The following is a 56187-nucleotide window of genomic DNA, read 5'->3' as shown; positions in this document are numbered from 1 at the left end:
CGAGCTGCCGGGCCGGGTCAGCGCCGACTCGCTCCTCGTCTTCCCCGTGACCGACACCGCGCACGGCGCCTTCCACGAGGAGGCCGTACGGCTGCTGCTGACCTGGCACGTGGAGGCCACCGGCTCGCCGCTCGCGGCCCGGCTGCTGGAGAACTGGGCAAGCGAGCGGGAGCACGTGTACTGCGGGATGCCCCGCGCGCTGCTCCTCTACCAGGACGCCGGGGAAATCCTCGCGGCGGCGACCCGCAACGAGCTGCTGGACGAGCTGGCGACGTCGATCGCGACGGACAAGCTGCGCGCGTTCAAGGTCGACTACCGCGACCGCCGCACCGTCCTCGGCGGCCGGGCCCCCGCCTTCGGCGACCAGGGCAGCGACGACATGTTCTCCCTGCTGTCGTCGTACACGGTGCTCGGTGTCGCGCAGGACCTCGCGCTCCAGCGGGTGCCCGGCGCGAGCGGCCCGGACGACCCCAAGGTCGCCGAGGCCGTCCGGAACCTGATCCTGACCGAGGACTTCTTCGTCAAGCAGCGGGTCGTGAAGTACCTGCGCGGCACGCTCGACCGCTTCGACGACGGCGAACTCGCCACGCTCATCGCGATCAAGCGGCTCGACGACTACAAGCGCGCCCTGAAGCAGCGCAACAACCTCAGCGTGGACGCGCCCGGCACCTCCGGCTGGATCGTCCACCAGACCACGAAGAACGCGGGCCGCGTACGCGCCGCCCGGTTCGACGAACTGCTCGCGAACGCCGCGCTCGACGACATCGCCGCGCGCCTCGCCCCGCAGGCCCCGACCGAGACGGTGACCGCGTGACCCTCCTGCCTCCGGCCCTCCCCCCGACCGGCTCCCTCATCCCGGCCGACGCGCCGTTCTCCGCCCAGCAGGAGGCGTGGCTCGCCGGGTTCCTCGCCGGTGTCGCGGCCGCCGGACGCCGGCAGGGCGCGGGCTCCGACGCACCGGCGGCGACGATCGACGTCCTGATCGGCACCCAGACCGGCAACGCCGAGCTGGTCGCCGAGGACGTCGTCGCGGGCGCCCGCGCGCGAGGCCTCGGCGGCCGGACGGCGGCCCTGGACGACGTCACACCGGAGGCCCTCGCCGCGATGTCCCACGTCATCGTGGTGACATCCACGTACGGCGAGGGCGAGATGCCCGACAACGCCGGGCTGTTCTGGGAGGCGCTGCAGTCCGACACCGCCCCGCGCCTGGAGGGCGTGCGCTACGCGGTCCTCGGGCTCGGCGACCGTGGCTACGACGACTTCTGCCAGGCCGCGAAGCTCATCGACACCCGGCTGGAACAGCTGGGCGCGACCCGGCTGCACGAACGCGTCGACTGCGACGTGGACTTCGAGGAGCCGGCCGCCGAGTGGACGACGGCGGTACTGGAGCGCCTGGTCGCGGAGACCGGCGCGACAGGCGGCGCGGGCACGGGCGCCCCCGTGTCGAAGGCGTCGGAGGCGTCGGTGGCACCCGCCCGCCCCCGCTCCCCGTGGAACAAGCGCACCCCGTACCCCTCCCGGCTCACCACGAACCGGCTCCTGTCCTCCCCGCACAGCGCGAAGGAGATCCGCCACTACGAGTTCGACCTCGGCGACAGCGGCATCACCTACGAGGCGGGCGACGCGCTGGCGGTCGTACCGCTGAACGACGAGACGCTGGTGGGCGACCTCCTGACGTATCTGCACGCGGGCGGCGACGCGGAGACGGCCGAACTCCTGCGCACCGAGCGGGAGATCCGCACGCCGTCGAAGGAACTGATCGCCGACCTCGTGGAACGGGCCCCCACGAGCGAGCTGGCCTCGGTCGTCGCCCACGGCGACCGCTCGGACCTGGACTCCTGGCTCTGGGGCCGGGACGTACTGGACCTGCTGCGCGACGCCGGCCCCGAGGCACCGTCGCTGGCCGAACTCCTGCCGCTCCTCCGGCCGTTGCAGGCCCGGCAGTACTCGATCTCGTCGAGCCCGCTGGCGCACCCCGGCAGCGTCCACCTCACGGTCGCGTCGGTCCGCTACGACTCCGGGCAGCGGACGTACGGGGGCGTGGCGTCGACGTACCTGGCGGACCGGATCGGCGCGGACGCGACGGTGGGCGTCTACCTCCAGCCGAACGCCTCCTTCAGCGTCCCGGCCGACGACGACTCCCCCATGATCATGATCGGCCCCGGCACGGGCATCGCCCCCTTCCGCGGCTTCCTGCACGAGCGGGCCGCGCGGGGCGCCTCCGGCCGCAACTGGCTGTTCTTCGGCGACCGGCACCGCGAGACGGACTTCGTGTACGAGGACGAGCTGACGGAGCTGCGCCGACGCGGCGTCCTCACCGAACTCGACCTCGCCTTCTCCCGCGACCAGGCCGAGAAGATCTACGTCCAGACGCGGATGCGGGAGCGGTCGCGGGAGCTGTACGCGTGGCTGGAGGAGGGCGCGCACGTCTACGTCTGCGGCGACGCCTCCCGGATGGCGAAGGACGTCGAGGCGGCGCTGCTGGGCGTCATCGCCGAGCAGCGCGGCCGTGGCGACGACGACGCGGCGGAGTACCTGGCCGCGCTCCGCCGGGCGAAGCGCTACGTACGGGACGTGTACTGACCATGACCGACCACCACGGCTGCGGCTTCGAGGCGTGCTGCGGCCGGCGCACCGGCACCGCACGCCTGATCGACCCCCGGATGCCGGAACTGGCCCGCAGCCTGACCCTCTTCCGCCACGTCCAGGCGCTCACCGGCGGCCCGGTCGCCCGCCTCGACCAGGCGGGCAGCTACGCGGTACCGAGCCTGCGCGGCGAGGCCTTCGCCGTCCACCCGGGCTCGGGCTCGATCGCGCTGCGCCTGGACGCCGACGGGGTGGACGCGGCCGTGCTCACCCGCGACGCCGAGGACGCGGTCTCCGTACGCCTCCTCGACCGGTCCGGCCGGACCGTGCACGAGGGCCGGCTCCTGTCGGAGGGCGACCGCCTGCTGGCGGGCCTGGCGGACACAGTCGAGGCGGGGGCGGGGGCCGCCGACGTACGGGAACGCCCCGAGGCCCCCTCCTGGGAGAACGGCGACCAACTCGCCCAGCTCGACGCGATCCTGGCGGACGGCGGTTCCGCCCGGCGCGCGGCGCTCACCCGCTACGGCGGCGAGCACCGCCACGTGGACCCGGCTGTCCTCCCCTCCCTCCTCGACCACGTCTGCTCGGTGGGCCTGCCCATCGGGGTGGCGGTCTTCGCCCCGTCGGCGATGCAGGCCTGCGCGGGCCCCGTCCACGTCACCGACCGCACGGCCGGCGGCCGCGTGTACGCGGCGGTGGCGAACGGCTCCCTGGAGCTGGACCTCCCCGCCGTCCACTCCTGCCACCTGGTCCGCTCCACAGCCGCCCACGGCCCCACCTCGTCCCTCGAACTCGACGACGAGAACGGCGACTGCGTCGCGCTCCTCACCCAGTTCGGCATCGTGGGGGAACGGGTGCACGGGGCGTGGGAGCACTTGGCGGCGTCACTGCCGGGCGCGTAAGGGCCCGGCAGTGATGACGGTCGGTCAGTACAGCTTGTTGACGGCCGTGGTCGTGGTCTTCTTGAAGGCGGCCACGGGTGCGCCGGTGAAGTCGCCCAGCTGCTGCCACTGAACGACGGTGACGGTCCTGCCGTCGCGCCCGACCGACATCAGGGCGACGTCGTTGGCGCCCCCGGACGTCTCGACGTTCACGCCACGGACGCGGGCGCCCTCCTCGACCGACAGCTTCCCGTAGTCCCGGCCCTCAGCGTCCACGTCGGGCGAGCCCGCCTCGAGACGGTCGGCGCAGGTGCGGAACAGGTCGTCGTAGTGCTTCGCCAGGCCCTTGGCCAGAGCGGGCGTGCTCGCCACGACGGTCAGCTGCACGGCATTGGTGTCCACGTCGGTCCGGAACTCCCGGTGCCGGTAGACGTAGTCGGACACGTTCTCCGTGTGGAAGCAGAGGTCGAGCGACGCCGGGACCCCCTCCTTGACCGGCCCGGCGGTCCAGGACGACGACGGGTGCGGCGGCAGCTGCGACGCCGACAGGAACTTCGGCGCGGCGGCCTTCGACGCGGCGGCCTTCGACGCGGCGCCGGCGGCCGGCGCCACCAGAACCGAGCCGGCCGCGAGGGCGGCGACGGCGAGTGCGGTGAGAGCGCTGGTTCGGATGCGCATGGACATGGGTGTTCCCCCGTGATTGATGAGTGCGTGGACGGTGCCTGGACATGAATCCCCCGACGAGGCCGGCTGGTCGGCCCGGCCCCGGTCGGTGCGACACCAAAAGCATCAGCGGTCACGACGACCGGAGGCAACAGCCGACGGCCGATCAAGCACGGTGGAACCATCCCACCCCATCCGACCTGCGGATACATAGGTGCCTGGGATACCGACCCACCCGTCCGTCAGTGCGTGCGGGCCGGTTCGGGGGCGGTGTCCGTGTGGGCTTCGGCCTCCGCCGCCGCCGCGATGTTGCGTGCCATCCCGCCGAAAACCGCCGCGTGAAAGGGAGCCACGGCCCACCAGTACGCGTGCCCGGCGAGCCCGTGCGGGTGGAACAGGGCGCGTTGCCGGTAGACCGTGTGCCCCTCCTCGTCCCGGTCGACGGTCATCTCCAGCCAGGCCAGGCCCGGCAGCCGCATCTCCGCGCGGAGGCGGAGCAGCCGGCCGGGCTCGATCTCCTCGACCCGCCAGAAGTCGAGGCTGTCGCCGATCCGCAGCCGGGTCGCGTCGCGGCGGCCCCGGCGCAGGCCGACCCCGCCGACCAGCCGGTCCGCCCAGCCGCGCAGGGACCAGGCCAGCGGCGAGGAGTACCAGCCGTTCTCGCCGCCGATCGCCTCCACCACCCGCCACAGCGCCTGCGGCGACGCCGCCACCGGGCGCTCCCGGCGGTCCTCGTACAGGCTGCCGCCCGCCCAGTCGGGGTCGGTCGGCAGCGGGTCGCTGGGCGCGCGGGGCGTCGCGGCCGAGGACCACCGGGTCGCCACGTCCGCGTCCCGCACCCGCCGCAGGGCCAGCGCGATCGCCCGGTCCAGGCCGACCGGCCCCTCCGGCGGGTCGGGCACGTACCGGACGATGTCCCGCTCGCCGCACACCACCTCGTGCTTCAGCGACTCGACGAGCGGGCGCGCGAGACCGCCCGGCACCGGGGTGACCAGCCCGACCCACAGACTGGACAGCCGAGGGGTCAGCGGCGGCACGGGCACGATCACCCGCTTCGGCAGCTCCGCGACGGCCGCGTACCGCCGCATCATCTGCTCGTACGTGACGACGTCCGGCCCGCCGATGTCGAAGGTCCGGTTCACGTCGTCCGGCAGCCGCGCGCACCCCACGAGGAGACGGAGCACGTCCCGGACGGCGATGGGCTGGATACGGGTGCGCACCCAGCTCGGGGTCACCATCACAGGCAGCCGCTCGGTGAGATGGCGCAGCATCTCGAACGACGCCGAGCCCGACCCGATGATCACGGCGGCACGGAGCACGGCGGTCGGCACACCCGAGGCCAGCAGCACGCGGCCCACCTCGGCGCGGGACCGCAGATGCGGCGAGAGCTCGTGCTCGGGGACTCCGGCGGGGGTCAGCCCACCGAGGTACACGATCCGCCGTACGCCCGCCGCCCGCGCCCGCTCCCCGAAGACCTCGGCCGCCCGCCGGTCGGTCTCCTCGAACCCCCGCCCGGTGCCGAGCGCGTGCACGAGGTAGTACGCGACGTCCACGCCCTCCATGGCCGCCCCCACGGACTCCCCGTCGGTCACGTCCCCCCGCACGACCTCCGCCCGCCCGGCCCACGGATGGTCCCGCAGCTTCCCGGGCGACCGAGCCAGACACCGTACGGCGTACCCGGCGTCCAACAACTCCGGCACGAGCCGCCCCCCGATGTACCCGGTGGCCCCGGTGACCAGACAGCGCGGCAGGCGATCATCGTCGTAGGCAATCGCCCGGTCCGACGTACGGGACGCACGGTTCGCACTCATCCAGGCACCGCCCTCCGTCACGACCCCCCGGCCCATGCTCAGCGCCGCACGGGGGCACCGCAACCTCGGTACGAAGCTCGCCGCGCCCCGGAGCTACGGGACTTGGCGGTAGATATCGCGCCGGTTGCCTACGGCCAGGACCCACACGATCAACTGGCCGCCCTCAACGGTGTAGACGACGCGGGAGTCACCGACTCTGAGCCGCCAGCGGGCACTGTGCCCTTGGAGTGCCTTGATGTCGAACGACTCGGTGCCTCCCGCGTCCATCGCCTTCTGCAGTTCGGCGAGGCGGTACAGAATGCGCAGCGCGTCAGGGCGCGGAACCTTCAGCATGTCCCGCTGAGCATGCGGCGTGAAGCGCGTGACGTACCCCATGAGGTCAGCTCTGATGGGTGCGCAGCAGGGCGGCCATCTCTTCCAAGGAGACCGACCCCTCCGTACCCTCGGATTCGGCTTCGTCGGCCAGCTGGTTGAGCCATGCCTCTTCGGCGTTCTCGGCGATCTCACGCAGGCGCTGGTACTCCTGGATGTCGATCACGACGGCTTCCTGCTTGCCGCGCCGCGTGATGATCGTCGGGGTTTCCTCCCGATGGGCGCGATCGATGACGTCGGCGAGGTGACTGCGGACTTCGGCCATTGATTCGATCACCGGCTCACTCATGTAACAAATGTATCAGGTGTACATGAGGGCACCGATCGATCGTCGCGCAGCGGCCGAGCGCGAATCCCGGCCGCCGACTCGGCACCACACCCCTCACCCGGGTCCCGTCAGCGGGCGTGGTTCAGCACGTTCCCGTTCGCGCAGTGGTTGACGGTGTCGCCGGTCCACGACCCGCCCACCGGCACGACGGCGAGTTCCTGGAAGCAGACGGCGGCGGCGCTGAAGTTCCAGTTGTTGGCGGCGTTGACTCCGGGGCCGAAGTTGCTGTCGTTGTCGGCGGTGGCGTCCGCGTGGGCGGGAGAGGCGAGGGCGAGGGCGGCGGCGGGCAGCAGGGCCAGCGTCATGATCTTCTTCATGCTGGCCCCAACGACCCTTCGACCCTGCGGGACACGGACGCCGACAGCGCGGAGGCAGCCGTTCCGTGGGCTTGGCTACGCTGGAGGAAGGCGTCCATAGCAGGGCAAGAGTGGGCATATTCCCTAAGGAACCGACATGGGTCTCGGCGTCGGCCGTACAGCGGTCGTGAAGCGTAGGTCCCTCGGGCGGGCGGGTGCGGCGTTCCTGGTCGCCGCCGGTCTGGTCCTGACCGGGGCGTGTGGCGGGGGCGGGGACAGCGGGGGCGGCGGTGGAGGGGACGACCTCACCGTCGGCGTGCTGCTGCCGGGCGGCGGAGCCTCCCGCTTCGGACAGTTCGACAGACCCCTGATCGAGAAGCGGCTGAAGGAGCTGTGCCCCGGCTGCCCGGCCGCGACCGTCGCCGCCACCGCCGAGCCGGCCGTCCAGCGGCAACAGCTCGACGCCATGATCACCAGGGGCGTCGACGTCCTGATCGTCGCCGCCGTCGACCCCAAGGCGCTGCGCTCGTCGGTCGAGGCCGCCGACCGGGCCGACATCCCCGTCGTCGCCTACGACCGGCTCGCCCAGGGCCCCATCTCCGGCTACGTCACCTTCGACGGCGACACCGTCGGCAGGCTCCAGGCCGAGGAACTGCTGAAGGCCATGGGTGACAAGGCCGACGGCGGCCAGATCGTCATGATGAACGGCGCCACCACCGACCCCAACGCCGGCTGGTACAAGCGCGGGGCGCTCGCCGTCCTGGAGGGCGAGGTGAAGATCGGCAAGTCGTACGACACCGTCGGCTGGCGGCCGGAGAACGGCTACGTCAACATGAGCGGCGCCATCTCCGCCCTCGGCGGCGAGAACATCGACGGCGTCCTGGCCGCCAACGACAGCCTCGCGGGCGCCGTGATCTCCGCCCTCAACGCCAGCGCGGTGCGGCCGCTGCCGCCGGTCACCGGCCAGGACGCCGACCTCGCGGCCATCCAGCGCATCGTGCAGGGCAGCCAGCACATGACCATCTACAAGCCGTTCGAACCGGCGGCCGACGCCGCCGCCGAGATGGCCGTCGCGCTGGGGCGCGGCGAGACGGTCGACGACATCGCCACCGGCACCGTCGACAGCCCCACCGACGAGAACATCCCTGCCGTCCTCCTCCCCTCGGTCGCGGTGACGGTCGACAACATCGAGGAGACTGTGGTCAAGGACGGTATGTACACCATCGACCAGATATGCACCCCGAAGCTCCGGCCCGCGTGCGACAAGGCCGGACTCACCCCGTGAGCCCCAGCAACCCTGTGGGCCCCGCAGCCCCGTGAGCCCCAGCGGCCCCGTCAGCCCTGTCCGCCCCGTCCAGGAGGTGACCCGGTGGTCCAGCCCCTGCTGGCGTTGCGCGGCGTCTCCAAGCGTTTCGCCGCCGTCCACGCGCTGGTGGACGTCGAACTGGAGATCAGGGCCGGTGAGGTGGTCGCCCTGGTCGGCGACAACGCCGCCGGGAAATCCACGCTGGTCAAGGTGATCTCGGGGGTCGGGCCCCCCGACAAGGGCGTCATCGAGTGGGAGGGCGAACCCGTCCAGATCAGACGCCCCCAGGACGCCCAGCTCCTCGGGATCGCGGCCGTCTACCAGGACCTCGCGATGTGCGGCCACCTCGACGTCGTCGGCAACCTCTTCCTCGGCCGGGAGATCCACCGCTTCGGCGTCCTCGACGAGGTGGAGATGGAGCGCCGCACCCGCGAGCTGCTGCGCACCCTCTCCATCCGCATCCCCGACGTCCGCGTCCCGCTCGCCACGCTGTCGGGCGGCCAGCGGCAGGTCGTCGCGATCACCCGCTCGTTCGTGAGCGCCCCCCGGCTGCTCCTGCTCGACGAGCCCACCGCCTCCCTGGGCCTCGAACAGACCAACCAGCTCCTCGACCTCATCGAGGAACTGCGCGACCGGGGCACCGGAGTGCTCCTCATCAGCCACAACATGGGGGACATCAAGGCCGTCGCCGACCGGATCGCCGTCCTGCGCCTCGGCCGCAACAACGGCCTGTTCGACGTCAGCACGACCTCCCAGGAACAGATCATCTCCTCCATCACCGGCGCGGTGGACAACACCGCGGGCCACCCCCCGACCGACCCGGAGGAGACATGGCCGTGAGGGGGAACGGAGAGGAAAGCCCCCGGGAAGAGGGCCCGGGGGACGACGCGCACCGCTCGCAGGGCGGGCGGCGGTGGTACGGCGGACGGCGGTGGTACGGCGGGCGGCGGTCGCAGGCCGGAGGCCCGTCTCACGCCGGAAGCCCGTCGCACGCCGGGCGCCGGTCGCACGCCGGGCGTCGGTCGCGCGCGGGGCGTCGGTGGTACGGCGGGCAGCGGTCCCCCGAGGCCGGACGCCCGTCCCACGCCGTACGCCGGTGGTACGGCGACCGCCCCCGCGCGTACGCCCACGCCGTGCGCCGCAGGGTGCACGAGGGCGAACTCGGCCCGGTGCCCGCGCTTCTCGCCCTCGCCGTGACCTGGATCGTCTTCCAGAGCCTCAACGAGAACTTCCTCTCCCCGCGCAACCTCTCCGTCCTCAGCGTCGAGATCGTCGGCACCGGCATGGTCGCCGTCGGCGTCGTCTTCGTGCTGCTGATCGGCGAGATCGACCTCTCGGTGGGTTCGCTGGCCGGCCTCTCCGGCGCCCTGTTCGCCGCACTGAACGTCAACCACGGCATGCCGGAGGGGTTCGCCGTACTCGTCGCGGTGGCCTGCGGCGCGGCGGCCGGGGCGCTCCACGGGTTCGTGTTCACCAAGATCGGCGTGCCCGCGTTCGTCGTCACCCTCGCGGGCCTGCTGGCCTGGAACGGCCTGATGCTCTACCTCCTGGGGCCGGAGAGCTCCATCAGCTTCAGCGACGACGGCCTGGTCGCCGAGCTGACCAGCCGCGCCTTCGGCTCCGCCGCCGTCACCTACGGCCTGGCGGCGCTCGGTCCGCTCGCGTACCTCCTCCTGTGCCTCCGCGACCGCCGACGCCGGGGCGCGGCCGGGATGCCGTACCGGGCGAGGGGCGACATCTGGGTGCGGACGGCGCTGCTCGCGCTGGCCTCGTTCGCCACCGTCCACGTCCTGGGCCGTTTCGAGGGCCTGCCGCTGGCGCTGCTGATCTTCCTCGGTGTCGTCATCGCCGCGGACCTCTTCCTGCGCCGCACGGTCTACGGCCGTCAGGTCCTCGCGCTGGGCAGCGGAGTGGAGGCGGCCCGGCGGTCCGGCGTCGACGTGTCGCGCGTACGGATCGCCGTGTTCGTGGTGTCGGGGACGCTGGCCGCCGTGGGCGGTCTGTTCGTCGCGTCCCGGCTCACGTCGGCGACCCAGGTCCCGGGCTCCGGGATGCTGCTGATCAACGCCATCGCCGCCGCCGTCATCGGCGGCACCAGCCTCTTCGGCGGCCGTGGCTCGACCTGGTCCGCCCTGCTGGGCGTCCTCATCATCCAGTCCATCGCCTCGGGCATGGCCCTGCTGGGCGTCCAGCCCGCCGTCCAGTTCATGATCACCGGCGGCGTGCTGCTCGTCGCCGTCGTCTTCGACTCCCTGGCCCGCCGCGCGGCGGAGACCCGGGGACGGGCCTGACGCGGCCTGCGGCCCGGTCCCCCTCCACCTGGTCACCCCCTCCGCCCGGTCACCCCTCCGCCCGGTCGCCCATCCGCAGCACCAGCCGCAGCGTCTCCGTCAGGACGGCCGTGGGGACCGTCGGGTCGGCGACGCGTTGGACGCCGAGGCCTATGCCCAGGCTGAGGAGGGTCATCGCGGCGCGGTCGGCGGGCATCGCCGGGGCGACGCCCAGCTCCAGGGCGAGCGCGTCGAGCAGGTGGGCGAGAGCCTCACGAATCACCGCGACCCGTACGGCGATCTCGCCCCGCAGCTCGGCGTCGTGCCGCGCGCTGGTGAGGAACTCGACCTCCAGCGTGGTCCACGCCTCGTCGCCGATGTGCGCCTCCGCCCACGCGGCGAAGGCCGCGAGCCGGTCCTCGATCCCGGCCTCGCCCATGACGGCGTCCGTGAGCAGCGCCAGCTGTTCGGCCCGGATGTCGTCGAGGGCGGCGAGGCACAGGTGGTCCTTGCTGCGGAAGTTGGAGTAGACGGCGCCCTTGGAGTAGCCGGCCGTCTCGGCGACGTCGCTGAGCGAGGTGGCGGCGTAGCCGTGGGAGAGGAACAGCTGCCGCGCGGTGGCGACCAGCCGCTCACGCGTCCGTTCCTGACTCTCGACGCGGCTGAGGCGGGCCATGTCTCGCTCCCTCTCCAGGTGGCTCGCGGATCCCCGGATCCTATCTCCGGCAAGGGGCTGTCCAACCATTTCGGATACCACTAGTATCCGGATCTCGCTGGCATCTGGATTACCTGAGTATCCGAGTATCTGAATATCCGACATCGAGTGACGAGTATCGGGATGTGAACGCGGTGACCGCTCCGAGTACACGCACGACCACGCCCCCCACCCGAGGACTCGTACTGGGCTGCGGCGGCACGCTCGGCGCGGCCTGGACGATCGCCGCCCTGCACGCGCTGCGGCGAGCCCTGGATTGGGATCCGCGCGAGGCCGACGTCCTGGTCGGCACCTCCGCCGGGGCCGAGATCGCGACACTGCTCGGCGCGGGCGTGGGCGTGGAGGAGCTGCTGGCCGCGCAACTGGGCCGCCCGGACGCCCGCCCCGACCTCCTCCGCCACTTCGCCTCCCCGCCCCGGGCGCTCCCGCCCCGGCCCGCGGCCTTCCTCGGCTCCCCCGGGCTGGCCCGCCGCGCCCTGCGTGGCACCGCCCCCACCATGGCCGGGCTGTCCGGTCTGCTGCCCCAGGGCCGCGGCGACACCCGATGGCTGGCGGCGCTCGCGGACTCCCTCGTCCCCGCCGGGCAGTGGGTCCCGCATCCGGCGACCTGGCTGGTGGCGACCGACTTCGACACGGGCCGCCGTACGGTCTTCGGGCACCCCGACACGCGCCCGGCCGCCCTGCGGGACGCGCTCCGGGCGTCCTGGGCGGTGCCGGGCTGGTTCCCGCCCGTGCGCATCGGGGGCGGGCGGTACGCCGACGGCGGCATCCTCTCCACCGCCTCCGCCGACCTGCTCGTGCCGAGCGGGCTCGACGAGGTGTACGTCGTCGCGCCGATGAGCTCCCGCTCCCCCGGCCCGCGCCGGGGGCTCGGCCGGGCGGAGGCCCTGCTGCGCCGGGCGATGACCCGCACGCTCGACGCGGAGTGCGCCGCGCTGCGGGCGACGGGCACCCGGGTCGTCCGGATCGAGCCCGACGCCGCCGACCTGGAGGTGATGGGCGGCAACTTCATGGACCCCCGACGCCGCCTGACGGTCCTGGAGACCGCCCTGCGCACGACACGGGCCCACGTCCGCGAGGCGCTCCGCGAAGCCGCCGACGAAACCGCCCACGAAGCCCCCGGTGACGCCCTCCGTGACGCCGTCCATGAGGCCGTCCGTGACGCCGCACCCACCGCCGCCCCACGGACAGGAGCCTGAGATGCCGCACCCAGAGAAGCCCAAGAACCCCGAGAACCCCGAAGCTCTAGAGAACCCCGACGGCCCCGAAGTTCCCCCGGCGACCGAGGCCCGCGCGGCCCTGACCCACCACGTCGAGGCCCTGATCATCGGCAGCGGCCTCTCCGGCATCGGCGCGGCGATCAAGCTGCGCGAGGCGGGCGTCCGCGACCTGGTCCTCGTCGAGAAGGCGGACGACCTCGGCGGCACCTGGCGCGACAACACCTACCCGGGCTGCGCCTGCGACGTGCCCTCCGCCCTCTACTCGTACTCCTTCGCGCCCAACCCGGAGTGGACCCGGGCCTTCGCCGGCCAGCCCGAGATCCGCTGCTACCTCCGGAACACGGCCGCCGCGTACGGCATCACGCCCCTCATCCGCTACGGCACCGAGGTCACCCGCGCGCAGTGGAACCCGGCGGCCGCCCGCTGGCACGTCGAGACGACCCGCGGCACCTACACCACCCGCTTCCTGATCTCGGCGGCCGGGCCCTGGCACCAACCGCTGCTCCCCGACCTACCCGGCCTCGCCGACTTCCCCGGCGAGGTCTTCCACTCCTCGCGCTGGCGCCACGACGTCGACCTCACCGGCGCCCGGGTGGCCGTCGTCGGCAGCGGCGCCTCGGCCGTGCAGTTCGTGCCGGCGATCCAGCCCCGCGTCGGCCGGCTGCACCTGTTCCAGCGCACCGCCCAGTGGGTGCTGCCCAAGCCCGACCACCCGGTGCCGAACGCCGAACGCCGACTGCTGCGGACCGTCCCCGGCGCCCAACGGGCACTGCGCGCGGCGGAGTACGCGGCGCTGGAGGCCCTCGGCGTCGGCTTCCGCCACCCGGCCCTGCTGCGCGCGGTACAGAAGGTGGGCAGCCTTCATCTCCGGGCCGCCGTCAAGGACCCCCACCTGCGGCGGGCCCTGACCCCCGACTACACCCTGGGCTGCAAACGTCTCCTCCTCTCCAACACCTACTATCCGGCCCTGACCAGGCCCAACGTCGCCGTGCACGCGACGGCGGTGAAGGCCGTCGAGGGCGGCAGCGTCCTCGGCGCCGACGGCAGCCGCGCCGACGTCGACGCGATCATCCTGGGCACCGGCTTCCACATCCTCGACATGCCCATCGCCCGCCGGGTGTTCGACGCCGACGGCACCAGCCTCGACGACCACTGGAAGGGCAGTCCGGACGCCTACCTCGGCACCACCGTCAGCGGCTTCCCGAATGCGTTCGTCCTCCTCGGCCCGCACCTCGGCACCGGCCACTCCTCCGCGTACGCGGTCCTCGAAGCCCAACTGGCGTATGTGGCGGGCGCGATACGCCACTTTCGCGCGGCGGGCTGGAGCAGCATGGACGTACGCCCCGAAGTCCAGGCCGCCTTCGACGCCGAGCTTCAGCAGGCCCTCCCGTCGACCGTCTACAACGCGGGCGGCTGCTCCAGCTACTACCTCGACGACAACGGCGTGAACAGCTTCAGCTGGCCGTGGTCGACGGGCCGTATGCGCCGACGGCTGGCCCGGTTCGACCCCGAGGCCTACGAGGTCATGGGGGCCGTCGACTGAGGCCGCGACCCGCCGCCCCCTCCGCCTCCGCCGCCCCCGATGGCCGCGATCAGGAACGAGACACCGGTGGTCACCCCGATCGTCCCCAGCATCACCATCGTCACGCCGATGCCGTAGAGGCCGCTGGCGTCGTCCGACCAGTCGTAGAAGGAGGCCACCGTCAGGCCGATCGTGGTGCCGGCCACGGCGCCGGTGATGTGCCGTCGGGACGCGGCCCAGTACACCGGCACCAGCAGGGTCAGCACCAGGCCGATCACCTGCCACGCCTCGTAGGGGCCGGTCGACGAACCGTCAGGATGCAGGTCGCGCTGCTGGTCCCAGCCCAGCCAGAGGGCCCAGAGGGCGAGGGCGGACACGGCCGTCACGAGGCCCGGCAGCAGCTGGGAGGCGGTCTTGCGGAGTCGTTCGCTCATGAACCCAGCGTCCCGGCACGGCTCTTCCGCGCCCAGAGCGCACGTACTCAGCTCCACCCGAGTACCTGAGCGGTCCGCCCCGGGGCCGTCGCCAGGGCCCTATGCGGGTGAAGCCCGGTCCCGTTCTCCCGGTGCGGGGCGTGCGCGGGGCATGGATGAAGCCCCCGGCCCCACCCGGCCGAGTCGGCGGACACGACGCGCTGGAGTTGAGCGATGAACGCGATGAAGCAGAGCCCGATGACGGGGCGGAGCCCGAAGACGGGGCAGAGCCCGAAGACGGGGCAGAGGCCCGATCGGACCGACGCCACCGGCACCCCCACCCACCACCGCACCCCGGTCCTCATCGTCGGCGGGTCCCTCGTCGGCCTGTCGACCTCGGTGTTCCTGGGCCGCCTCGGGGTGCCGCACACCCTGGTGGAGCGGCACGCCGGCACCTCCATCCACCCGCGCGGCCGGGGCAACAACGTCCGCACGATGGAGCTGTTCCGGGCGGCCGGTGTCGAGCCGGGCATCCGCCGGGCCGCCGCCACCCTGTCCGGCAACCACGGCATCCTCCAGACACCCACCCTCGTCGGCGACGCGGGCGAGTGGCTCTTCAAGGAGATCGACGCGGGCGGCGGGCTCGCCCGCTTCAGCCCCAGCTCCTGGTGCCTGTGCAGCCAGAACGACCTGGAGCCGGTGCTGTTCGAGCACGCCCAGCGACTCGGCGGCGACCTGCGCTACAACACCGAACTGCTGTCGTTCGACAGCGACTCCTCCGGTGTCACGGCGATCGTCAAGAGCCGCGAGACCGGCGAGGACACCACGGTCCGCGCGGACTACCTCGTCGCCGCCGACGGCCCCCGCTCCCCGATCCGCGAACAGCTCGGCATCGGGCAGAGCGGCCCCGGCGACCTGTTCCACAACGTCAGCGTCACCTTCCGCTCCCGCGGCCTCGCCGAGGTCGTCGGCAACCGCCTCTTCATCGTCTGCTACCTGACGAACCCCGACGCCGACGGGGCGCTGCTGCCCGTGGACAACCGGGAGAACTGGGTCTTCCACCTGCCCTGGCACCCCGAACACGGGGAAACCCTGGAGGAGTTCACCGAGGAGAGGTGCGTCGAGCACATCCGCCGCGCGATCGGGGTGCCCGATCTCGACGTCGAGATCACCGGCAAGGCCCCCTGGCACGCCGCCCAGCGCGTCGCCCGCGGCTACCGGTCGGGACGGGTCTTCCTGGCCGGCGACTCGGCCCACGAGATGTCCCCGACCGGGGCCTTCGGCTCCAACACCGGTATCCAGGACGCCCACAACCTCGCCTGGAAGCTGGCGGCCGTGCTCGGCGGCTGGGCCGGGGAGGGCCTGCTGGACACGTACGACGCCGAGCGCCGGCCGGTGGCGGAGGCGACCAGCGCCCGTGCCGCCGCCCGGTCGGTGGAGCACAGCCACCCCGGCTTCGCCCCGGCCCCCGGCGTCGGCGGGGGCGGCGGCCCGCAGCGCGGCATCCTCAACGTGGCCCTCGGCTACCGCTATCCGCAGGGTGCCGTCCTCGGCGCCGACCCCGCGACCCCGGTCGTCCCGGAACGCCTCGACCTGTCCGGCGCCCCGGGCAGCAGGGCGCCCCACCTGGCCGTACGGCACCGGGGTGAACACATCTCCACGCTCGACCTCTACGAGCGCTCGCTCGTCCTGCTCAGCGACGCGGACGCGGACGGCCGCACCGGCGCCGGCGCGGACGGCGGGTCGGCCGGCTGGCACGAGGCCGCCCTCCGGCTGGCCGAGGCGATGTCCGTCCCCCTGGCCTCGTACCGGATCGGCGACGGCCCCGCCGCCGAGCTGACGCCCGAGGGCGACGCGGACTGGGCGGCGGTCCACGGGACGGCGCCCGGCGGCGCCGTACTCGTCCGGCCCGACGGATTCGTGGCCTGGCGGGCGCCGGGCCCGGTCCCGGACGCCGAGGCGGCACTGCGGGAGGTCCTCACCACGCTGCTGGCGAGGACCTGAGCCCGTCCGACCGGGCGGAGGACCAGCCCGTCTCCCCGTGAACTCGCCCGACGGGCGGGCGGGTTCACCCGAGTGATCGTCTTGAGTGGTGGGGTCGGGAGTGCTGTCTGACGGTGGATCACGTCGGGGGCGGGTCACCACAGCTGACGAAGCGTCGGCTGCCCGCCCCGCCGACGGAAGGATCGTCAGATGCGCTCTGTTCGAATGCTCATGGCCACCGCGGCGGCCTCGGCCCTCCTCGCGCTCGGCGCGCCCGTCGCGTACGCGTCCGGGGGCTGGGACGGCTCGGACTCCTCCTACAGCGAGCACGACAAGGGGCAGGACAAGGCGGGCTCCGGGAGCGCCCAGCAGGACGAGGGGTCCTGGAGCGGGAAGCAGGACGGCGGCTCCTGGAGCGGCAAGCAGGAGGACGGCTCCCGCAGCGGCGGGCACGACGAGGAGTCCTGGGGCGGCGGGCACGAGAAGCCCAGCGGCGGGATCCACACCGGCGGTGGCGGCCTCGCCGCCCCGGCCGTGACCGCGGGCGGGCTGGCCGTCCTGGCCGTCGCCGGGACCGGCCTGTACGCGGCGCGCCGCAAGAAGACCGCCACCGGCGTGGCCTGACCCGTGCCGGGCGCGATAGCCGCCGTGACCGGCCGCGCCGCCGCCCGACGGCCCGGCCGGTCACCGGCCCGACCCCCCGTCACCCGCCCGGTGCACCGGTCACCCGCGCAGTGCATACGAGTCGCGCGCCCGAGGGGCCGGGCTCAGGATCGAGGCACGCCGACGTCACGCCGGTCCGGCCGACGTTCGCCCTTCTCTAGCCCCCCACCGAGGAGATGTGCGCAGGATGACCACCACGTCCGAACGTGTTACCGAGTCACTGCGGCGACAGGTGTCGCAGCGGGTCTCCCAGTCCGTCTTCGACGGCTCCCGGCTCCGTGTCGTCCTCCTCGTGGACGTCTACGACGGCGCCCAGCAGCAGTTCCTGGAGGCGTACGAGCAGCTGTGCAACCAGGTCGCGTCGGTCCCCGGACACGTCAGCGACCAGCTCTGCCAGTCCATCGAGAACCCCTCCCAATGGCTCATCACCAGCGAGTGGGAGAGCGCCCCGCCCTTCCTCACCTGGGTGAACAGCGAGGAACACGTGCAGATGGTGCGGCCGCTGCACGACTGCGTGCGCGACACCCGCTCGCTGCGCTTCCACATCGTCCGCGAGACCGGCGGCCCGGCGGTGGAGGCCGAGGCGGGCGAGCGCCGGCTGCAGACCTCTCCCCGCATCGGCGACGGCCTGATCCGGCACGCGCTCACCTTCACGGTCAAGCCGGGCAGCGAGGAGAAGGTCGCCAAGATCCTCGCCGACTACGCCGCGCCGGAGCCGAGGGTCGACGACACCACCCGGCTGTGCCGCACCTCCCTGTTCATGCACGGCAACCGGGTGGTCCGCGCCGTCGAGGTGCGGGGCGACCTGCTCGCCGCGCTGCGGCACGTGGCCCGGCAGCCCGAGGTGCGGGCCGTCGAGGAGGCCATCAACCCCTATCTGGAGCAGGACCGGGACCTCGACGACCCCGACTCGGCCCGGGTCTTCTTCACCCGCGCGGCGCTGCCCGCCGTGCACCATGTGACGGCCGGCCAGGAGAGCCCCGACGCCGTACGGCACGCGCTGTACTACCCGGCCCGGGAGGGCCGCGGACTGCGGCTGGCCGAGCTGCTCGCCCGGCAGGACGAGGCGGCGGCGGACGACCCGCAGGGCCCGGTGCTGCGCAGCACGATCTTCCAGCGCGACGACATCGTGGTGCGGCTGGTCGACGTACGCGGCGGCCTCGACGCCGACCCGGGCCCCGTGCTCGGGCTCACCGACCGCGCCCGCGCGGCCGAGCTGACGGCGCTCCTCGACGGCGCCGCCCTCGGCATGGACGGCTCGCCCAGGGACGAGGCCCCCGCCCGGCTGCTCACGGTCGCCCGCATGGACCTCGTCACCGACCGCCGGGCGCCCGACGCCTGACCCCCTCTCACCAGTCCGCAGCCCACGTTCGGAGGAACGTCGTGATCAATCGCCATCCCAGAGTCGTGGATGTCAGCGAGGTCGAGCCCAACACCCGGCGCGGCGGCGATCTGCGCGCCATGCTCACCCCCACCACCGTCGGCTCGACCAGCGGTTTCATGGGCGTGGCCATCGTGGCGCCCGGCGACCGCATCGCCGAGCACTACCACCCGTACTCCGAGGAGTTCATCTACGTCATCTGCGGGCAGCTGGAGGTCGACCTCGACGGCGAGGCCCACGAACTCCGACCCGAGCAGGGGCTGCTGATCCCCGCCCACATGCGCCACCGCTTCCGCAACGTCGGCAACGTGGAGGCCCGCATGGTCTTCCACCTCGGTCCGCTGGCCCCGAGCCCGCCGCTCGGCCACGTCGACACCGAGGACGCGAACGGCGTACCGATCCCGGTGGAGGCGGCGCACGCCGCACGGGCGGCCGAACACACCCGGGTCCGCTCATGACCAGGCGCGTGGCGGTCACCGGCATAGGCATCGTCGCCCCCGGCGGCATCGGCGTCCCGGCGTTCTGGGACCTCCTGGCGGGCGGCCGTACGGCGACGCGCGGCATCACCTTCTTCGACCCGTCCGGGCTGCGTTCGCGGATCGCCGCCGAGTGCGACTTCGACCCGGCGGCCCACGGACTGGACGCGGACGTGATCGCCCGCTGCGACCGGTACATCCAGTTCGCCCTGGTCGCCGGGGAGGAGGCGGTACGGGACTCCGGCCTCGACCTCGCCGCCGAGAACCCCTGGCGGGTCGGGGTGTCCCTGGGCACCGCGGTCGGCGGCACCACCCGGCTGGAGCACGACTACGTGCTGGTCAGCCACAGCGGGCAGCGTTGGGACGTGGACCACCGGGAGGCCGGTCCGCATCTGCACCGGGCGTTCGCGCCCAGCACCCTCGCCTCCACCGTCGCCGAACGCTTCGAGGCGCGCGGGCCGGTGCAGACCGTCTCCACCGGCTGCACCTCGGGCCTCGACGCCGTCGGGTACGCCTTCCACACCATCGAGGAGGGCCGCGCCGACATCTGCATAGCCGGGGCGTCGGACTCGCCGATCTCCCCGATCACCATGGCCTGCTTCGACGCGATCAAGGCCACCTCCCCCAACAACGACGACCCGGCCCACGCCTCCCGCCCCTTCGACGCCGACCGCAACGGCTTCGTGATGGGCGAGGGCGGAGCCGTCCTCGTCCTGGAGGAGCTGGAGCACGCCCGGGCCCGGGGCGCGCACGTGTACTGCGAGATCGGCGGCTACGCCACCTTCGGCAACGCCTACCACATGACCGGTCTGACCACGGAGGGCCTGGAGATGGCACGGGCCATCGAGGACGCCCTCGACCACGCCCGGATCGACCGCACGGCCGTCGACTACGTCAACGCGCACGGCTCGGGCACCAAGCAGAACGACCGGCACGAGACGGCCGCCGTCAAACGCACGCTCGGCGCGCACGCCTACGACACGCCCATGAGCTCCATCAAGTCCATGGTGGGCCACTCGCTGGGCGCGATCGGCGCCATCGAGGTCGTCGCCTGCGCGCTGGCCCTGGCGCACCAGGTCGTCCCGCCCACCGCGAACTACGAGACCCCGGACCCCGAGTGCGACCTGGACTACGTCCCGCGCGTCGCCCGCGAGCGGAAGCTGACCAACGTGCTTTCCGTGGGCAGCGGGTTCGGCGGCTTCCAGTCCGCGGTGGTCATGAGTCTGCCGAGGGAGAAGACACGATGAGCGAACGGAGCACGCGGCGTCCTCGGCGCGCGGCCGTCACCGGAATCGGCGTGGTGGCGCCCAACGGGACCAGCACCGAGACCTTCTGGAAGTCGACCCGGGAGGGCATCAGCGTCCTGGACCGGGTCACCCGCGAGGGCTGCGAGCACCTGCCGCTGAAGGTGGCGGGCGAGGTGCGGAACTTCGACCCGCCCTCGGCGGTCGAGGAGCGCTACCTCGTCCAGACCGACCGGTTCACGCACTTCGCGATGGCCGCCGCCGACCAGGCGCTCGACGACGCCCGCCTGGACCGGCCCGCGACCGACGCGGCCCCGTTCTCGGTGGGCGTGGTCACGGCGGCCGGCTCCGGCGGCGGCGAGTTCGGGCAGCGGGAGCTGCAGCAGCTGTGGTCCAAGGGCAGCCGCTTCGTCGGCCCGTACCAGTCCATCGCCTGGTTCTACGCCGCCAGCACCGGCCAGATCTCCATCCGCCGGGGCTTCAAGGGCCCCTGCGGGGTGATCGCCTCCGACGAGGCCGGCGGCCTCGACGCCGTGGCGCACGCGGCGCGGGCCGTGCGGCGCGGCACCGACGTGATGGTGACCGGCGCGACGGAGGCGCCGCTCGCCCCCTACTCGGTGGTCTGCCAGCTCGGCTACCCGGAGCTGAGCACCGTGGCCGACCCGGACCGCGCCTACCGTCCCTTCACCGCCGCGGCCTGCGGTTTCGTGCCCGCCGAGGGCGGCGCGATGCTGGTCGTGGAGGCCGAGGAGACGGCCCGGGAACGCGGCGCGCCCGTGCGGGCCCACCTGGCGGGCCACGCGGCGACGTTCACCGGCGCCTCCCGCTGGGAGGAGTCCCGGGCGGGCCTCGCCGAGGCGATCCGGGGCGCCCTCGCGGAGGCCGGCTGCGCCCCGGAGGAGATCGACGTGGTCTTCGCCGACGCCCTCGGCACCCCGGAGGCGGACCGCGCCGAGGCCCTGGCGATCACGGACGCCCTCGGCGCGCACGGCACCCGGGTCCCCGTCACGGCGCCGAAGACCGCCGTCGGCCGGGGCAACGGCGCGGCGGCCGTGCTGGACGTGGCGGCGGCGGTGCTCGCGATGGAGCACGGCGTCATCCCGCCCACCCCGAACGTCTTCGACGTCTGCCACGACCTCGACCTCGTCACCGCCCGCGCCCGCGCCGCCGAGCCGCGCACGGCGCTGGTCCTCAGCCGGGGCCTCATGGGGTCGAACGCGGCGCTGGTACTCCGACTCGGCCCCGGCGCCACCACCTGACCACCCCTCCCGACCACCACCCCCGACCACCCTCACGACGCACCCCGACGCACCCGACGCATCAAGGAGAGAACCGCATGAGTGACCGCATCACCGTGGAAGAACTGTCCGAGCTGATGAAGAAGGCCGCCGGGGTCACCGTCACCCCGGAGGAGCTGCGGCAGCGCTACGAGTCCGGCTTCGACGCCCTCGGCATCGACTCGCTCGGCCTGCTCGGCATCGTCGGCGAGCTGGAGAACCGGTACGGCACGCCGATGCCGCCCGACGCGGAGAAGTGCAAGAGCCCGAAGCAGTTCCTCGACCAGGTCAACAGCGCGCTGATGGCGGGAGCCTGAGATGGCCGGACACACGCACAACGAGATCACCATCGCCGCGCCCGTCGACCTGGTCTGGGACATGACCAACGACGTCGCGAACTGGCCCCGGCTGTTCAGCGAGTACGCCAGCGCCGAGATCCTCTCCGAGGAGGGGAACCGGGTGACGTTCCGGCTGACCATGCACCCCGACGAGAACGGCAAGGTCTGGAGCTGGGTCTCGGAGCGGGAGACGGACCGCGAGACGCTCACCGTGGAGGCCCGCCGCGTCGAGACCGGCCCCTTCGCCTACATGAACATCCTCTGGGAGTACGAGAAGGTCCCGGGCGGCACCCGCATGGCGTGGACGCAGGACTTCTCGATGAAGCCGGACGCTCCGGTCGACGACGACTGGATGACCGACAACATCAACCGCAACTCCAAGGTCCAGATGGCCCTGATCCGGGACCGCATCGAGAAGGCCGCCGCCGAACGGGGCGCCGCGCCGGGCCTGACCGACTGAGACGGCCGAACCCGACCCCCGTATTCGGACGGAGAACGACACCCATGCACCAATCCCTGATCGTCGCCCGGATGACCCCGGGCGCCGCCCCGGACATCGCCAAGATCTTCGAGGAGTCCGACCGGGGGGAGCTGCCGCACCTCATCGGGGTCTCCCGGCGCAGCCTCTTCCAGTTCGACGACGTGTACATCCACCTCGTCGAGTCCGAGCGGGACCCCACGCCCACCATCACGAAGATGGCCGGGCACCCCGAGTTCCGGGCCATCAGCGAACGGCTGTCGGCGTACGTCAGCGCGTACGACCCGGCGACCTGGCGCTCCCCGAAGGACGCGATGGCGCACTGCTTCTACCGCTGGGAGCGGGACAACCGCTCCTGAACGCACCGACGGGCCGCCGGGCACGCGCGACGCGCGTGCCCGGCGGCCCGTCGCCCGTCATTCGGGCACGTGGCAGTCGAACGCGTGCAGATAGGCGTTGACCGGCCGTACGTCGTCGATGACCAGCCCCGCGGCCGTCAGCCGGGAGGTCATGCTCTCGGTGGTGTGCTTGGCCCCGCCGACGTTGAGGAGCAGCAGCAGGTCCATCGCGGTGCTGAACCGCATCGACGGCGAGTCGTCGACGAGGTTCTCGATGACGACGACCCGGGTGCCGGGGCCGCCGGCCCCGATGACGTTGCGCAGCAGCCGGGCGGTGCTGTCGTCGTCCCACTCCAGGATGTTCTTGATGACGTACACGTCGGCCCGGACCGGGACGGCCTCGCGGCAGTCGCCGGGGACGACGCGGGTGCGGTCCGCGAGCGCGCCGCCCGGTCGCAGCCGGGGGTCGGCGTTCTCCACCACGCGCGGCAGGTCGAGCAGGGTGCCGTGCAGGTCGGGGTGCTTCTCCAGCAGGCTGGCGACCACGTGGCCCTGCCCGCCGCCGATGTCGGCGACGGACGAACTCCCCGACAGGTCGAGGAAGTCGGCGACGTCCCGCGCGGACTGGACGCTGGAGGTCGTCATGGCCCGGTTGAAGACGTCGGCCGACTCCGGGGCGTCCTCGTTGAGGTAGACGAAGAACTCCTTGCCGTACAGGTCCTCGACGACGTTGTGGCCGGAGCGCACCGCCTCGTCGAGCTTCGGCCAGGCGTCCCAGGTCCACGGTTCGGTGCACCACAGGGCGATGGCGCGCAGGCTGTGCGGGTCGTCCTCGCGCAGCAGCCGGGACATGTCGGTGTGCGCGAACGTCCCGTCGGGCCGTTCGGTGAACACGCCGTGGCAGGACAGGGCCCGCAACAGCCGCCGCAGCGGCTTCGGTTGGGCCTTCACCGCCGCCGCGAGGTCCTCCGCGGACAGCGGGGTGTCGTCGAGGGCGTCGGCGACGCCAAGCCGGGCGGCGGCGCGCAGGGCGCCGGCGACCGCCGCGCCGAAGACGAGTTCCCTGAACCGCATGGGTGGCGGCGGGGCGGCCTGGGTGCCCTGGGCGGACGTGTGGACGGCCTGGGTCCGCGTGGTGCGGGCGGTGGGTGACGGCTCCCCCGCCGGTCTGGTCTGAGCGGTCGTCATACGACGCCCTCCTTGTTCGCGTTCATGGACGACCTCGGCGCGGTCAGCACAGTCCGGCGGGCTTGGACGCCGCGCAGGTGTTGCCGGAGAAGGTGTTGCCCTTGCCCGCGGTGTCCGTGTTGACGATGTCCGCCGGGGCGTTGTTCTCCAGCACGTTCTCGGTGATTCGGTTCCGCTCGCTGGTGGTGCCCACGAAGCTCTTCCACACGACGATGCCGCCCGACAGCGGGGAGGCGCCGGCGTTGCCGGTGATTCGGTTCCGGGTGACCAGGGTGTCCTCGGCGCCGGTCAGCACGATGCCGGTGCCCTGGAGGGCGTCCAGTCGCGCGGTCTTCGGGCAGGACTTGTTGTTGCGGTCGATGAGGTTGTCCCGCACGGTCAGGGCGCCGGCCCTCGGCTTGTTCTCGTCGCCGACGACGAAGACGCCCGCGCAGTTGCCGGTGACGTGGTTGTCCGCCACGGTGAGGTTGCGCAGCCGCCGGACGGTCAAGCCGATCCGGTTGCCCTCCAGGCGGTTGTGGGCGACGACGGTGCCGCCGCTGTCCGTGGCGCCCTGCTCGGCCTTGACGGTGTTCGCGAGGAACAGTCCGGCGTCGCCGTTGTCCCGGGCGGTGTTCTTGCGGAACACGCCGCGCACCGAGCGCTCCTGGGCGATGCCCCACACGCCGTTCTTGACGGCGGTCACGTGCCGCACGGTGAGCCGGTCGGTGTCCTGCGCGAAGACCCCGGAGCCGGTGAAGCCGGTCACGGTCAGGTTGGCGACGGTGACGTCCTCGACCTTGTGGTCCTTCGTGCCGATCACACAGATGCCGTTGCCGGCGTCGCCGCACCCGTCGGCGGCCTTGGTCGCGGCCGGTTCGACGACGGTGCGGGGGCCCATGCCGCGCAGGGTGATGCCGTGGGTGCCGATCCGGACGCTCTCGCGGTAGGTGCCGGAGGCCACGAGCACCGTGTCGCCGGGCGCCGCCGCGTCGACCGCCTGCTGGATGGACTCGCCGGGGAAGACCACATGGGTCGGGTGGTGGGCGACGGCCTGCGGGGCGGCCCCGAGCCCCACCCCGATGACCGCCGCGACGCACGCCAGATAGCCAATATGCCATTTCGTCATATTCCGCAAGATATGACCATGAGCCGCGCAAACCGGCCCGATGGTCCATCCGACGGCGTGTCCCCGCGCCGGGCCGTCAGCCACCGTCACCGACCGCCGTGAACCGTCATTGACCGTCGACGCCGAGGCGCCGTCGGTCCTCCTCGTCCCACTTGCGGGTGTCGCGCGGTTCGACGTACGGCTCCTCGTGGGGCGGATGGCCGCCCGCCAGGGCCCGCTGACGCGCCAGTTCGGCGTCGAACTCCAGGCCGAGCAGGATCGCCAGATTGGTGATCCACAGCCACACCAGGAAGATGATCACGCCCGCGATGGCGCCGTAGGTCCTGTTGTACGAGCCGAAGTTGGCCACGTAGAACGCGAAGCCGGCGGAGGCGGCCATCCAGATCAGCAGGGCGAGCAGACTGCCCGGGGTGATCCAGCGGAAGCCGCGGACCTTGGCGTTCGGGGTGGCCCAGTACAGGACCGCGATCATGATCGTGACCAGCAGGACCAGCACCGGCCACTTCGCGATCGACCACACGGTGAGCGCTGTGTCCCCGACCCCGAGCGCGGTGCCGACCTCCTTGGCGAGGGCGCCGGTGAACACCACGATCAGGGCGCTGATCACGGCCATCACCATCAGCACCACCGTCACCCCGACCCGGACCGGCAGCACCTTCCACACCGGACGGCCCTCGGGGACGTCGTACACCGCGTTCGCGCTCCTGATGAACGCGGCGACATAGCCGGAGGCCGACCACACCGCCAGCGCCAGACCCACGATCGCCATGATCGAGCCGAGCCCGGCGTTGCCCTGCATCTGCTGGACGGCGTTGGTGAGCACGTCCCGCGCGGCGCCGGGGGCGAGCTGCTGGATGTTGTCCAGCACCTGCTGCGTCGCCGAGCGCCCGACGATCCCCAGCAGGGAGACGAGCGCCAGCAGCGCCGGGAACAGGGCGAGGATCCCGTAGTAGGTCAGCGCCGCCGCCCGGTCGGTCAGCTCGTCCTTCTTGAACTCCTTCACGGTGCCCTTCAGCACCGCCCACCAGGAGCGTTTCGGCAGATCGGCGGGGCTGTCCGGCGCCCACCGCTCCACCTCCTCGTCCGGCCCGGCCGTCGGCGCCGCCCGCGCGGCCCCGCCCTCGTCGCCGCGCCCGGCCTCCTCGTAGCGGTCGGCCTGCTCGCCGCGCTCGACCTCCTCGTCGCGGGCGAACCGGTCGTCGCGCTCGACCTGGTCGGTGTGCCCGCCGTAGCCGGGGTGCCCACCGTGCTTTCCGTGCCCCCTGTGCCGTTTCAGCGTTCGCATCATGCCGTGCGGGTAACCGACCGGGCACGGCTTATACGTGCACATTCACGGCAAATAGTTCAGCGCGGGGGCGCCGGGCGGTCGTAGACGTGGTCCGGGGTGACGACCTCCGTGACCGCGCGGGCGACCAGCGAGGACGGCTCCTGGCCCTCGTACGTCACGTCGGTGTTGAGCAACACCACCAGGGTGGCCTTCCGTTCCGGCAGGTACACGGTCACACTCTGGTAGCCGGGGATGGAGCCGTTGTGCCCGATCCAGCCGCCGGTCTCGAAGACGCCGAGGCCGTAGTCGGTGCCGGGGAAGCCGGTCGGCAGCGTCCTCAGCCGTTCGCGCTGGGTCCGCGGGCTGAGCAGGGTCCCGGTGGCGACGACCTCGGCCCACCGGCGCAGATCGCGCAGCTCCGAGACCATCGCGCCGGCCGCCCAGGCCCAGCTGGGATTCCAGTCCGTGGCGTCCTCGATCTCACCGCTGAGCGTCTGGTTCGTGTAGCCGCGCGCGTGCGGCTCGGGGAACCCGGGGCCCTCGGGGAACAGCGTGCGGCGCAGCCCGGCCGGGCGGATCACCCGTTCGCGGAGGTAGTCGGCGAAGCGCCGGCCACTGACCTTCTCCACCACCAGGCCCAGCAGGACGAAGTTGGTGTTGGAGTACTGGAACCGCTCACCCGGCGCGAAGGTGTTCGGGTTCTGGAAGGCGTACGCGAGCAGCTCCCGGGGCGTGAAGAAGCGGCTGGGTTCGCTCAACAGGGCGTGGACGAAGTCCGGGTCGGCGCTGTACGGGAAGAGGCCGCTGCGCATCTGCGCGAGATGGCGCAGCGTGATCCGGTGGCCGTTCGGCACGTCCCGCACGTAGCGGGAGATCGGGTCGTCCAGGCGGACCCGGCGGTCGTCGACGAGTTGGAGCAGCGCGGTGGCCGTGAAGGTCTTCGTCTCGCTGCCGATCCGCGTGAACAGGTCGGTGGTCATCGGCCGGCGGGTGGCGGTGTCGGCGACCCCGGTCGACCGGACGTAGCACCCCTGGCCCGGCAGCCACAGGCCGACGGTGACCCCGGGGATGCCGGCCTCCTGGCGGACGCCCTCGACGGCTTGGTCCAGACGGGCGGTCAGTTCGGGGCCGAGACCGCCGCGCGGACAGTCGTTCTTGTCGTACCTGTCCTTGTCGTACCGGCCTTTGTCGTACCGGTCTTCGTCATACCGGTCGGCCGCGGCGTGCACGGCCGTCGCGGGGGCCGTCGCCAGCGGGGCCAGCACGGACGCCACCAGCAGCGCGGCGGCGAACGGGCGGCCAAAGGGGGTGCGTCGCATGTCGGGGCGCCTTCTCGGGAGCGGGGTCTCGAAGGGGCAAGCGTCACCGTCCGAGCCTTGGGCAAAGGTCTCCGTCCCGTACACGCTCCGCGAGTCCACTCGTTCGGAGCCGGACGGGATTCACCGTTTCACCGGCCGTTCACCGCGGTTCGCTCCTCGCGGAAATCACCGCCGATCGCTATTCTCCCGAATGCCAAAAATCAGGCTCGGCCTCCCTCGTGCCGGTCGGAAAAGCGGATCCCTCAATGGAGCAGGATTCAAAATGAGAACCGATTATGATTCGGTGGATCACAACCCTGACGGGGTTCAGCAGATCGACACACAGCCCATCTGGCTCCCCGGCCCGCGGGCCGCTTCGGACGTATGGGACCCGGACGCCGAGCTGATCCAGATGGCCTACGCGACGCACGGCCTGGCTCCCGAACCGACCCTGGCGGAGGTCCGTGACCTGCCGCGCCGCCCGGTCAGCCGACGCCGGCCCCGCCCGGGGGCCCACTTCTTCGCCAGGAACCCGCGGATCGTCCCCGTCGCGTTCTTAATTACGACTATCGCCGTGTGCGCACTGACCATGCTTTATTGGTCCGTCTCCTATTCATACATTCAACTGCGCGACATCGCGCTGCTGGTGGTGTCGGAGCATCTCGCGCGCTGGTGGCCGCTGACCGTGTACGGGCCGTGGCTTCTGGCGGGTCTGTCCATTGTCCGGGCGGCGGTGCAGCAGCGCACCGCCCGGCGGTCCTGGGCGGTGATGCTGATCTCGTCCGGCACGGCGGTGGCCCTGTGCATCGGCCAGTCCCCGAGTTCCCTGCTGGCCATGGTGATCGTCGGAATTCCCCCGATCACCGCGCTGGTGTGTTTCCGTGAACTCGTCGGCCAGTTCTCGTCCGGGCCCGGCCCCCGGCACGCCGCCGACGCCCTCGGCGGCCCCAAGCAGGGCAGGCGGTAGGACCGGCCAGGCGGTAGGACGGCCGCGCACGTCAGCCGAGGGCCTGCTCCGTCCAGATCGTCTTGCCCGTGGAGGTGGGGCGGGTGCCCCAGCGCTGGGTGAGCTGGGCGACCAGGAGCAGACCCCGGCCGCCTTCGTCGTAGCTGCGGGCGCGGCGCATGTGGGGTGCCGTGCTGCTGGCGTCCGAGACCTCGCAGATGAGGCTCTCGTCGTGGATGAGCCGCAGCCGGACCGGCGGCTCGGCGTGCCGGATGGCGTTGGTGACCAGCTCGCTGACGACCAGCTCGGTGACGAAGGCCGCGTCGTTCAGCCCCCAGGCATCCAGCCGGCCGAGCGCGTTCTTGCGGGCCTCGGCCACGGCGGAGGGGTCGGCGGTCACGTCCCAGGTGGCGACCCGGCCGGGGTCGAGGGCGCGGGGACGGGCGAGGAGCAGGGCCACGTCGTCGGTGGGCCGCTCGGGCAGTACGGAGCCCAGGACCCGGTCGCACAGCGCGTCCAGGGAGGTGTCGGCGGGGGCGGCGAGGGCCTGGCACAGGCGGGTGATGCCGTCGTCGATGTCGAGGCGGGCGCCGTCGTCCTCGGCGCTGCGGGATCCGATCAGGCCGTCGGTGTAGAGGGCGAGCAGGCCGCCCTCGGGCAGCTCGGTCTCCAGCGACTCGAAGGGCAGACCGCCCAGGCCCAGCGGGGGCCCCGCCGGGAGGTCGAGCAGTTCGGCGGTGCCGTCCGGGCCCACCACGACCGGTGGCGGATGCCCGGCCCGCGCGAGCGTGCACCGCCGCGACACGGGGTCGTACACGACGTAGAGGCAGGTCGCCCCGACGATTCCGGTGGTCACGCCGGTGGTCACGCCCGTCGCGCCGCCCCCGGCGCCCCGGCCCCGCCCGCGGTCGGTCCTCCCGGCGGAGCGCTCCGCGGCCTCCGCCTCGGTGGCCAGGCGGGCCACCAGGTCGTCGAGGTGGGTGAGGAGTTCGTCGGGGGGCAGGTCGATGTCGGCGAGGGTGCGGACGGCGGTGCGCAGCCGGCCCATGGTCGCGGAGGCGTGGATGCCGTGGCCGACGACGTCGCCGACGACCAGCGCCACCCTGGCCCCGGAGAGCGGGATCACGTCGAACCAGTCGCCGCCCACCCCGGCACGGGCGCCGGCCGGGAGGTAGCGGGAGGCCACCTCGGCGCCCGCCTGCTCGGGCAGGCTCTGCGGCAGCAGGCTGCGCTGGAGGGTGACGGCGGTGCCGCGTTCGCGCGTGTAGCGCAGCGCGTTGTCGATGCTGACCGCCGCCCGGGCCGCGAGTTCCTCGGCGAGGACGAGGTCGTCCTGCTCGAAGGGGTCGGGGTGGCGGTGGCGGGCGAAGACGGCGACACCCAGGGTGGTGCCGCGCGCCGAGAGCGGCACGGTCATCGCCGAGTGGAACCCGAAGTCGCGGATGGTGGCGGCCCGCTGCGGGTCCTGGGCCACCCAGTCGGCGATCGCGGGCTCGGTCACCTGGAACAGCACGGCGTGCCCCGACCGCAGGCTCTCCACCGGCGGCGACCCGTCCGGGTACTCGTCGACCTCGCCGGGCGCGACGACCGCCTCGGGCGTCCCCGGGTGGACGGACCGGTGGGCGATCCGGCGCAGGGCGAGGGCGCGGCCCGCCGCCGGCAGCCGTGGGGCGGGGCCGTACTCCCCCGCCGCCGCGAAGACGGAGGAGGTGCCGTCGTCGAGGGAGGCCAGCAGGTCGACGCTGATGAAGTCGGCGAGGTCGGGGACCGCGATGTCGGCCAGTTCCTGGGCCGTCCGTGTCACGTCGAGGGTGCTGCCGATGCGCCGGCCCGCCTCGGCGATCAGCTGGAGGCGTTTGCGGGCCCAGTACTGCTCGGTCATGTCATGCCCGGTGCTGGCCACGCCGAGGACGCGGCCGTTCTCGTCCTGCAGCCGGTAGAGGTCGACCGACCAGGCGTGCTCACGGGTCTCCCCGGGGGCCCGCGCGTGGTTCTCCAGGTACTGCGGTTGACCCGTCTCCAGGGCCAGCCGCATCAGCCGCTCGACCTCGCCTACGACGGGATCGTCCAGTGCCTCCGACAGGCGCAGCCCGCGCAGGTCCTCCTCGCTCAGGCCGAGCGCTTCGCGCGAGCCCCGGTTGGACGCGCGGAACCGCAGGTCCGTGTCGTGCACCGAGGTCGAGCAGCACGGGGAGTCGAGGAGGCCGTGCAGCGTGAGCGCGTCGTCGCCGTGGCGGGGCCGGGTCCCCGTCAGGGCGGAGACCAGGAACCAGTCGCGGACCCCGCAGTACGACGTGCGGTGGTGCGCCAGGACCTTGACCTCCAGACGGCGGCCGTCGCGGTGCCTGAGGACGAGGGTGCCGTGCCAGCGTGGCAGGTCGGCGAAGTGCGGGAGGTCGTCCGCCGGGGGCTCCTCGGCGAGCAGGGAGGCCGCGGGCAGGCCCAGGATCTGCGTCGGCGTGTAGCCGAGGAGGTGTTCGGCGCCGGCGCTCCAGCCGGTGACGGTGCCCTGTTCGTCGACGGTGGCCCGTGCGGTGAGCGCCTCACCCGCGGTGTCCGGGCCGGGGCCCGCTCCCGATGTGTCGACGACCCGCCGTTCCATGTCCGCTCATCTCGCTCTCACCCGAGATCCGCGCCCGGTATCCGCACCCGGGATCCGCACCCGGGATCCGCACCCGGCGAGGCCGTTCTCCACCCAGCCCCGCACCTCTCCCTTTGGGTATGTCCCACTCCATCCTTTTCACACTATTTCGCGACCGCCGAGTGGGCATCAGCTCCGCGTCGCGGTCAGCGGCGGCGCAGGGACGGGTCGAGCAGCGAGGGCGGCGCGTCGTACTTCTCGTGCGGGGCGAGGTCGGTGCCGGGGGCGACGACGGCGTCGATCGCGTCGAGCACGTCGGCGGAGAGGACCGTGTCGGCGGCGGCGAGCTGCGCGCGCAGGTGCTCCGGGGTGCGGGGGCCGATGAGCGCGGCGGTCACGGCCGGGTGGGCCGTCACGAACCCGAGGGCGAGCTGGATCAGGGTCAGGCCGGCCTCCTCGGCGATCACGGCGAGCCGTTCCACGGCGGCGAGCCGGGCCCGGTTGTGCGGGAGGGTCATGTCGAAGCGGTCCGGCATGAACGCGGAACGGCTCGTGGCGACGGCCCGGCCCTCGCGGACCGCGCCCGACAGCCAGCCCGAGGCCAGCGGACTCCACACCAGGACACCGAGCCCGTACTCCTCGGCCACGGGCAGGACGTGCGCCTCGACGCCCCGCTGGAGGACCGAGTAGCTCGGCTGCTCGGTGACGTAGCGGCCGAGGCGGTGCTCGCGGGCCGCCCACTGGGCCTGGACGATGCGATGGGCGGGGAAGGTGGAGGAGCCGAAGTAGCGGATCTTCCCCGCGCGTCGCAGGTCGGTGAGGGCGGACAGGGTCTCCTCGTCGTCGGTGTCCGGGTCCCAGCGGTGGAGCTGGTAGAGGTCGACGTGGTCGACACCGAGCCTGCGCAGGCTGTCGTCGAGCGCGGTGACCAGCCAACGGCGTGAACCACCCCGGTGGTTGAGCTCCTCGCCCATCGGCATGCCCGCCTTGGTGGCCAGCACGATGTCGTCGCGCCGGCCGGCGATGGCCTTGCCGACCATCTCCTCCGACTCCCCGTCGCCGTACATGTCGGCCGTGTCGACGAGGTTGACCCCCGCCTCCAGGGCGGCGTCGACGAGGGCGGTGGCCTCGTCCTGCGTGGTGCGCCCGATCCGGCCGAAGTTCATCGCGCCGAGCGCGAGCGAGCTGACCCGGACACCGGTACGGCCCAGGGTGCGGTACTGCATGGCTGTGTCTCCTTCACGTCTCCGTGTCCACGACGGCAAACGGGACACTGTCCCGTTTCCTAACGCCGACCATACGGAACACTGTCCCGTTTAACAAGCCCGGTAGATTTGGCACGCCAGACGGCGGAGGAGGCGAAGTGACGGACGGCAGCGGGGACGCCGAGGGCGGCACCCGGCAGGGACGGCGGGCCGCGAGGCCCAAGCGGGCCGACGCCCGACGCAACCAGGAGACGCTGCTCGACGCGGCCGCCGCCGCGTTCGTCGAGGCGGGCGTCGACGCGCCGGTGCGCGACATCGCGGCCAGGGCGGGCGTCGGCACGGCCACGATCTACCGCCACTTCCCGACCCGCGCGGACCTCGTCGTCGCCGTCTACCGGCACCAGGTGGAGGCCTGCGCCGAGGCCGGACCCGCGCTGCTGGCGGCCGGGCCCACGCCGTACGCCGCCCTGCGCCACTGGATCGACCTCTTCGTGCAGTTCCTGGTCACCAAGCACGGTCTCGCCGCCGCGCTGCACTCCGACGAGGCCGGGTTCCAGACCCTGCACGCCCACTTCCTCGACCGGCTCGTCCCCGTCTGCGCCCAACTGCTCGACGCCGCCGCGGAGTCCGGCGAGATCCGCTCCGACCTCACGGCCCTCGAACTCATGCGCGGCGTCGGCAACCTGTGCATCGGCGCCGAGAACGATCCGGACTACGACGCGGGCCGCCTGGTCGCCGTCCTCGTGGCGGGGCTGCGGCGGGCGGAGTCGGATTAGCGCATCCGCGATCCGGAAGCAGTGGAAAGCGGCCGATGCCCTTCAGCGAGGGCGCCCCTGCTCCTGTCGCGCCTCGGTCGCGTCACGGAACGCGGCCAGCGCGGCGCGGCGGCGGCGCAGGTCCGCGATGTCCGCGTCCATCCGCTCCAGGTGCGCGGTCATCGTCCGCAGGACCTCCGGGCAGGGCTCGATCCCCGGCCCGGCGTCGGTGGCGCACGGCAGCATCTCGTGAATGGCGTCGGTGGTCAGCCCGGCCGCCAGCATGCCCCGGATGCGGGCGACGATGTACGGGGCGTCGGGCGCGTACACGCGGTATCCGCTGCTGTCGCGGTCGGGGCACAGCAGGCCCTGCTCCTCGTAGTAGCGCAGCAGCCGGGCCGCGACTCCGGTCCGCCGTGACAGCTCGCCTATCAGCATCCGGTTCTCCTCGCCGCACCTGGACTTGACCTTCACACCGGTGTGATGGGTCAACGTACGAGACATGCGCGATTCATTCCCCGCCCTTTCCACCACCGTCACCGGAACCGGACCAGGACTGCTGCTCGCCCATGGCGCCACCGGCAGCATCGAAGGCAACTTCGCGCCGGTTCTGCCCGCTCTCGCCGCCGCCCACACCGTCGTCGCCCCGGACTACCCCGGCTCGGGTGAGACCCCGGTCGCAGGCGCCCCACTGGACCTCGACGAGCTCACGGACGGTGTCGTCGACTCCGCCGTACGGCGTGGCGTCGGGCCGTTCGCGGTGCTCGGCTTCTCGCTCGGCACGCTGGTGGCGGTGCGCGCCGCCGTACGCCATCCCGAGCGGGTGACCGCGCTCGTACTGACCGCCGGGTTCGCCCGGCCCGACGACCACATACGCGGCCTCCTCCCCGGCTGGCGGGCCGAAGAGCCCCCCGCGCTCCACCCTCACATCGACCTGATCCCCACCCTCGACATCACCGGTGACCTGGCCGAGGTCACCGTCCCCACGCTGGTCGTCGCGACAACCGCCGACAGCATGGTCCTGCCCGAGGGCTCCCGCACCCTGGCGGCCGGGATCCGGGGCGCGCGGTACACGGAGATCGATAGCGACCACGTGGTCATGGTCGAGCGGCCGGACGAGTGGCTGAAGCCGGTGCTCGATTTTCTCCACTCGCTTCCGCACTCAAAGGGGACGGACGGTGAGGGGGAGTGAAGCTACAGGTCGTTCTCCCGAACGAGACCGCGGGCGCCGACCCGCGACGACTCGCCGACCTGGCACAGCAGGCCGAGGCCCTCGGCTACGACACGGCATGGCTCCCCGACCACATCCTGCCGCCCGACGAGTACGGCCCGGTGTACGGAGGGGTCCTCGAACCCCTGGTGACCATGGGCTGGCTGGTGGCCGCGACCAGCCGGATCCGGTTCGGCACCTCCGTGCTCGTCCTGCCCCTGCGCAGCCCTTTCGTGGTGGCCAAACAGGTCGCGACCCTCCACGGACTGTCCGGCGGACGCATCACCCTGGGTGTGGGGATCGGCTGGGACGAACGCGAGTTCACCGCCGTCGGCGCCGACTTCAGGAGCCGGGCGGCCCGCACGGACGAGGCGATCGCACTGCTCCGGCACCTGTTCCGGGTCGGCCGGGGTCCCTTCGAGGGCCGCTGGTACGGCTTCGAGACGGGCGTCTTCGAGCCGCGCCCCGACGGTGCGGTGCCGCTGATGACCGGCGGTGTCACCGACGCCGCCCTGCGCCGGGCGGCCCGGTACGCCGACGTCTGGCAGGGCGTGGGCCTGGATCCGAAGGCGTTCGCCGAACGACTGGCGTACCTGCGGGCCCGTACCGACGGCCGCACCGTGTCCCCCGGCACCCGGATCGACTGGCACGGCCCGGACCGCACGGTCGGCGAGGCCGCCCGCACCGCCGAGGCTTTCCGCGCCGCCGGAGCCGAGCACCTCGCGGTGCACTTCGGCGACCCGGACGGATACGCGCGGCGGATGGCCGCCTTCGCCCGGGACGCTTCTGACAGCCTCCACCGACATTGACCGACCACGGCGCCCAGGCCTCCCTGCCGCTCACGCCGAACCGCCGCGACGCGTGCGCATCGAGCGCGGATTCCGGCGTTCCCAGCTCACCGAGGGCTCCGGCGCGGCGGGCGCGATCCGGCACGGTGACGACTTCCTCTCCGACGTGGCGCTCTTCTCCGACGGCGAGAAGGTGTTCGACGTCCCCGCGCCCCTGGCCGACGTGACCGCCACGCTCCCCACCGGGCAGCGGCCGTACCGGCTCACCACCGAGGTCTCCCGCCCCGCCTCGCTGTCCGCCGTCAGCACCCGGGGCACCGCCGAGTGGACCTTCCGCTCCACCCACCGCCGTCGCCCTCGCGGGCGGCGCACCCCCGAGGTGTCCGCGGACGGTTCCCCCACCGGACGCGCACGGAACGTCGTACGTACCCGAACAATCTGTGGCCCTACACGTGTCACTCCCTTGCCAGCCAGGCGCGTTGGGGCAAACATGGGGCAGCTCGTTTGAGCCGAAACCAAACTCTTCCCCTTCGCCCGACAGGTGAACCATGTCCACAAGTGCGCCCAGAACCCGGCACGCGGCCGGCGACGGCTACGCGTCCACCGGCTCCCTCAAACAGAACGCGCTCGGCGTCCTGGGCATCCTCTTCTTCGTGCTCTCCGCACAGGCACCGCTGACCGGTGTCGCCGGAGCGGCCCCGGTGGCGATAGCCATCGGCAACGGCCCGGGCGTCCCCGCGATGTACCTCGTCGCCGGTGTGGTCGTCCTGCTCTTCTCCGTCGGCTACGTCGCCATGGGCCGCCACGTCGTCGACGCGGGCGCCTTCTACTCGTACGTCGGCAAGGGCCTCGGCGGTACGGCCGCCGCCGGCAGCGCGGGGGTGGCGCTGCTCGCGTACCACGCCATCCAGGCCGCGGTGTACGGGCTGTTCGGCGCCGTGATGAACGGGCTGGCCCTGCAGTACCTGGAGACGGACATCCCCTGGTGGCTCTTCGCGCTCGGCACGATGGTGATCGTGCAGGGGCTCGGCGCCACCGGCGTGGACGTGGGCGCCAAGGTGCTCGCCGTGTTCGTGCTCGCCGAGATCAGTCTGCTGCTGGTCTTCGGCGTGGTGATGCTCCTCAAGGGCGGCGGCCCCGAGGGACTGGCCCCCGGCGCCTCCTTCTCCCTGTCGGCGGCGCTCGACGGCGCGCCCGGGGTGGCGCTGATGTTCGCCGTCGCGTCGATGTTCGGCTTCGAGGCGACCGCGATCTACGGCGAGGAGGCGCGCGAGCCGCACCGCACCGTCCCCCGGGCCACCTACCTCGCGGTCGTCCTCGTCACCGCGTTCTTCGCCTTCACGTCCTGGATGCTGATCTCCGCGCACGGCCCCTCCTCCAGCGCGGCCGCCGCGGGCAAGGCGCTGGAGGCCGGGGACGGGGCCGGTTTCGTCGCCGCGCCGGTCGCCGCCGAACTCGGCGCGTGGGCGGGCGACGCGCTGCCGATCCTGCTGGCCACCTCGCTCTTCGCCAGCATCCTGGCGTTCCACAACTCCGCCAACCGCTACCTGTTCTCGCTGGGCCGGGAGGGGCTGCTGCCGCGCGCGCTGAGTTCGCTCAACGGCCGCCAGTCGCCGTGGCTCGCGGGTGTCGCGCAGACCGGTGTCGCCGCGCTGCTCGTCTTCCCCTTCGCGCTGGCCGGCAAGGATCCCGTCCTCACCCTGTTCTCCTGGCTCAGCGGTCTCGCCGTCCTGGCGATCATGCTGCTGTACCTGCTGACCTCGGTGTCGGTCATCGTGTACTTCCGCCACGAGCGGTCCGGCGACACGCGGCTCTGGAACACGCTGATCGCCCCCGCGCTGGGCGCGGGCGGCATCGCCGCGGCGATCTGGCTGATCATCGCCAACTTCACGACCCTCATCGGCGGCGACACCACGACGGCGGTGTGGCTGGCGCTGGCGGTACCGGGGGCGCTGCTGGCGGGCATGGCGATGCCGCGGCTCGCTCGACCGCCGAGAGGTAGGTAGGCAGGCAGGCGGGGGCGGCTCGGGTGCGTTGTCGGGTGCGGGTGCGTGGGGGCTGGTCGCGCAGTTCCCCGCGCCCCTGAAAGCCCAGGCCCTGCGGGCCTGAAAAGCATGGGGCGCAGCCCCTGCTTTTCAGGGGCGCGGGGAACTGCGCGAGAAGCCCCACGCACCCGCACCCGCCGACGAGACCCGCACCCCCACCCCAGTAGGCGCCCGGTCACCCCACCGCCCGCTGCTGCCACGCTCCGAACGTCGCCACCGGGTCCCCACTCTCCAGGGCCCACGGATACGCCGTCACCAACCCCGCGATCGCCCGGAAGACCTCCCCCGCCTCCCCGACCCGCTTCGCCTGCACCAACGCGTACGCCAGCAGGTTGAGATCGGCGACCGCCGCCGCATGGGTCAGATACCCCGCCCGCGGCCAGTCCGCCGTCGCCCGGTCCAGCGCCGCCACCGCGTTCGGCCGGCTCCACAGGTGGACGGCGGTGAGAGCCTCCAGGCCCCCCTGGTCGAGGGTGCCCAGGTACAGGTCGATCAGCGCGGCGATCTCCAGCCCCGCCGTCGGGGCCGTGGGCGCCGTCCCCGCCCGCACCCGGTCCAGGAAGTCGACGGTCTGCGCGTGCGAACCGCATTCCCACGGCGAGAGGTAGCCGAGCATCTGGAAGTGCGCCTCGCGGTGCCACGGATCACGCCGGACGATCTCGTCCCAGAGCGGGAAGACCTCCTGCTGCGGCCGGCGCCACAGCCGCAGCAGACCGAGGCGCACCACCCAGGGCGTGGGGTCCTCCGGCCGCAGCGCGGCGGCCTGCTCGCACGCGTCGAGCGCCTCCCGGGTCTCCCCCGGCACCGGCTGCTCCTCGTACCCCGCCCGCAGCAGGACACCCCACGCGAACAGCAGCCGCGCGTCCGGGTCCTGTGCCTGCTCCTCCGCCCAGGAACGCTGCAGGGCGGGGGACGTCGACTCGGCGAGGACGCTCAGCCGGTGGGCCCTGCGGTCCCAGTCGCGGCCGGTGTCGCGCAGCAGTTGCTCGATCATGGCCACCGCGAGACTGCGGCCGCCCGAACTGCCCCTCTCGACCAGACGTTTGCGCACCTTGCCGAGGTCCGCGTCGTCGAGCTCGGGGGCGATTCTGATCGTGCCGCGTCGGCGACCGAGGAGAGCCATGGCCGGAGAGTAACGAATTTTGGTCGCACAGTGATGATGAGAGATGAACGTATGCCGATCCGATATCCCGACCGGCAGACAGGGCGAGCACGATAGCCCCAACTCGCCTTTTCCGTAGGGCACTTCACCTTATGCACACGATCCCCTCTCCCTATCATCGGAAGATGACGGAACCGACACAGCCCGGCCCGTACGCGGGTCCGCCCACGCCTCCGCACCAGCCGACCGCTCCCCCGCCCGGCTGGGCCCCGCCCCCGCAGCAAGGCGGCCCCTCTCCGTACGCGCCCCCGCCGCCCGTCGGCTACGGCAGACCCGCCACCCCGCCAGGGGACCCGGCGGCGGCCGCCGACCGCGCATCGGGCGCGCTGCTGATCCTCGGCGCCCTCCTCGCCGTCGGCTCCTCGTTCGCCACGCTGGACAAGTCGGTCCAGTACGTCGACGAGGCCGAGAAGGAGCCGGTCTACGAGACCGTCGCGAAGGCGTGGTCGTACACCAGCGGGGACATCGGCGGGGAGACGGAGTCGGTGACCCAGTTCTCCGGCCTTCTGCTGCTCCTCGGCGCCCTGGTCGCCGTCGCCGCCGCCGTGCTCCTTCTGACCGGCCGCGGCCGCCGGCTCCCGCTGGGCCCCGCGCTCACCGTCGGGGGTGCGGTCCTGCTCCTCGGCACCACGCTGTCGGTGCTGACGGAGGCGTTCAACGACACCCAGTGGGACGGGGACGGCCGGACCACCACCTTCGGCGCCGGCTTCTATCTGCTGGGCGTCGCCTGTCTGCTGGCCCTCGCCGCGACCGTGACCACCGCCCTCGCCACCCGCCGCGCCACCACCGCCTTCGCCGCGCCGGCCGGGCCCCCTGCCTTCACCGTGCCCGCACCGGCCGGACCCCCTGCCCAGCCCCCGGCTCCACCGACGGTTCCCCGGGGCTGACCGCGTGTCGCCCTGCGCGCTCTCTCCGCCTGTGCTACCTTGACATGAAGTGGCAGTTTTGGTTACCAGAGGCTTCTGAGTGCTCTTCGACCTTCCGTCGACGAGCACTCTTTGTTGTTTCTCGGGGCTTTCCGGGACTTACTTCCCGTCGGGTCGAACCGTTGCTGCGACACCGGGTCCGCAAAGTGTGGGCTCCGGGCACTGCATCAAGGGAGTTTCAGCATGGCATCCGGCACCGTGAAGTGGTTCAACTCGGAAAAGGGCTTCGGCTTCATCGAGCAGGAGGGTGGCGGCCCCGACGTCTTCGCCCACTACTCGAACATCGCCACCTCCGGCTTCCGTGAGCTGCAGGAAGGCCAGAAGGTGACCTTCGACGTCACGCAGGGCCAGAAGGGCCCCCAGGCCGAGAACATCGTTCCCGCCTGACGCTGACGCGTAACGCATGAGCCGGGGCCCGCGCCCGAAAGGGTGCGGGCCCCGGCTCGTGTGCGACAGGCGCCGCCGCATCGAGGAAGGTCCCCATGAACCGCACGGCTCGTACGAACAGCACCAGCTCCTCCCGGTCCCGCTCGGAGGGCTCCGCCCGCACCGGCGCGACCCGGGGCAACCGCGCACGCTCGCAGGGCGCGGGGGCGGGTGACCAAGGGGCTCCTTCCCGTGCGGCCGGAGCCGGAGCGGGCCGCGGGGACGCCGCGAAGAACACCGCCGGCCGCGGGGACGCCGCCAAGGGCACCCAGCGCCAAGGCACCCAGGGCACCCAGGGCAGGGGCGCCGCGGGCAAGAACGGCGCCGGCAGGAGCGGGGCGGCCAAGACCGGCCGGGGGCGCCGGGGTGGTGGGCGCGCCGTCGCTGCCGCCACCGGCGGGGAGTTCGCGCTGCCCGTCACGGTCACGCCCGCGTTGCCGGCGGTCGAGACCTTCGACGCGATGGAGCTGCCCGCGCGGCTGCTGGAGACGCTGCGGACCGAAGGGGTGACCGAGCCGTTCCCCATCCAGGCCGCGACCCTGCCGAACTCCCTGGCCGGCCGTGACGTGCTGGGCCGGGGACGCACCGGCTCCGGCAAGACCCTCGCGTTCGGCCTCGCCCTGCTGGCCCGTACGTCCGGACAGCGCGCCGAGCCCCGGCAGCCGCTGGCCCTCGTCCTCGTCCCCACCCGCGAACTGGCCCAGCAGGTCACCGACGCCCTCACCCCGTACGCCCGCGCGCTGCGGTTGCGGCTCGCCACCGTGGTCGGCGGCATGTCCCTCGGGCGGCAGGCGAGCGTGCTGCGCGGCGGCGCCGAGGTGGTCGTCGCGACCCCCGGCCGGCTCAAGGACCTCATAGACCGCGGCGACTGCCGGCTCGACCAGGTCGCGATCACCGTCCTGGACGAGGCCGACCAGATGGCCGACATGGGCTTCATGCCGCAGGTCACCGCGCTGCTCGACCAGGTGCGCCCCGACGGCCAGCGGCTGCTGTTCTCCGCCACCCTGGACCGCAACGTCGACCGGCTGGTCCGCGACTACCTGCACGACCCCGTCGTCCACTCCGTCGACCCGTCCGCGGGCGCGGTCACCACGATGGACCACCACGTGCTGCACATCCAGGACGACGACAAGCACGCCACCACGACCGAGATCGCGGCCCGCGAGGGGCGCGTGATCATGTTCCTGGACAGCAAGCACGCGACGGACCGGCTGGTGAAGAAGCTGCTGGCGGTGGGCGTGCGGGCCGCCGCCCTGCACGGCGGCAAGTCGCAGTCGCAGCGCAACCGGGCCCTGAGCCAGTTCAAGGACGGGGACGTGACCGCCCTGGTCGCCACGAACGTCGCGGCGCGCGGCATCCACGTCGACGACCTCGACCTCGTCGTCAACGTCGACCCGCCGGGCGACCACAAGGACTATCTGCACCGGGGCGGCCGTACGGCCCGTGCGGGCGAGTCCGGCACCGTCGTCACACTCGTCCTGCCGCACCAGCGCCGGGACGTCACCCGGCTGATGGCGGTCGCCGGCATCACCCCGACGACCACGACGGTCCGCTCGGGCGGTGCCGAACTGAACCGCATCACCGGCGCGCAGGCGCCTTCCGGCGTCCCCGTGGTCCTCACCCCGCCGGTCACCCAGCAGCCGCCCGCCCGCCCGTCCTCGGGGTCGTCGCGCGGCCGCCGCGGCCGCCCGTCCCAGGGACGCCGCCGCGCCCCGGCGAAGGGGAACGGCCGCTGAGGCCGTCGGTCCGACGCGAGGTCCGACGCGAGGTCCGCCGTCGTGGAACTCCTACGGGGGTGACGGGCGTTCACAGGGAGACGTGCGGAACGCACGCGGACGACCGGAACGACCGGCACGACACGGGCTGAAGCCGAGGTGGCACGCATGGCGATGTGGGATCGGATCAAGGACCAGGCCAAGGGTCTGCAGCAGCAGGCGCAGGGCGCGCGGGGCGGGAGTGGGCACGGGCAGCCGGGGGCGGGACCCCTGGGTTCCATGGGCGCCACCGGGTCTCACGGGTCCCACGGGTCGGGGCGGTCCTCCGGCGGCTCGAAGGCCCAGCTGGTGAGCGCGCTCAAGTCCCAGCTCACCTCCCTGAAGACGGAGTTGAAGAGCGGTGCCTACCGGGACGCCAGCATGGCCATGTGCGCCCTGGTCGCCGCCGCCGACGGGAACGTGGACCCGGCCGAACGGCAGCACGTGGAGTCGCTGATCCTGAACAACGACGTCCTGCAGAACTTCCCCGCGGACCAGCTGCGGCAGCGTTTCAACCGGCACGTCGACCAGCTCTCCCGCAACTTCCAGCAGGGCAAGGCCGAGGCCCTCACGGAGATCGCCAAGGCCGCGAAGAAGCCGACGGAGGCGCGGGCGGTCGTCCAGACCGGCTTCGTGGTGGCGGGCGCCGACGGGTACATCGCCCAGACCGAGGAGCAGGTTCTCCGCGAGGCCTGCGCGACCCTCGGCCTGTCCCCGCAGGAGTTCGGCCTCTGACACCGGCCGGCCACGCGACGGAAGAGCGCCTTTCGCGCGCGGGGCAGTAGGTCAGGGCGCTGGGTCAGAGCACAGGGTCGGGGCGGCCGCGTCGGGCGAGGACGCGGCCGCACCAGGCGATGACGGCCGCGTTGGCCAGGCCGCCGAGCAGCACGGCGACGACGGCCATCGCGACCCCGTCCGGCAGGGCGAGCCACACGAAGCCGACCGGCGCCGTCGCCAGGATCGGTATGACCATCGCCATGGACCCGTCCGAGCCGTCGCCGGAGCTCGCCGCGATCGCCCAGACCAGCAGACCGACGCAGAGCGCGAGGTAGGCGAGGGCGAGAAGATCGCCGGGGCGGGGGCGGCGGGACGCGGACGGCCGGCTCGGCGCGGGAGGAGTGGGTTCCTCGGTCATGGGGAGGTCCTGGTGGTCTCGGGGTGGCCTCAGAGGTGGGTGCCCGGGGGGTTCGGGCGGGCCAGGCCCAGATCGTAGGCGAGGATCGTCGCCTGGACCCGGTCACGCAGGCCCAGTTTGCGGAGCAGGGCGTTGACGTGCGACTTCACGGTGCCGACGGTGATGCCGAGTTCCGCGGCGATCTCCGCGTTGGTGAGCCCGGTGGCGAGCAGGGAGAGGACGCCCCGCTGGCTGCCGGTGAGGGCGTCGAGGGCGCGCAGGGCGCCGCTGTCCGCCGTCGCCGGTGTCGTACCGGAGGCGTAGTGGCCGATGAGGCGGCGGGTCGCGGACGGGGCGAGCACGCTCTCGCCCGCGGCCACCACCCGGATGCCGGCCAGCAGTTCGTTCGCGTGCACGTCCTTGAGGAGGAAGCCGGAGGCGCCGGCGCGCAGGGCGTCGAAGACGTACGCGTCGAGGTCGAAGGTGGTCAGGACGAGGACGCGGGGCGCGTCGTCCCGGCCGGTGATGATGCGGGTCGCGGCGATGCCGTCGAGTTGGGGCATCCGTACGTCCATGACGACGACGTCCGGTGCCAACTCCTCGGCGAGCCGCACCGCTTCGGCGCCGTCGGCGGCCTCACCGACGACCGTCATGTCCTCCTCGGCGTCGATGACGGCGGCGAACCCCGCCCGTACGATGCCCTGATCGTCGACGACCAGCACCCTGAGGCTCATCCGTCACTTCCCTCTTCGTCCTCTGTCGCGTCGCCCTGCTGCGGAACCGGTGCCGCGGCGAGCGGCAGCCGGAGGTGGACCGTGTCCGGGCCGCCGGTGGTCAGGGTGCCGCCGAGCGGCGCGACGCGGGCCGTCAGCCGCTCCCGTACGGCGGTGCGCGCGGCGCGCGGCACGCCGGTGGCGGTGAGCGTCAACGTACCGTCGCCGGCGTCGAATTCGAGCATCGCGGGTTGATCGTCGCCGGCGGCGAGGATCGTTTCGGCGGCGTGGTAGGCGGCCAGGTCGACGGCGGCGGGGAGGCGTTCGGGCACGCGGTCGGTCAGCCGTATCCGGACGTCGCGGCCGGTGGCGCGGGACTGGTGGGCGAGCAGGTCGAGGGCCTGGAGGGTGGGCTGCGGACTGCGGCCGGGGCCCGCGCCGCGTTCGCCGTCGCGGACGGTGTCGAGCAGGGCGCGCATCGCGGCGAGGGCCTCGCGGGCGCGGTCCGCGACCGCGTCGAGTCGGCCGGCCCGGGCCTCCTCGACCATGTCGGCGGTCCGGGACAGCACGGTGGTCTCCAGCCCCGCGGCGATCCGGCGCCGCTCGGCCCACGCGTCCCGCACGGCCTCCTCGGTCCACACGGCGACGCGCTCGTCCCGCGCCCCCCGTTCGCCCCTGACCCGCCGCCCGCGCGCCACTCCGCCCCACACGGCCCCCGCGACGACCACAGCCACCCCACCACTCACACCGACCCCAACCACCCACCCGGAGACCGCCGTTCCCCGCCCGAGCACGGCGACGACCCCGGCGACGCTGTGCACGAGGACGGCGGTGAGGGGGAACGCCACCGACTCGCGTGTGCCGTTCTCCGTGATGTGGCGGGTCGTTCGGATCGTGACGGCCGCGCAGGTGGCGATCAGGCTCAGGGCCGGGGGGAGGAGGGGTGGGCCGGTGTAGTGGGTCGTGGTCATGGCCAGGGGCCAGAGGAGGGGGAGGGTCAGGAGGAGGGTGAGTGCGGTGCGGGGCGCGCGCGGGAGCCAGAGCAGCGTGAGGGCCTGGGCCGCGGCGAGCAGGGCGAAGAGGGTGCCGACGGACGCCTGTTGGGTGGCCGTCGCGCTGTCCGGGCGGATGACAAGGGCCGGGAGCAGGGGCTGCAGGACGAGTCCGGCCGCGGCCACCAGCTGCGCCACCCGGTAGCCGCGCGGGAGCGCCGCCTCCACCGGCGCGGCCGTCCGGCCGGGCAGCGCCGCCCGGATCTCCCAACCGCCCTCCTGCGTCGGCCCGCTGCTCAGCGTCCCGCCCGCCTCCCGCGCCCGCGAACGCAGGAACCCCTGACCGCGCCCGCCCCCGAGGCCCGCCGCGTGCGCCGTCGCCCCGGCGGGCGGCGCCGCGCTCGTGACCACGACGTCCGTGCGGGTGTCGCCGTACCGCACCCGCACCCGGGTGTGCGCGCCCGGCGCGTACCGGGCCACATTGGTCAGGCCCTCGCGCACGATGCCGTACGCCGCGTCCGCGACGGCCCCGTCCGGCAGGGGGTCGATCTCGCAGTCGATCCGCTGGTCGAGGCGGCGGAACCCGGCGACGAGGTCCAGCAGCCGTTCCTCCGGTGACGGCAGGTCCTCCCGGGAGGGCGCCGGTGCCCGTACCGCGCCGAGCGCACGGGTGACCTCCTGGCCGGTCTCGACGGCGAACTCCAGTGCCTCCCCGGCCAGTTCGGGCCGCTGCTCGCGCAGTCCGAGCGCGGCCCCCGCCGTGACGACGACCGCCGTCAGATGGTGGGCGCTGACATCGTGCAACTCCCGTTCCATACGCCGCCGTTCGACCGCCGGCAGCCGGTGCCGCTCCGACTCGGCCCGCTTCAGCCGCTGCTCGGCGACCCACCGTGCGCGCCGGGTCCGTCGTACGAGGAGACCGGCGCCGCACGCGGTGGCGTACAGCAGGGCGGTGAGGACGTGGTCGAGGCCCGCGTGGTCGCCGAGGCCGTGCAGGCTGATCTGCTGCAGGAACTGCCACGCGGCGAGCGCCACGACGCACAACACGGCGGTGAAGGTGTCGCGTTCGACCGCCACGGTGTGGAGGGCCAGCGCGACGCCCGCCGTGCCGAGCAGCGCCGTCGCGCCGACGGGCAGCGGCCCGGCGCCCAGCGCGCACGCGGCGGCGACCACGACGAGGGCGGCCACCGGGCGGCTGCCGCGCAGCGCCAGCGCGGCCGTCACGACTCCGGCGACCAGGGCCGCCACCAGCAGGTCCGACCCGTTCGGGACGGTCCCGCGCACCAGTGCCGCCCCGGGCCACAGCACGGCCTGGGCGACGATCAGCAGGACCGGGAGCCGCCGGTCGTCATCTGTCCGCGTCATGACGCCACCAGGCTAGGCCGAAGCCCCTCCGTCCCGAGTCGGGCTGAAGACCGAGGTGTTCCTCGTACCTGGGTTATAGGCGGCGTCGGGGCGGGTCCTGATTCGTCCACAGGGTGTGGACGAGTGGCGGGTGTACGAGTAGGGGGTCGCGGATGGTGGACGGTTGGCTCGCGGGAGGTCGGCCGGTCAGTGGAAGAGGGCCGTGAGGAGGTCGTCGCCGAGGCGGCGTACACGTTCCAGGTGGAGCTGGTAGTAGGCGCGGCGGCCGTCGCGCTCGACCGTGACGAGGCCGGCCTCGCGCAGCCGGGCGAGGTGGCGGGAGACCTGGGGCAGGGACATCCCGCTCCGCGTGGCCAGTTCGGAGGGGGTGAGCGGCTCGCGGGCGATGGCCCGGGCGATGCGCTGCCGGCCGGGGTCCCGCAGCACCTCCAGCCGCCGGTGCACGGTCGCGTAACCGGGCTGGTCGTCGCTCTCCGGCAGCAGCGGGTACTGCACGACCGCCGCGAACCCTGGCTCGTGCTTGACCAGCAGGTGCGGGCCGCCGAAGACCGACGGCACGACCAGTACGGGTGTCGTGGCGACGTTCACGATGCCGTGGTGGAACTTGTCGAAGACCACGCGGGGCGGCCCGTCGCGGTACGAGGCCGCCGGGTCCAGGGCGGCGAGCGCCCGGCCGGGTCCGTCGTGCTCGACGGCCCTGCGCAGCTCCGGCAGTCGCCCCGAGATCGCCCGGGCGGCCCGCGCCAGATCGGGTTCCAGCGCCCGCGCGGCCCGGTCCAGCAGATCCAGCAGATCCGTCCGCAGTGACTCCGGCGCGTGCAGCAGTCTGCGCGCCAGCTCCGACCGGGCCGTCGACCGCCGCTCCGCCGCCTCCAACAGCCCCTCCCGCTGGGCCCGTTCCTCCAGCACCCGGTCCAGCGGCATCCCGGAGTTGCCGCCCCGGATCGCGTAGGCCGTCAGCTCCGCGAAGAGCGGCAACGGCAGCCGGGCGATGTCCTCGACCTCGGCGCCGAGCGGCCGGTCCCCGACCGCGCCCAACGGCAGCAGATACCGGGCCCGGTACGACGACCACAGCGGCGCCCAGTCCCGGACCCGCCGTCGGAGGACGGGGTCGAACGCGGAGACGGTGGGGGCGGGGGCGGGGGCAGGGCTGAGGTCGGGATCGGGGTTGGGGTCGGGGTCGGGGTCCGTCCCGTGGGTCTCCAGGCCGCGTGCCCAGTGGATCGCCCGGGGGTGGTGCTCGGCCTCGGTGTAGGCGTGCAGCGCGGCGGTCAGTTCGGCGAGGGGCGAGGAGCCGACCGCGACCCGGGACGGGGGCGCCCCGGAGAGGGAGAGGACGACGCTCAACGGCACCTCCGGTGGAGTGCGGTGCGGTCCGGTGCGTCCATCCAACCGTCCGGCTCTCCGTCCATCCAACCGTCCGGCTCTCCGTCCGCCGGCCGATGGTTACCGCGACCGCGACAACCATCGTAGGGAGCCCCCTCCGGCAGGCCTACGGTTCCGGCAACCCCGACGTCTCGGGCATCGAAACACCTCCCCGCGCACGCCCTCCTCTGCTCCCGCCCCTCCCAGAACCTCCCGGAGTCGCCATGCACCCTCCTGTCCTCGCGGAGCTCCGCGACGCCGTACGCGAACGCCGCCCCGCGCTCGAACAGCTCAGCCTCGATCTGCACGGCACCCCGGAGACCCGCTTCGAGGAGCACTACGCCGTCGAGCAACTGGCCGGCCGTCTCGCCACCGCCGGGTTCGAGGTCGACAAGGGCGTGGCGGGCCTCCCCACTGCGTTCACCGCCACCCACCGGGGAGCCGCGAGCAAAGACGCCGGAACCGCCTCCGCACCCGGCGCCCCCACGATCGCCCTCCTCCTCGAATACGACGCCCTCCCCGGCATCGGCCACGGCTGCGGCCACAACCTCATCGCCGCCGGTGGCCTCACCGCCGCCCTCGCCGTGGCGGCCGTACGCCCCGATCACCCCGGCACCCTCAAGGTGATCGGCACCCCGGGCGAGGAGGGCGGCGGCGGCAAGATCCTGATGCTGGAGCGCGGCGTCTTCCGGGACGTGGACGCGGCGCTGATGTTCCACCCCGCCGACCGCGGTCTGCGCGCCCGGCACGCCCTCGCCGCGAGTCACCTGCGGCTGACCTTCCACGGCGTCGCGGCCCACGCCGCCAAGTCCCCCTGGGACGGCCGTTCCGCGGCGGCCGCCGCGCAGCTGTTCCTCACGGCGGTCGACTCGCTGCGCCAGTTCATGCCGCCCACGGCCCGTGTGCACGGCATCATCGCGGACGGCGGCGCCGCCCCGAACGTCGTGCCGGACCGCACCGAGGTCGACATCTACGTCCGGGAGGCCACCTCCGCCGCCCTGGACTCCCTGTTGCCCCGCGTGCTCGCGGCGGCGGAGGGCGCGGCCCTCGCGACCGGCACCACGACACAGCACACGGAGACCGCGCCCCGCTACGCCGAGCGCGAGAACAACATGGTCCTGGCCGACCGGCTCGCCGACCACGCCGCCGCCCTGGGCCTGCTCCTGGAGCCGCCGTCCCCGGCGAACCCGGCCGGCTCCTCCGACATCGGCAACGTCTCCGTCGTCGTCCCGACGATCCACCCGTACGTCCAGATCTGCGACCGGGACACCCCGGGCCACTCCGCACAGATGCGGGAGGCCGCCCGGGGCACGCGCGCCCACGACGCGACGGAGACCATCGCGACCGCCCTGGCCGCCCTGGCGCTGGAACTCCTGACCGACCCGGCCCTTTTGGCGTCGGCCCGCGAGGAGTTCACCGCCTCAGGCCACCGCCCCGCCACCGGTGCCGGCCTCTCCGCCCATCACCCCTCCCCCGGTCAGGAGTCACGATGACCGCGCCGCTCGCACCCACGCCGTCCACGACCGCCTCCAACGCCCTCGTCGACACCTTCTTCGACTGGGACCTCATCGCCCGCACCTTCCCCCGGCTCCTCACCGAGGGCCTGCTGAACACCCTGGTCATCGCGGCGGGCGCGATCGTCCTGGGCATCGTGATCGCCCTGCTCGCGGCGATGCTGCTGCTGTCGAAACGCTGGTGGGTACGGCTCCCCGCCCGCCTCTACGTCGACGTCTTCCGGGGCCTGCCCGTGATCATCACGGTGATGCTGGTCGGGGTGGGCCTGCCCGCCGCCGGCATCCGGCCCTTCGGCACCGACCCGTTCGGCTACGCCATCCTCGCGATCGGCATCATCTCGGGCGCCTACACGGCGGAGATCTTCCGCTCCGGGATCCAGAGCGTCGACGCCGGCCAGCTGCAGGCGGCCCGCAGCCTCGGCATGAGCTATCTGACGGCGATGCGGCTGGTCGTCGTACCGCAGGGCGTCCGCCGTGTGCTGCCGGCCATGGCGGGCCAGTTCGTGAAGGACATCAAGGAGAGTTCGCTGGTCTACCTCCTCGGCCTCGCGGCCGGGCAGCGCGAGCTGTACTTCATCGCGCAGGAGGAGGTGGCCCGTACGTACAACTCCTCCCCCCTCATCGCGGCCGGCATCAGCTATCTCGCGCTCACGATCCCGCTCACCTACTTCGTCAACCACCTGGACCGCCGGCTGCGCGAGGGCCCGCACCCCGACTCGGCGCCACCGGAGCCCACGCCCACCGAGCCGGACGTACCGAAGCCCGCCGTGCGAGCCGGCGGGGCCAGAGGAGGAGAGTCCCGATGACCACGACCAACCCGCCCGGCCCGGTCGGCGTGACCGTCACACCCTCCCCGCCCGCCGCCCTCCAGGTCGTCGGCCTGGTCAAGAGCTACGGCAGGACGACCGTGCTGCGGGACATCACCCTCGACGTCCGCCGGGGCGAGACCCTGTGCCTCATCGGCCCGTCCGGCTCGGGCAAGTCCACGCTGCTGAAGTGCCTCAACCTGCTGGAGACCCCCGACTCGGGAGAGATCTGGCTCGGCGAGACCTGTCTGACCTCCCCGCACGCCGACGTGGACGGGGCCCGCGCCCGGATCGGCATGGTGTTCCAGCACTTCAACCTGTTCCCGCACATGAGCGTCGAGCGCAATGTCTCCGTCGCCCTGACCTCGGTCAAGGGCATGGGCCGCGAGAAGGCCCGGGAGATCGCCCACCGCCGTCTCGCCGAGGTCGGCCTCGCCTCCTTCGCGGCGCAGCGACCCGGCCGGCTCTCCGGCGGCCAGCAGCAGCGTGTCGCCATCGCCCGCGCGCTCGCCATGGAACCGGAGGTGATGCTCTTCGACGAGGCCACCTCCGCCCTCGACCCCGAGCTGGTCAAGGACGTCCTCGCCGTCATGCGGGACCTCGCGTCCGGCGGCATGACCATGGCCGTCGTCACCCACGAGATGGGCTTCGCCCGCGAGGCCGCCGACCGTGTCGCGTTCATGGACGACGGCCGCCTCGCCGAGATCGACACCCCCGACCGCCTCTTCGAGGACGCCCGGCACCCCCGGCTGCGGCAGTTCCTCTCCCAGGTCCTGTGAAACCGCCCCCTGCCGAACCCACCCCGGTCCACCCGTAGAAGGAAGAACAGCCATGCCCAGAAGACTGCTGACCGGCACCGCCACCTCCGCCCTCGCGCTCGTCCTGCTGCTCCCGCTCACCGGCTGCGGCGGCGACAGCGAGGCGGCGGGTTCCGCGACCGACTCCTACGACCTCGTCCGCGACGGCGTGATCACCGCCGCCACGCAGGCCGAACAGCCGCCCTTCGCCGTCACGGACGCCTCCGGCAGGCCCAGCGGGTTCGCCGTGGACCTGATGAACGAGGCCGCGGAACGCCTCGGGGTGAAGGTCGAGTACAAGACGACCAACCTCCAGGGCATCCTCGCGGGCCTGTCCGCCGGGCAGTACGACATCGGGGTGGCCGGTGTGGGCGCCACGGCCGAACGCAAGAAGCAGGTCGCCTTCACGGAGCCCTACTACTGGGGCTTCACCGACGTGGTCACCCTCAAGACGGGCAAGGCGAGCGAGTTCTCCAGGCTCCAGGACTTCGAGGGCCGCCGGGTCGGCGCGGTCAGCGGCTCGGTCCAGGAGACCTTCGTCAACCGGGAGATGGGGAAGGCGCAGCTCGTGAAGTTCAAGGACCAGACCGCCCTGATCACCCAGCTCCTCTCCGGCGGCGTCGACGCGGTCGTCCTCGGCGGCGCCGACGCGGACGAGTACGCCGAGCAGCATCCCGTCCGGGTCGCCGTGGAACTCGACAGCCTCCAGGGCAGCGCCTTCCCGCTCCGCAAGAACGGGGACCCGCAGCTCGTGAAGGACCTCGACACCCAGATCGACGCGATGATCGACGACGGCACGTACGTCAAGCTCTACCGGAAGTACTTCCACGACCCGATCGCCGCCGACCTCCTCACGGTCCGCCCGAAGCTGGCCTCCCAGATAGCCAACACGGACCTGGAGCCGACGAAGGTCTGACGCCCCCGGGAGACCGCGCCGCCGCTCCCGGCATGCCGTTGTCAGTGCCGGGGGCTAGTCTCCGGACAACCGACCGTACGCCCGTTTGTCCGTTTCAGGGAGGTTCTCATGGTCTCGCGGCTCAACCCCTACCTCAGTTTCGACGGCGACGCCCGGCAGGCGATGGAGTTCTACAAGGAGGTCTTCGGCGGCGAGCTGACGCTGCACACCTTCGGCAACTTCGGCCAGCCCGACGCCCCGGAGTCCGACAAGATCATGCACGGCATGCTGGAGGCGCCGAACGGCTTCACACTCATGGGCGCCGACACCCCGCCCGGCATGGAGTACCAGGGCGGCGGCGGATTCTCCGTCAGCCTCAGCGGCGAGGACGACACCGAGCTGCGCGGCTACTGGGAGAAGCTCTCCGCCGGCGGCACCGTCACCGTCCCGCTCGACAAGCAGATGTGGGGCGACGTCTTCGGCATGTGCACGGACCGCTTCGGCGTCCCGTGGATGGTCAACATCAGCGAGCCGCAGGGCTGAGCGCCGACGGCCCGTGCGGCTGACCGCCGACAGCCCGCGGCTGGGCCCGCTCGCCCGGAGGCGTACGCGCGTGCCGTGCCGGCCTTCGTCGGGACGGCCGGCACGGCACGCGCGTCCGGCTAGCCGAAGCTGACGTTCAGCTTGCCGTCGCCGCCGAAGGACCAGTGCAGGCCGCCGGCGTACGAGGAGCACCGGGACCCGTTCGTCCCGGACCAGAACTGGTTGGAGCTGTCGGAGCTGCCGATGATCCGGTCGTTGGTCCCGCTCCCGCTACGGCACGAGGTGTTGTCGCGGAACACCGACGTACCGCCGTCGAAGTTGAAGTTCCGCTCGGTGTTGTCGATGCTCACGTTGCCGGAGACCGCCATGGTGCCCGGGTTGCTGTTCCACGTGAAACCGTGCTTGCCGTTGTCGTAGGCGATACTGCGCCGGACGATGTGGTTCACCGCGATGTCGTCGCCGCCGAGCTTGTAGCCGTTGCGGTCGCCGTTGCCGGCCTGCGAGCCGTCGCTGAGTGTGCCGTTCTCGTAGGCGAGGGAGTCCTCGATGGTCACCGGACCGATGGGGCCGGTGTCCGGCTTGGTGTAGAGGTCCCAGCCGTCGTCGATGTTGTTGTGGGCGACGGCGTACCGGAACACGTTCCCGGGCCCGGTCGTCAGCTTCGCCGCGAACCCGTCCGCGTCCTCGCCGTCGGAGTCGGCGTTGTCGTGCGACTCAGCGCTCAGGATGAGGTTGTTGGCGGGCCACTCGCTGCTCGGCGAGGTGGAGGCGATCCGGCCGAGCTGGAGCCCGGTGTCACGGTTGAAGCGGGTCACCGTGCGCTCGATGACGTTGTTGCTGCCGCCGACGTAGATGCCGTTGTCGCCGGCCCGCTCGACGACGAGGCCCTTGACGTGCCAGTACGAGGCGTTGAGCTGGAGCCCCCGGTTCGACGAACTCTCGCTCTGGGCCGAGAAGTTGAGGACCGGCGTCTCGCCCGGGTAGGCGGTCAGGGTGGTGCGGGCGGCGGAGGTGCCGGAGCTGCCGACGGGGATCGTGACGGTCGACGCGTGGGCGTAGGTGCCGCCGCGCAGGTAGATCGTCCCGCCCGCCGTGATCCGGCTGATGGCCGAGGTGAGGGTGGTGGGGGCGGAGACGGTGCCCGCCGCGCCGTCGGTCCCGTTGGGCGCGACGTAGAGGGCGGAACTCGACGGCGGCGGGGTGGTGCCGCCGCCTTCGGGCACGTTCGCGTCGAGATAGTCAAGGTTGGGGAGCCCGGTGGCGGACGTCGGGTTGATCCGGATGACGTTGCTGCCCGACGTCACCGGCACGGTCAGCGTCTTGGTGGTCCACGCCGTCCAGGTGCCGGTGCTCTCGAAGGACGTGGTCGCGGCGGTCGTCCCGTTCACGGTGACGCTCGCGGCCCGTACGGCCGTGGTGCCGTTGGCGAACCGGACGGACAGGGTCGCCGTGCCCGATGCGGGTGCGGTCACGGTGAACTGCGCGTAGGCGCCTGCGGCGTTGGTGCCGTTGCAGAATCCGCTGCCCGAGTATCCGGTCCAGTCGGAGTCGATCGTCCCGGTGCAGACGGCCGGGGCCGACTCGGCCTCGTACCGGGTGGTCGCGGCCTGCGCCGCCGTACCGGACAGCGCGACCAGCAGTCCTGCCACCAGGCCTGCGCTCGCCGTCGCCATGACGGGTCTCACGTGCGTCGATTGCATCGTTCGGTCTCCAGGGATGAGATCCAGAATGCGGTCCGAAGTGCATGCAGAAAGCGCTTTCCCTGGGTGGGAGTGTCGGGGGGTGAGCTGGGCACGTCAATAGAACGCGCAGAATTTTGTTCACATGGATGAACCATGGCGGACACGAGCGAGCAGGTTTACGGGGCGACTTGGGAAGGTCCGATCCGAGGAAGTGACACCTGTCTGAGCATGTGAACACCGTGAACGCTCTGTGGTGCGGGCCTTGTACCGGTGGCGGTGATATGCGGGCGGTGTGCCTCAGGAGCGGGCGTTGAGGCGGGCGTTGAGGCGGGCGGCCTGGCGGGTGAGGTGGGCGCGTTCGGCGAGGTTGGGGGCCTTGTGGGCGGCCTCGGCGTACAGCCGTGCGGCCGTGGTCAGGTCGCCGTCGCGCTCGTGGAGGTGGGCCGCGACCGCGGTGTGGCGGGGCAGCGAGGCGTCCAGTTCGGCGAGCGCGGCCAGACCGGCGCGGGGTCCGTCGGCCTCGCCCACGGCGACCGCGCGGTTGAGCCGGACGATCGGGTTGTCGGTCAGAGCCGCCAACTCGTCGTACCACTCGACGATCTGCACCCAGTCGGTCTCGGCGGCGGTGGGCGCGTCGGCGTGCAGGGCGGCGACGGCGGCCTGGGCCTGGAACTCGCCGAGCCGGTCGCGGGCGAGGGCGGCCTGGAGGATCTCGACGCCCTCGGCGATGAGACGGGTGTCCCAGCGCCCTCGGTCCTGCTCGGCGAGCGGCACCAGGCTGCCGTCGGGCGCGGTCCGGGCGGCACGGCGCGCGTGGTGGAGCAGCATGAGGGCGAGCAGGCCGGCGACCTCGGGGTGGTCGATCGCGGCCGCGAGCTGCCGGGTGAGCCGGATGGCCTCGGCCGCGAGGTCGACGTCGCCGGAGTAGCCCTCGTTGAACACGAGGTAGAGCACGCGCAGCACGGTGGCGACGTCACCGGGCCGGTCGAGGCGCACGCCGGAGACCGTCCGCTTGGCCCGGCTGATCCGCTGCGCCATCGTCGCCTCGGGCACGAGGTAGGCCTCGGCGATCTGGCGGGTGGTGAGGCCGCCGACGGCGCGCAGGGTGAGCGCGACCGCCGACGCGGGGGTGAGCGACGGGTGGGCGCAGAGGAAGTAGAGCTGGAGCGTGTCGTCCACGGCGGGCGCGGGCCCGGCCGGCGGCTCCTCCTCGACGCGGTCCTCGCGCCGGCGGCGGGCGGCGTCGGCGCGGGCCGCGTCGAGGAACTTGCGCCAGGCCACGGTGATCAGCCAGCCCTTGGGATCCTTCGGCGGGTCGGCCGGCCAGACCCGGAGGGCCTCGACCAGGGCGTCCTGCACGGCGTCCTCGGCCGCCGCGAAGTCGGCTCCGCGGCGGACGAGGACGGTGAGCACGCTGGGCGTGAGGGTTCTGAGGTGGACCGCGTCCATGGTGGGACCGGAACCGGTGGACTCGGTGGAACCGGTAGAAGCCGTGGAACCGGTGGAACCGACGGAACCCGTAGAACCCGTAGAACCCGTAGAACCCGTGGACATCGTGAACCCCTGGGACGTCACTCCGTGATGGTCGGCTGCACGCCGTAGAACGGGCGTACCTCCAGCCACTCGTGGATCGGCTTGCCGCCCGCGCCGGGGGCGGCGGACAGTTCCCCGGCCAGCTCGACGGCGCGCTCGTAACTGTCGACGTCGATGATCATCCAGCCGGCGATGAGGTCCTTGGTCTCCGCGAACGGGCCGTCGGTGACCGGCGGGCGCCCCTCCCCGTCGTAGCGGACCCACGTCCCCTCGGGCGCGAGCGCCTGGCCGTCGACGAACTCGCCGGTCTTCTCCAGCCGGGCGGCGAAGTCGTTCATGTACTGCATGTGTGCCGAGATCTCTTCCGGGCTCCACTGGTCCATCGGCACGTCGTTGACCGGAGCCGGGGCGCCTCGGTAGTGCTTCAGCAGCAGGTACTTGGCCATCGTCGTTCTCTCCTCGGTCCTCGTGCGACCCATTCTGGTCGCGTTCACACCGGGGACGGAGCGGGACGCGGGTTCTCGACATCGCCGTCGGATTTTTTTCGGAAGAGCCCCCAGAAGAGCCCTCTAGACCCTCAGCACGTACCACTGCCTGGGGGACGTGCCGCGCAGATACAGGTGCCGCCCTCGTCCTACGGGGCGTGCGTACCGCTGGAGCGGTGTCCCGTTGGGGAGGGTGAGGCAGGCTTCCTCGACGAGGAGGGCCTCGTCCTCCGTCAGGCGGCAGCGGTGCAGGCGGTCCGGTTGCCGCCCGCCCCCCAGCATCGTGAGGTGGTCTGCGTGCACGGCGATGCCCGCGGGAGCGACCACCGGGGTCCGCCGGAGCCGGGTCGCACCGTCGGTCCGGACCTCGAGCAGCGGGAAGGTGGGGTAGTAGGTGGCCCACGCGACACCGTCGTCGACGTTGAGGGCGTAGACCGTGTCGATGTGCTGGACTCCCTCCGGAGGCGTGTAACCCCAGAGCCGGTTGCCGCCGCTGTCCCAACGCACCAGGCCGGCGGCGCTGATCGGGTCGACGTAGACGCCTTCGTCGAAGTAGGCGCTCCACACATGGTGGCGCCGGTCCGCCATCAGGTGCTCGACCGCCCGCCCCATCGCGAAGCCACGGCGGCGGCGGCCGTCCGTCCCGTAGATCTGCGCGTTGTGCCGGTCGTCTGCGGTGCGGTCGCCTGCGGTTCCGTAACCCTGCACGACGAAGCGGCCGTTGGGCAGCGCGTCGATGTGGGTCACGCGCAACGTCATCCCGCGCAGGGACAGTTCACGGATCGCACCGCGGTCGTCGACGATCAGAAGCGCGTCGTACGGGCGGCCACGGGGCTGGGGGGAGGGCCTGCCGTACGGGCTCGGGCGGAGTTCCGCGTCGGGGCAGATCAGCCAGAGAGTCCGGCCCCAGGCGTCCACGGTGGTCGCCAGGACCCTCTGGTGGTCGTACTGCCGAGGCAACAGTGCGTGCGGACGCAGTGCCACCTTCCTCAAGAAATCACCTCACGGGCGAACGAACATGACGCGCCCATGATTTCAGGCCGCCGCGGTGATCGACGGTCCGCCGTTCATCGCATACGATCCGCGCCCTGACGTCGACTCGAAGGGTGGGGGCCGCCGTGGTGACCATCGCTGTGACCGGGCACCTGGATCTGAGTGAGGGG

General features: G+C 72.7%; 56 protein-coding genes (2 of these 56 only partly in view). 33 read left to right on the top strand and 23 right to left on the bottom strand.

From position 1 onward, the window contains the following. The 3 genes in view from L3078_RS24435 to L3078_RS24425 are tightly spaced (at most 2 nt apart) and all read left to right on the top strand, a layout consistent with a single transcriptional unit that may run on beyond the window. Positions 1-814 carry the 3' portion of a glutamate synthase-related protein gene (locus tag L3078_RS24435; RefSeq protein WP_239756097.1) on the top strand. Its footprint begins 4703 nt before the window's first position, so only the last 814 of its 5517 coding nucleotides appear in the window; the start codon falls outside the window, past its left edge; it ends in the stop codon at positions 812-814. Continuing rightward, on the top strand, positions 811-2583 hold the full coding sequence (locus tag L3078_RS24430; RefSeq protein ID WP_239756096.1) for a diflavin oxidoreductase: 1773 nt from the start codon (positions 811-813) through the stop codon (positions 2581-2583). The genes L3078_RS24435 and L3078_RS24430 overlap by 4 nt, the downstream gene beginning before the upstream one ends. Before the next feature lie 2 nt (positions 2584-2585). Then, positions 2586-3488 carry a ChuX/HutX family heme-like substrate-binding protein gene (locus L3078_RS24425; protein WP_239756095.1) on the top strand — a complete coding sequence of 301 codons (903 nt, stop codon included), beginning with the start codon at positions 2586-2588 and terminating at the stop codon, positions 3486-3488. Positions 3489-3512: 24 nt separating this feature from the next. Here L3078_RS24425 and L3078_RS24420 read toward each other — a convergent pair whose 3' ends face one another. From L3078_RS24420 to L3078_RS24400, 5 genes are all read right to left on the bottom strand, one after another. Beyond that, complete coding sequence (locus tag L3078_RS24420; RefSeq protein ID WP_239756094.1) at positions 3513-4151, bottom strand: hypothetical protein; 639 nt, start codon at positions 4149-4151, stop codon at positions 3513-3515. Between the two features lie 221 nt (positions 4152-4372). After that, complete coding sequence (locus L3078_RS24415) at positions 4373-5941, bottom strand: SDR family oxidoreductase (RefSeq protein ID WP_239756093.1); 1569 nt, start codon at positions 5939-5941, stop codon at positions 4373-4375. A gap of 93 nt (positions 5942-6034) precedes the next feature. Further along, on the bottom strand, positions 6035-6316 hold the full coding sequence (locus tag L3078_RS24410; protein ID WP_239756092.1) for a type II toxin-antitoxin system RelE family toxin: 282 nt from the start codon (positions 6314-6316) through the stop codon (positions 6035-6037). 4 nt (positions 6317-6320) lie between these two features. Continuing rightward, positions 6321-6602, bottom strand: a complete 282-nt coding sequence (locus L3078_RS24405; protein WP_239756091.1) for a type II toxin-antitoxin system Phd/YefM family antitoxin — start codon at positions 6600-6602, stop codon at positions 6321-6323. A gap of 107 nt (positions 6603-6709) precedes the next feature. After that, positions 6710-6958: a hypothetical protein gene (locus L3078_RS24400; protein WP_239756090.1), complete on the bottom strand. Its 249-nt coding sequence runs from the start codon at positions 6956-6958 to the stop codon at positions 6710-6712. Positions 6959-7094: 136 nt separating this feature from the next. Here L3078_RS24400 and L3078_RS24395 point away from each other — a divergent pair, with 136 nt between their 5' ends. The 3 genes from L3078_RS24395 to L3078_RS24385 all read left to right on the top strand — a co-directional run bounded on the left by L3078_RS24395 (position 7095) and on the right by L3078_RS24385 (position 10534). Beyond that, entirely contained in the window at positions 7095-8222 is a 1128-nt protein-coding gene (locus tag L3078_RS24395; protein ID WP_239756089.1) for a sugar ABC transporter substrate-binding protein, read from the top strand. Positions 8223-8306: 84 nt separating this feature from the next. Next, a complete protein-coding gene (locus tag L3078_RS24390) occupies positions 8307-9083 on the top strand; it encodes an ATP-binding cassette domain-containing protein (protein ID WP_239756088.1) in 777 nt (258 codons plus the stop codon). A 293-nt stretch (positions 9084-9376) separates the two neighbouring features. Beyond that, on the top strand, positions 9377-10534 hold the full coding sequence (locus L3078_RS24385; protein ID WP_392310035.1) for a sugar ABC transporter permease: 1158 nt from the start codon (positions 9377-9379) through the stop codon (positions 10532-10534). A gap of 49 nt (positions 10535-10583) precedes the next feature. On the opposite strand, the gene L3078_RS24380 is transcribed toward L3078_RS24385, so the two are convergent. Further along, positions 10584-11189 (bottom strand): TetR/AcrR family transcriptional regulator, encoded by a 606-nt coding sequence (locus tag L3078_RS24380; protein ID WP_239756087.1) that lies wholly within the window; start codon positions 11187-11189, stop codon positions 10584-10586. A 173-nt stretch (positions 11190-11362) separates the two neighbouring features. Between L3078_RS24380 and L3078_RS24375 the strand changes: the two genes are divergently transcribed. Next, on the top strand, positions 11363-12427 hold the full coding sequence (locus L3078_RS24375; RefSeq protein ID WP_239756086.1) for a patatin-like phospholipase family protein: 1065 nt from the start codon (positions 11363-11365) through the stop codon (positions 12425-12427). 1 nt (position 12428) lies between these two features. After that, positions 12429-13991, top strand: a complete 1563-nt coding sequence (locus L3078_RS24370; RefSeq protein ID WP_239756085.1) for a flavin-containing monooxygenase — start codon at positions 12429-12431, stop codon at positions 13989-13991. Here L3078_RS24370 and L3078_RS24365 read toward each other — a convergent pair. Next, positions 13964-14404, bottom strand: a complete 441-nt coding sequence (locus tag L3078_RS24365) for a hypothetical protein (RefSeq protein WP_239756084.1) — start codon at positions 14402-14404, stop codon at positions 13964-13966. The two genes, L3078_RS24370 and L3078_RS24365, sit on opposite strands and share 28 nt — an antisense overlap. Before the next feature lie 237 nt (positions 14405-14641). Here L3078_RS24365 and L3078_RS24360 point away from each other — a divergent pair, with 237 nt between their 5' ends. From L3078_RS24360 to L3078_RS24320, 9 genes are all read left to right on the top strand, one after another. Continuing rightward, the gene (locus tag L3078_RS24360) at positions 14642-16387 is read left to right on the top strand and encodes an FAD-dependent oxidoreductase (RefSeq protein ID WP_468165162.1); all 1746 of its coding nucleotides are present in this window, start codon (positions 14642-14644) and stop codon (positions 16385-16387) included. 189 nt (positions 16388-16576) lie between these two features. Next, positions 16577-16990, top strand: a complete 414-nt coding sequence (locus tag L3078_RS24355; RefSeq protein ID WP_239756083.1) for a hypothetical protein — start codon at positions 16577-16579, stop codon at positions 16988-16990. A gap of 226 nt (positions 16991-17216) precedes the next feature. After that, complete coding sequence (locus L3078_RS24350) at positions 17217-18371, top strand: SchA/CurD-like domain-containing protein (protein ID WP_239756082.1); 1155 nt, start codon at positions 17217-17219, stop codon at positions 18369-18371. A gap of 41 nt (positions 18372-18412) precedes the next feature. Continuing rightward, positions 18413-18868 (top strand): cupin domain-containing protein, encoded by a 456-nt coding sequence (locus tag L3078_RS24345; protein ID WP_239756081.1) that lies wholly within the window; start codon positions 18413-18415, stop codon positions 18866-18868. After that, positions 18865-20133, top strand: coding sequence for a beta-ketoacyl-[acyl-carrier-protein] synthase family protein (locus L3078_RS24340; RefSeq protein ID WP_239756080.1), 1269 nt, complete (start codon positions 18865-18867; stop codon positions 20131-20133). Before L3078_RS24345 ends, L3078_RS24340 begins: the two co-directional genes overlap by 4 nt. Beyond that, on the top strand, positions 20130-21389 hold the full coding sequence (locus tag L3078_RS24335; RefSeq protein WP_239756079.1) for a beta-ketoacyl synthase N-terminal-like domain-containing protein: 1260 nt from the start codon (positions 20130-20132) through the stop codon (positions 21387-21389). The genes L3078_RS24340 and L3078_RS24335 overlap by 4 nt, the downstream gene beginning before the upstream one ends. Positions 21390-21466: 77 nt before the next feature. Further along, complete coding sequence (locus L3078_RS24330; protein WP_239756078.1) at positions 21467-21724, top strand: acyl carrier protein; 258 nt, start codon at positions 21467-21469, stop codon at positions 21722-21724. Between the two features lies 1 nt (position 21725). Next, complete coding sequence (locus L3078_RS24325) at positions 21726-22205, top strand: SRPBCC family protein (RefSeq protein ID WP_239756077.1); 480 nt, start codon at positions 21726-21728, stop codon at positions 22203-22205. A gap of 44 nt (positions 22206-22249) precedes the next feature. Further along, entirely contained in the window at positions 22250-22582 is a 333-nt protein-coding gene (locus tag L3078_RS24320) for a TcmI family type II polyketide cyclase (protein ID WP_239756076.1), read from the top strand. Positions 22583-22639: 57 nt separating this feature from the next. Here the strand turns inward: L3078_RS24320 and L3078_RS24315 are convergent, their stop codons facing one another. The 4 genes from L3078_RS24315 to L3078_RS24300 all read right to left on the bottom strand — a co-directional run bounded on the left by L3078_RS24315 (position 22640) and on the right by L3078_RS24300 (position 27443). Then, the gene (locus L3078_RS24315; RefSeq protein ID WP_239760448.1) at positions 22640-23635 is read right to left on the bottom strand and encodes a methyltransferase; all 996 of its coding nucleotides are present in this window, start codon (positions 23633-23635) and stop codon (positions 22640-22642) included. A gap of 157 nt (positions 23636-23792) precedes the next feature. Then, positions 23793-24857 (bottom strand): right-handed parallel beta-helix repeat-containing protein, encoded by a 1065-nt coding sequence (locus L3078_RS24310; RefSeq protein ID WP_239756075.1) that lies wholly within the window; start codon positions 24855-24857, stop codon positions 23793-23795. 106 nt (positions 24858-24963) lie between these two features. Beyond that, positions 24964-26142 (bottom strand): YihY/virulence factor BrkB family protein, encoded by a 1179-nt coding sequence (locus L3078_RS24305; protein ID WP_420864183.1) that lies wholly within the window; start codon positions 26140-26142, stop codon positions 24964-24966. A gap of 59 nt (positions 26143-26201) precedes the next feature. Then, on the bottom strand, positions 26202-27443 hold the full coding sequence (locus tag L3078_RS24300; RefSeq protein ID WP_239756073.1) for a serine hydrolase domain-containing protein: 1242 nt from the start codon (positions 27441-27443) through the stop codon (positions 26202-26204). 283 nt (positions 27444-27726) lie between these two features. Here L3078_RS24300 and L3078_RS24295 point away from each other — a divergent pair, with 283 nt between their 5' ends. Next, positions 27727-28389 carry a DUF2637 domain-containing protein gene (locus L3078_RS24295; protein ID WP_239756072.1) on the top strand — a complete coding sequence of 221 codons (663 nt, stop codon included), beginning with the start codon at positions 27727-27729 and terminating at the stop codon, positions 28387-28389. 31 nt (positions 28390-28420) lie between these two features. Here L3078_RS24295 and L3078_RS24290 read toward each other — a convergent pair whose 3' ends face one another. Further along, the gene (locus L3078_RS24290) at positions 28421-30970 is read right to left on the bottom strand and encodes a SpoIIE family protein phosphatase (RefSeq protein WP_239756071.1); all 2550 of its coding nucleotides are present in this window, start codon (positions 30968-30970) and stop codon (positions 28421-28423) included. Positions 30971-31155: 185 nt separating this feature from the next. Then, a complete protein-coding gene (locus tag L3078_RS24285; protein WP_239756070.1) occupies positions 31156-32175 on the bottom strand; it encodes an aldo/keto reductase in 1020 nt (339 codons plus the stop codon). Between the two features lie 137 nt (positions 32176-32312). Between L3078_RS24285 and L3078_RS24280 the strand changes: the two genes are divergently transcribed. Then, the gene (locus tag L3078_RS24280; RefSeq protein ID WP_239756069.1) at positions 32313-32930 is read left to right on the top strand and encodes a TetR/AcrR family transcriptional regulator; all 618 of its coding nucleotides are present in this window, start codon (positions 32313-32315) and stop codon (positions 32928-32930) included. Between the two features lie 42 nt (positions 32931-32972). Here the strand turns inward: L3078_RS24280 and L3078_RS24275 are convergent, their stop codons facing one another. Beyond that, positions 32973-33413 carry a MerR family transcriptional regulator gene (locus tag L3078_RS24275; RefSeq protein WP_239756068.1) on the bottom strand — a complete coding sequence of 147 codons (441 nt, stop codon included), beginning with the start codon at positions 33411-33413 and terminating at the stop codon, positions 32973-32975. Here L3078_RS24275 and L3078_RS24270 point away from each other — a divergent pair. From L3078_RS24270 to L3078_RS24255, 4 genes are read left to right on the top strand one after another with little or no spacing between them, the layout of a single operon-like run. Beyond that, complete coding sequence (locus L3078_RS24270; protein ID WP_239756067.1) at positions 33412-34101, top strand: alpha/beta fold hydrolase; 690 nt, start codon at positions 33412-33414, stop codon at positions 34099-34101. The genes L3078_RS24275 and L3078_RS24270 overlap by 2 nt on opposite strands. Further along, on the top strand, positions 34098-34928 hold the full coding sequence (locus L3078_RS24265; RefSeq protein ID WP_239756066.1) for a TIGR03619 family F420-dependent LLM class oxidoreductase: 831 nt from the start codon (positions 34098-34100) through the stop codon (positions 34926-34928). The genes L3078_RS24270 and L3078_RS24265 overlap by 4 nt, the downstream gene beginning before the upstream one ends. 52 nt (positions 34929-34980) lie before the next feature. Next, positions 34981-35415 carry a hypothetical protein gene (locus tag L3078_RS24260; protein ID WP_239756065.1) on the top strand — a complete coding sequence of 145 codons (435 nt, stop codon included), beginning with the start codon at positions 34981-34983 and terminating at the stop codon, positions 35413-35415. Positions 35416-35455: 40 nt separating this feature from the next. Further along, complete coding sequence (locus L3078_RS24255; RefSeq protein ID WP_239756064.1) at positions 35456-36913, top strand: APC family permease; 1458 nt, start codon at positions 35456-35458, stop codon at positions 36911-36913. A gap of 214 nt (positions 36914-37127) precedes the next feature. On the opposite strand, the gene L3078_RS24250 is transcribed toward L3078_RS24255, so the two are convergent. Then, positions 37128-38075, bottom strand: coding sequence for a hypothetical protein (locus L3078_RS24250; protein ID WP_239756063.1), 948 nt, complete (start codon positions 38073-38075; stop codon positions 37128-37130). A gap of 164 nt (positions 38076-38239) precedes the next feature. On the opposite strand from L3078_RS24250, the gene L3078_RS24245 reads away from it, so the two are divergent. The 4 genes from L3078_RS24245 to L3078_RS24230 all read left to right on the top strand — a co-directional run bounded on the left by L3078_RS24245 (position 38240) and on the right by L3078_RS24230 (position 41955). After that, complete coding sequence (locus L3078_RS24245) at positions 38240-39001, top strand: hypothetical protein (RefSeq protein WP_239756062.1); 762 nt, start codon at positions 38240-38242, stop codon at positions 38999-39001. 222 nt (positions 39002-39223) lie between these two features. Further along, positions 39224-39427: a cold-shock protein gene (locus L3078_RS24240; RefSeq protein ID WP_005483357.1), complete on the top strand. Its 204-nt coding sequence runs from the start codon at positions 39224-39226 to the stop codon at positions 39425-39427. A gap of 95 nt (positions 39428-39522) precedes the next feature. After that, positions 39523-41202: a DEAD/DEAH box helicase gene (locus L3078_RS24235; RefSeq protein WP_239756061.1), complete on the top strand. Its 1680-nt coding sequence runs from the start codon at positions 39523-39525 to the stop codon at positions 41200-41202. A 147-nt stretch (positions 41203-41349) separates the two neighbouring features. Then, the gene (locus L3078_RS24230) at positions 41350-41955 is read left to right on the top strand and encodes a tellurite resistance TerB family protein (RefSeq protein ID WP_239756060.1); all 606 of its coding nucleotides are present in this window, start codon (positions 41350-41352) and stop codon (positions 41953-41955) included. A 64-nt stretch (positions 41956-42019) separates the two neighbouring features. Here the strand turns inward: L3078_RS24230 and L3078_RS24225 are convergent, their stop codons facing one another. From L3078_RS24225 to L3078_RS24210, 4 genes are all read right to left on the bottom strand, one after another. Further along, positions 42020-42355, bottom strand: a complete 336-nt coding sequence (locus L3078_RS24225; protein ID WP_239756059.1) for an SCO4225 family membrane protein — start codon at positions 42353-42355, stop codon at positions 42020-42022. Between the two features lie 29 nt (positions 42356-42384). Continuing rightward, complete coding sequence (locus L3078_RS24220) at positions 42385-43068, bottom strand: response regulator (protein ID WP_239756058.1); 684 nt, start codon at positions 43066-43068, stop codon at positions 42385-42387. Beyond that, on the bottom strand, positions 43065-45404 hold the full coding sequence (locus L3078_RS24215; RefSeq protein ID WP_239756057.1) for a sensor histidine kinase: 2340 nt from the start codon (positions 45402-45404) through the stop codon (positions 43065-43067). The genes L3078_RS24220 and L3078_RS24215 overlap by 4 nt, the downstream gene beginning before the upstream one ends. Before the next feature lie 186 nt (positions 45405-45590). After that, entirely contained in the window at positions 45591-46757 is a 1167-nt protein-coding gene (locus L3078_RS24210; protein WP_239760447.1) for an ArsR/SmtB family transcription factor, read from the bottom strand. A 236-nt stretch (positions 46758-46993) separates the two neighbouring features. On the opposite strand from L3078_RS24210, the gene L3078_RS24205 reads away from it, so the two are divergent. The 5 genes from L3078_RS24205 (at position 46994) to L3078_RS24185 (ending at position 51324) form a co-directional block, all read left to right on the top strand. Beyond that, positions 46994-48262 carry an amidohydrolase gene (locus tag L3078_RS24205; protein WP_239756056.1) on the top strand — a complete coding sequence of 423 codons (1269 nt, stop codon included), beginning with the start codon at positions 46994-46996 and terminating at the stop codon, positions 48260-48262. After that, the gene (locus L3078_RS24200; RefSeq protein ID WP_239756055.1) at positions 48259-49089 is read left to right on the top strand and encodes an amino acid ABC transporter permease; all 831 of its coding nucleotides are present in this window, start codon (positions 48259-48261) and stop codon (positions 49087-49089) included. The genes L3078_RS24205 and L3078_RS24200 overlap by 4 nt, the downstream gene beginning before the upstream one ends. Then, entirely contained in the window at positions 49086-49868 is a 783-nt protein-coding gene (locus tag L3078_RS24195) for an amino acid ABC transporter ATP-binding protein (RefSeq protein WP_239756054.1), read from the top strand. The genes L3078_RS24200 and L3078_RS24195 overlap by 4 nt, the downstream gene beginning before the upstream one ends. A 52-nt stretch (positions 49869-49920) precedes the next feature. Next, positions 49921-50802, top strand: a complete 882-nt coding sequence (locus L3078_RS24190; protein ID WP_239756053.1) for a substrate-binding periplasmic protein — start codon at positions 49921-49923, stop codon at positions 50800-50802. A gap of 108 nt (positions 50803-50910) precedes the next feature. After that, positions 50911-51324 carry a VOC family protein gene (locus L3078_RS24185; RefSeq protein WP_239756052.1) on the top strand — a complete coding sequence of 138 codons (414 nt, stop codon included), beginning with the start codon at positions 50911-50913 and terminating at the stop codon, positions 51322-51324. A 119-nt stretch (positions 51325-51443) separates the two neighbouring features. Here L3078_RS24185 and L3078_RS24180 read toward each other — a convergent pair whose 3' ends face one another. From L3078_RS24180 to L3078_RS24165, 4 genes are all read right to left on the bottom strand, one after another. Then, on the bottom strand, positions 51444-52997 hold the full coding sequence (locus L3078_RS24180; RefSeq protein WP_391802965.1) for a carbohydrate-binding protein: 1554 nt from the start codon (positions 52995-52997) through the stop codon (positions 51444-51446). 306 nt (positions 52998-53303) lie between these two features. Next, on the bottom strand, positions 53304-54455 hold the full coding sequence (locus tag L3078_RS24175) for an RNA polymerase sigma factor (protein ID WP_239756050.1): 1152 nt from the start codon (positions 54453-54455) through the stop codon (positions 53304-53306). Between the two features lie 122 nt (positions 54456-54577). Continuing rightward, complete coding sequence (locus tag L3078_RS24170; protein WP_239756049.1) at positions 54578-54985, bottom strand: YciI family protein; 408 nt, start codon at positions 54983-54985, stop codon at positions 54578-54580. Between the two features lie 123 nt (positions 54986-55108). Further along, positions 55109-56008, bottom strand: coding sequence for a hypothetical protein (locus L3078_RS24165; protein ID WP_239760446.1), 900 nt, complete (start codon positions 56006-56008; stop codon positions 55109-55111). Between the two features lie 134 nt (positions 56009-56142). On the opposite strand from L3078_RS24165, the gene L3078_RS24160 reads away from it, so the two are divergent. Continuing rightward, on the top strand, positions 56143-56187 hold the 5' portion of the coding sequence (locus L3078_RS24160) for a hypothetical protein (protein WP_239756048.1). 450 nt of this gene lie beyond the right edge of the window; the window shows 45 of its 495 coding nt (coding positions 1-45); the start codon lies at positions 56143-56145; its stop codon lies beyond the right edge, outside the window.

This window comes from Streptomyces deccanensis (assembly GCF_022385335.1).
In the GTDB taxonomy this organism is placed as follows: Bacteria; Actinomycetota; Actinomycetes; order Streptomycetales; family Streptomycetaceae; genus Streptomyces; species Streptomyces deccanensis.
Note: the sequence above shows the minus strand (reverse complement) of the source record. Positions and strands in the feature narration are given on the sequence as shown.

Coding starts and splice junctions, on each gene's coding strand:
- L3078_RS24425 (WP_239756095.1), top strand. CDS start 2,586: ATGACCGACCACCACGGCTGCGGCTTCGAGGCGTGCTGCGGCCGGCGC.
- L3078_RS24420 (WP_239756094.1), bottom strand. CDS start 4,151: ATGTCCATGCGCATCCGAACCAGCGCTCTCACCGCACTCGCCGTCGCC.
- L3078_RS24415 (WP_239756093.1), bottom strand. CDS start 5,941: ATGAGTGCGAACCGTGCGTCCCGTACGTCGGACCGGGCGATTGCCTAC.
- L3078_RS24410 (WP_239756092.1), bottom strand. CDS start 6,316: ATGGGGTACGTCACGCGCTTCACGCCGCATGCTCAGCGGGACATGCTG.
- L3078_RS24405 (WP_239756091.1), bottom strand. CDS start 6,602: ATGAGTGAGCCGGTGATCGAATCAATGGCCGAAGTCCGCAGTCACCTC.
- L3078_RS24400 (WP_239756090.1), bottom strand. CDS start 6,958: ATGAAGAAGATCATGACGCTGGCCCTGCTGCCCGCCGCCGCCCTCGCC.
- L3078_RS24395 (WP_239756089.1), top strand. CDS start 7,095: ATGGGTCTCGGCGTCGGCCGTACAGCGGTCGTGAAGCGTAGGTCCCTC.
- L3078_RS24380 (WP_239756087.1), bottom strand. CDS start 11,189: ATGGCCCGCCTCAGCCGCGTCGAGAGTCAGGAACGGACGCGTGAGCGG.
- L3078_RS24370 (WP_239756085.1), top strand. CDS start 12,429: ATGCCGCACCCAGAGAAGCCCAAGAACCCCGAGAACCCCGAAGCTCTA.
- L3078_RS24365 (WP_239756084.1), bottom strand. CDS start 14,404: ATGAGCGAACGACTCCGCAAGACCGCCTCCCAGCTGCTGCCGGGCCTC.
- L3078_RS24360 (WP_468165162.1), top strand. CDS start 14,642: ATGACGGGGCGGAGCCCGAAGACGGGGCAGAGCCCGAAGACGGGGCAG.
- L3078_RS24355 (WP_239756083.1), top strand. CDS start 16,577: ATGCGCTCTGTTCGAATGCTCATGGCCACCGCGGCGGCCTCGGCCCTC.
- L3078_RS24350 (WP_239756082.1), top strand. CDS start 17,217: ATGACCACCACGTCCGAACGTGTTACCGAGTCACTGCGGCGACAGGTG.
- L3078_RS24340 (WP_239756080.1), top strand. CDS start 18,865: ATGACCAGGCGCGTGGCGGTCACCGGCATAGGCATCGTCGCCCCCGGC.
- L3078_RS24335 (WP_239756079.1), top strand. CDS start 20,130: ATGAGCGAACGGAGCACGCGGCGTCCTCGGCGCGCGGCCGTCACCGGA.
- L3078_RS24330 (WP_239756078.1), top strand. CDS start 21,467: ATGAGTGACCGCATCACCGTGGAAGAACTGTCCGAGCTGATGAAGAAG.
- L3078_RS24325 (WP_239756077.1), top strand. CDS start 21,726: ATGGCCGGACACACGCACAACGAGATCACCATCGCCGCGCCCGTCGAC.
- L3078_RS24320 (WP_239756076.1), top strand. CDS start 22,250: ATGCACCAATCCCTGATCGTCGCCCGGATGACCCCGGGCGCCGCCCCG.
- L3078_RS24315 (WP_239760448.1), bottom strand. CDS start 23,635: ATGCGGTTCAGGGAACTCGTCTTCGGCGCGGCGGTCGCCGGCGCCCTG.
- L3078_RS24310 (WP_239756075.1), bottom strand. CDS start 24,857: ATGACGAAATGGCATATTGGCTATCTGGCGTGCGTCGCGGCGGTCATC.
- L3078_RS24305 (WP_420864183.1), bottom strand. CDS start 26,142: ATGCGAACGCTGAAACGGCACAGGGGGCACGGAAAGCACGGTGGGCAC.
- L3078_RS24300 (WP_239756073.1), bottom strand. CDS start 27,443: ATGCGACGCACCCCCTTTGGCCGCCCGTTCGCCGCCGCGCTGCTGGTG.
- L3078_RS24290 (WP_239756071.1), bottom strand. CDS start 30,970: ATGGAACGGCGGGTCGTCGACACATCGGGAGCGGGCCCCGGCCCGGAC.
- L3078_RS24285 (WP_239756070.1), bottom strand. CDS start 32,175: ATGCAGTACCGCACCCTGGGCCGTACCGGTGTCCGGGTCAGCTCGCTC.
- L3078_RS24270 (WP_239756067.1), top strand. CDS start 33,412: ATGCGCGATTCATTCCCCGCCCTTTCCACCACCGTCACCGGAACCGGA.
- L3078_RS24275 (WP_239756068.1), bottom strand. CDS start 33,413: ATGTCTCGTACGTTGACCCATCACACCGGTGTGAAGGTCAAGTCCAGG.
- L3078_RS24255 (WP_239756064.1), top strand. CDS start 35,456: ATGTCCACAAGTGCGCCCAGAACCCGGCACGCGGCCGGCGACGGCTAC.
- L3078_RS24250 (WP_239756063.1), bottom strand. CDS start 38,075: ATGGCTCTCCTCGGTCGCCGACGCGGCACGATCAGAATCGCCCCCGAG.
- L3078_RS24245 (WP_239756062.1), top strand. CDS start 38,240: ATGACGGAACCGACACAGCCCGGCCCGTACGCGGGTCCGCCCACGCCT.
- L3078_RS24240 (WP_005483357.1), top strand. CDS start 39,224: ATGGCATCCGGCACCGTGAAGTGGTTCAACTCGGAAAAGGGCTTCGGC.
- L3078_RS24235 (WP_239756061.1), top strand. CDS start 39,523: ATGAACCGCACGGCTCGTACGAACAGCACCAGCTCCTCCCGGTCCCGC.
- L3078_RS24230 (WP_239756060.1), top strand. CDS start 41,350: ATGGCGATGTGGGATCGGATCAAGGACCAGGCCAAGGGTCTGCAGCAG.
- L3078_RS24225 (WP_239756059.1), bottom strand. CDS start 42,355: ATGACCGAGGAACCCACTCCTCCCGCGCCGAGCCGGCCGTCCGCGTCC.
- L3078_RS24220 (WP_239756058.1), bottom strand. CDS start 43,068: ATGAGCCTCAGGGTGCTGGTCGTCGACGATCAGGGCATCGTACGGGCG.
- L3078_RS24215 (WP_239756057.1), bottom strand. CDS start 45,404: ATGACGCGGACAGATGACGACCGGCGGCTCCCGGTCCTGCTGATCGTC.
- L3078_RS24205 (WP_239756056.1), top strand. CDS start 46,994: ATGCACCCTCCTGTCCTCGCGGAGCTCCGCGACGCCGTACGCGAACGC.
- L3078_RS24200 (WP_239756055.1), top strand. CDS start 48,259: ATGACCGCGCCGCTCGCACCCACGCCGTCCACGACCGCCTCCAACGCC.
- L3078_RS24195 (WP_239756054.1), top strand. CDS start 49,086: ATGACCACGACCAACCCGCCCGGCCCGGTCGGCGTGACCGTCACACCC.
- L3078_RS24190 (WP_239756053.1), top strand. CDS start 49,921: ATGCCCAGAAGACTGCTGACCGGCACCGCCACCTCCGCCCTCGCGCTC.
- L3078_RS24185 (WP_239756052.1), top strand. CDS start 50,911: ATGGTCTCGCGGCTCAACCCCTACCTCAGTTTCGACGGCGACGCCCGG.
- L3078_RS24180 (WP_391802965.1), bottom strand. CDS start 52,997: ATGGCGACGGCGAGCGCAGGCCTGGTGGCAGGACTGCTGGTCGCGCTG.
- L3078_RS24175 (WP_239756050.1), bottom strand. CDS start 54,455: ATGGACGCGGTCCACCTCAGAACCCTCACGCCCAGCGTGCTCACCGTC.
- L3078_RS24170 (WP_239756049.1), bottom strand. CDS start 54,985: ATGGCCAAGTACCTGCTGCTGAAGCACTACCGAGGCGCCCCGGCTCCG.